This is a genomic window from Streptomyces inhibens, assembly GCF_003389455.1.
In the GTDB taxonomy this organism is placed as follows: Bacteria; Actinomycetota; Actinomycetes; order Streptomycetales; family Streptomycetaceae; genus Streptomyces; species Streptomyces inhibens.
Map to the genome: position 1 here is coordinate 1 of NZ_QUAC01000070.1, position 49,610 is coordinate 49,610.

Below are 49,610 nucleotides of genomic sequence, written 5' to 3' on the forward strand. Positions count from 1 at the left end.
GGGGTGCGGAGCAGCCTCAGTCGTCTGCTCCGCACCCCGCCGGCAGCGGCCGCGGCCCCTCAGCCGCGGCAGTGAACCGGGCCCCTCAACCTCGGTCGTAGGCGTGGAATCCCCGGCCCGTTTTGCGGCCGAGCAATCCCGCCTCCACCATGCGCTGCAGCAGTGGCGGAGGAGCGTAGTGCGGTTCCTTGAACTCTTCGTACAGGGAATCCGCGATGGCGGCCACCGTATCGAGGCCGATCAGGTCGGCCAGCCGGAGCGGACCCATGGGGTGGGCGCAGCCCGCTTCCATGCCCGTGTCCACATCGGCCGCGGTGGCGAAGCCGGACTCGGCCATACGGATCGCGGACAGGAGATAGGGGATCAGCAGCGCGTTGACGATGAAGCCGGCCCGGTCCTGGGAGCGGATCACCCGCTTGCCCAGGGCATCGACGGCGAACTTCTCGACGGCCGCCACGGTGCCGGGCGCGGTGTGGAGCGAGGCCACGACCTCCACCAGCGGCAGGACGGGAACCGGGTGGAAGAAGTGCAGGCCCACGACGCGGTCGGCCCGGCGGGTGGCCATGCCGAGACGCATGATCGGGAGGGCGGAGGTGTTGGTGGCGAGAATGGCTTCCGGGTCCTCGACGATCTTGTCGAGGGCGCCAAAGACCTCCGCCTTGACCTCTTCGTTCTCGACCACGGCCTCCATGACGAGCTGCCGGTCGGCCAGGTCGTCCAGGCTTCCGGTGAAGACCAGCCGGGCCAGTGCGTCCTCGGCGGCCGGACGGTCCAGCTTCCCCCGCCGAACAGCGCGTTCCAAGGAGTGGGTGAGGCGTTCGCGGGCCGCGCGGGCGGCGGTCGCGTCCGCCTCGCAGACCACGGTGTCCAGCCCCGCACGGGCGCAGACCTCGGCGATCCCGGCCCCCATCTGGCCGCCGCCGACGATGCCGACCCGGCGGATCGGCGCGCTCATGACCGCACCGCCGGACGGCGTACGGGGGTACGGCGGTGCACGAGGTGACGGGCGTAGGCGTCCGTGGTGAAGAACGGCGGCAGGTCCCGCGACAGCGCCGTACGGTCGAAGAGATCGCGGGCCTGCGCCACGCATGCCGCGGGGTCCTCCCGGGCGAAGGCCGCGCACTCCGTGTCGAGCAGCCCGAGCACGGTGTCGCGGGTGACCGCGCCGTGCCGCAGCCACTGCCATATCTGGACGCGGGCGAGCTCGGCGGTGGCGGCGTCCGCCACGGCCCCGCAGTGGGTCACCGTTCCCCGGCCGCGCAGCCAGGCGTCGAAGTAGCGCAGGGCGAGGGCGAGATAGGAGCGGATGCCCTCGGGGGTGGGCGGACCACTGGTGCGGCGGATACAGAGCAGATGCGCGGCGGATACGTCGACGTCGTCCCGTGTGTGCTCGATCTGGTGCGGCCGGCCGGCGAGCACGGCGTCGAAGGCCGCGCGGCAGGCGGGGACCAGGGCGGGATGGGCGACCTGGGAGCCGTCGAAACCGTCCTGGGCCTCGCGTTCCTTGTCGAGCCGCAGCCCGGCCAGGGCCGCCTCGTCGCTCGGCGCATCGCGGCCGGGGGCATGGGTGGCCATGGCGCCGATCGCATGGGCGCCCCGCCGGTGGCAGGTGCGCACCAGCAGTTCGGTGCAGGCACGCAGGAAAGGGGCCGTCATGGTGACCTTCGCGCGGTCGGGGAGGACGAAGTCCGGTCGGTGGGCGAAGTTCTTGATCAGGCTGGCGAGGTAGTTCCCGCGTCCGGTGTGCAAACCGGCGCTGTGTTCCCGTAGTTCGTAGAGGATCTCCTCCATCTCGAAGGCCGCGGTGACCGTCTCGATGACGACGGTGGCACGGATGGTGCCGCGCGGGACGCCCAGCAGGTCCTGGGCGAGGACGAAGACGTCGTTCCAGAGCCGGGCGTCGTAGCGGTTTTCGAGCTGGGGGAGCGAGAAGTAGGGGCCGTGGCCGGCGTCGATCCGCCGTGCGGCGCAGTGGAAGAAGAAGAGGCCGAAGTCCACCAGGGAGGCGGGGACGGGGCGGCCGTCGATGCGCAGGTGCTGCTCGGTGAGGTGCCAGCCCCGGGGGCGGACCATGAGGGCCGGGACGGGAGCGTCGGGCCGCCGCTCGCCCCGGGGAGCGGTGAGGCCGAGCCGTCGGTCGCTGATGTCGAGCAGGTTCAGCTGGCCGCCGATGATGTTGTCCCAGGTGGGCGAGGTGGCGTCGGCGAAGTCGGCGATCCACACCTGCGCGCCGGAGGTGAGGGCGTCGAGGGCCGTGCGGCGGTCGGGCGGGCCGGCGATCTCCACCCGGCGGTCGGCCAGGCCCGGCGCCGGCGGAGCGACCCGCCAGTCGGGGTCGGTGCGTACGGCGGAGGTGGCGCGCGAGAAGTCGAGCGGGATACCGGAGGCGAGCAGCGCGGCGCGGCGGCGTCGCTCGGTGATCAGGTCCAGGCGCCGGTCGGCGAAGGCGGCATCGAGGCGGCCGATGAAGTCCAGAGCCGCGGGGGTGAGGATCTCGTCGTGACGGTCGCCCGGTGTGCCGAGAACCTGGACGGCGCTGGTCAGTTCGGTGGGAGGCATGCGGGGGCTCCTCAGCGGAGTGGGGCGGTGCGGGCCGGACGGAGACGGGCGTCCGGCCCGCACCCGGAGAGCGGCCCGGGCGACGCCCTCGTCGAACGGGTGGCCCGGCGGGACCGGGCCGGGCCAGAGCGGCTCTAGTGGAACTGCTCTTCCTCGGTGGAGCCGGCGAGCGCGGTGGTCGAGGAGGCCGGGTTGAGCGCCGTGGAGACCCGGTCGAAGTAGCCGGTGCCGACCTCGCGCTGGTGCTTGACGGCGGTGAAGCCGTACTGCTGGGCGGCGAACTCCTTCTCCTGGAGGTCGACATACGCGGTCATGCCGGACTCGGCGTAGCCACGGGCCAGCTCGAACATCGCGTGGTTGAGGGAGTGGAACCCGGCCAGGGTGATGAACTGGAAGCGGTAGCCCATCGCGCCCAGCTCCCGCTGGAACTTGGCGATCTGGTCATCGTCCAGCGCGGCCTTCCAGTTGAAGGACGGCGAGCAGTTGTAGGCCAGCATCTGGTCCGGGTACCGCGCATGGATGGCCTCCGCGAACTCCCGGGCCTGCGCCAGGTCCGGAGTGCCCGTCTCCACCCACAGCAGATCCGCGTACGGGGCGTAGGCCAGGCCGCGGGCGATCACCGGGGCCATACCGTTCTCGACCCGGTAGAAGCCCTCGGCGGTCCGCTCGCCGGTGCAGAAGCGGGCGTCGCGCTCGTCCACGTCACTGGTGAGGAGGTTCGCGGCCAGTGCGTCGGTACGGGCCACGATCACGGTCGGCACATCGGCGATATCGGCCGCGAGCCGGGCGGCGTTGAGGGTGCGGATGTGCTGTGCGGTGGGCACCAGGACCTTGCCGCCGAGGTGGCCGCACTTCTTCTCGGACGCCAGCTGGTCCTCGTAGTGAATGCCCGCGGCGCCGGCCGCGATCATCGCCTTGGTCAGCTCGAAGGCGTTGAGCGGACCGCCGAAACCGGCCTCGGCGTCGGCGACGATCGGCGCCAGCCAGTCGATGCGCTCATCCGCACCGGTTCCGCCGCCCTCCACGGTGGCGATCTGGTCGGCGCGCAGCAGCGCATTGTTGATCCGGCGCACCACCTGCGGAACGGAGTTGGCGGGGTAGAGACTCTGGTCCGGGTAGGTGTGACCGGCCTGGTTGGCGTCCGCCGCGACCTGCCAGCCGGAGAGGTAGATGGCCTGCAGACCGGCCTTGACCTGCTGCACCGCCTGACCACCCGTCAGCGCGCCGAGCGCATGGACATAGTCCTGGGTGTGGAGTTGCCGCCACAGCCGCTCGGCGCCGCGCCGGGCCAGGGTGTGCTCCTCGCGGACGCTGCCGGACAGCCGCACCACGTCCTCGGCGCCGTACGTGCGCTCAACTCCCTTCCAGCGCGGGTCCGTTGCCCACCGCTGTGCCAGCTCTTCGGCCGTCGTCGTGTCCGTCTGCGCCATGACCGTCTCCCGGGGTCGCCTGTATCGCCTGGTGCGTGTGAAGTGTGCGAAGGGCTAGGCACTGAGTGCCGTACCTTCTGTGCCGCCGCCCGCCGGACCCCTCCCGGTGTGTGGAGAGGTGAGCAATGCGCCCGGGTGGCCGGACCGGAACGCCGAGATTCCCGACGTCAGGGCCTGAAATCGGGCCCGGAGTTCCGCTCCGGCCGCCGGGGTCCGGCGGGCCGCACTCAGACTCTGGCAGTGGCACCGAGTGCCATCAACCATGGCTGCTTGCCAACTTCAGCGCATCTTCCGACGCTGTTTTGCCAACCTTGCCAACATCTCAAGTCCGGCTTCCCCCTGGTCGGATAGGCTTCAGCCGCATCGAAGGGACATCCCGGTGAGCAAGACATACGCGGGGGCGCGGCTGCGACGGCTGCGCGAGGAGCGACGGCTCAGCCAGGCCGAACTGGCGCGCATACTGGCGATTTCGCCCAGCTACCTCAACCAGATGGAACACGACTCCCGGCCGCTGACCGTGCCGGTACTGCTGCGCCTCACCGAGGCGTTCGGGGTGGACCCCGGCTTCTTCTCGGCACGCGACACCAGCAGACTCGTCGCCGACCTGCGCGAAACGCTCGCCGACGAGGTCGCTGCCGCCCGGGTGTCCCCCTCCGACCTCTCCGAACTGGCCTCCCGGCTACCGGCCGTGGCCGGCGTCCTGCTCGATCTGGGACGGCGCAACCAGACGCTGGCCGAGCGGCTGGCCGAGGCGACGGACGGCCGCGACCACGACCACCCGGCCGCGCCGCGCTCGCCGCACGAGGAGATCCGGGAGTTCTTCTACCGCCGCCAGAACTATCTGCACGACCTCGATCTCGCCGCCGAGAACCTCGCGGACGAGATGGACATCCGTCCCGGCGAGGTACTGCGCGCCCTCTCCGCCCGGCTCGCCGAACGCCATGGCGTCCGTCTCGCGGCCGACTCCGACCGCTTGCACCACTACGACGCGACGGCCCGGGTGCTGCACCTGTCCAACCGTCTGCGCCCGGGCCAGCAGGCCTTCCGTATGGCCACGCAACTCGCCCTGCTGGAGTACGCCGAGGAGCTGTCCGCACTCGCCGCTGAGGACTACGAGAAGGGCTCGACCACCTGGTCGCTGGCCCGGATCGGCATCGCCAACTATGTGGCCGCCGCGCTGATCCTCCCGTACCGCGCCTTCCACGCCGCCGCCGAGGAAGTGCGCTACGACCTCGAACGCCTCACCGACCGCTTCGGCCTCGGCTACGAGACGGTCTGCCACCGCCTCAGCACCCTCCAGCGCCCACGCCTGCGGGGCGTGCCGTTCTCCTTCGTACGCGTCGACCGCGCGGGCAATATGTCCAAACGCCAGTCGGCCACCGGCTTCCACTTCTCCCGCGCGGGCGGCACCTGCCCGCTGTGGAACGTGTACGAGGCGTTCACGGCACCCGGCCGCATCCATGTCCAGATCGCCGCGATGCCGGACGGACAGCGCTACTTGTGGACCGCCCGCGCCCTCACCCGCCACCGCGGCGGCTGGGGAGAGCCGGGCAAGACCTTCGCCATCGGCCTCGGCTGCGAGATCCGGCACGCCTCCCGGCTCGTCTACTCCGACGGTCTCGACCTGGCCAACGCCTCCGCCGCCACCCCCATCGGCATGGGCTGCCGGATCTGCGAGCGCCTCGACTGCCCCCAGCGCGCCGTACCGCCCCTGGGGCGGCCGCTCGCCATCGATGAGAACAGCAGCACTTTCGTGCCGTACCCCGTCCGGGACCGTACGGACCGCTGACCCGGGCGCGGGCAGGGACCCGCACGGCGCTCGGCGGCGAAAGGCGTGCCGGTCGGCCCGGCGTTACGTTGGAAGACCACGCGCCTCGGGCCCTGCGCAGATCGCGGAGTGTGGACATGACCAATCAGCCCCTCTCGGGCCGGACCGCCGTCGTGACCGGCGCTGCCCGCGGGCTGGGGGCGTGCATGGCACAAGCGCTCGTACGCCGCGGAGCAACGGTCGCGCTGATCGGGCTCGAAGAACCCGAGCTTCAGCAGGTCGCGGCGTCCCTTCCCGGCCGCGCCCGTTACTGGTCCGCGGACATCACCGACGAGGGCGCGCTGACGGACGCCGCCGACAGCGTGCGGCAATGCCTGGGGCCGCCGTCCGTGCTGGTCGCCAACGCGGGTGTCGTTGCCGGCGGCCCGTTCCTGCACAGCGATCCGGCCGTCTGGCGCCGGGTGGTGGAGGTCAACCTGATCGGCAGCTGCCTCACGGTGCGCGCCTTCCTCCCCGGGCTCCTCGCCACGCGCGGCTACTACCTGCAGATCGCCTCCCTCGCGGCGATCACCGCAGTGCCCATGATGTCCACGTACTGCGCTTCCAAGGCGGGCGTCGAGGCGTTCGCGCATGCGCTGCGCGCCGAAGTGGCGCACACCGGCGTCGATGTCGGCATCGCCTACCTCAGCTGGGCCGACACCGACATGATCCACGTCCCTGTGCTGAGGGAACTTCGTGCCGGTCTGCCGTGGCCCGCGGGAAAGATCTATCCGCCCCAACAGGTTGCCGACCGCCTGGTCCGCGGCATCGAGCGACGGGAGCCCGCCGTCTACGCCCAGCCGTGGCTGCGCGCCGTGCAGGCGCTACGAGGCGGCGCGCCGGGCGTCATCATGCGCCGGTCCCGCCATCAACTGCGCCGCCTGGTGAGCCGCGGTGACATCGAGGCGACGGGGCTGGTGGGCGAAGGGGGGAGGGCTGACGAGGCGGCCAGATCCGCCGGGGCCCGCATGCTGGACGGCTGAGCGGGCGCGCACGCCGGGCGGCGGCGGACAGCGCGTACGCGGTCGCCGCGAAACCTCGGCCGATTGGCCCTAACCTGGGGGAATGGGCGGTGACTTGGTCACGCTGTTCCTCTGCGGTGACGTCATGCTCGGCCGCGGCGTCGACCAGATCCTGCCGTGTCCCGGCGACCCGGCGCTGCGCGAGGGTTTCGTCCGGGACGCCCGCGACTATGTCGAGCTGGCGGAGGCGGCGAACGGCCCCATTCCCCGTCCGGTCGACTTCTCCTGGCCATGGGGGGAGGCGCTGCCGGTGCTCGATGAGGCTGCCCCCGCCGCCCGGGTGATCAACCTGGAGACCAGCATCACCTGCAACGACGCATTCGCACCCGACAAGGCGGTGCACTACCGGATGCATCCCGCGAACCTCTCCTGTCTGGCCGTCGCCCACCCCGACGTCTGCGTACTGGCCAACAATCACGTGCTGGACTTCGGCCGCGGCGGACTGGAAGAAACGCTCGACACCCTGGCGGGCGCGGGGCTGCGGACCGCCGGGGCAGGAGCGGACGCCGACGCCGCGAGACGCCCGGCGACCGTCCCTCTCGACGCCGGCCGCCGGCTCCTGGTCTTCTCCTTCGGCATGCCGTCCAGCGGGATCCCGCACACCTGGGCTGCGACCGCGGCCCGCAGCGGGGTCAACGTGGTGGCCAGGCCGTCTGAGGCCGCCGCGGCCGAGATCATCGGCCGGGTACGGCAGGTCAAGCGGCCGGGCGATATCGCGGTGGCTTCGGTCCACTGGGGTCCCAACTGGGGCTACGGCGTGACCCACAGCGAGGCCGTCTTCGTGCGGATGCTCCTGGACGGCGGCGTGGACGTCGTACACGGGCACTCCTCGCACCACCCCCGCTCCCTGGAGGTGCACCGGGGAAAACTGGTGATCCACGGGTGCGGCGACTTCATCGATGACTACGAGGGCATCACCGGCTACGAGCAGTACCGGGACGACCTGCGGCTGCTCTACCTCGTCTCGGTGGAACCGGACACCGGCAGGCTCCACGACGTACGGATCACCCCCTTGCAGGCCCGGCGGATGCGGCTGCGGCACGCCTCGACCGAGGACACCCGCTGGCTGCGCGCGCTCCTCGACCGGATCGGCCACGGCTTCCGCTCATGCGCCGAGCCCGAACCGGCGGGCACGATCACGCTCAGGCCGTCCTGACACAGCGGGCACGATCACCTCCCGGCCGCCCTGACACGGCGGCTCCGACACCCCACAGGCCTGCGACAACACCCGTCCCGGGACATCCGCGAACCGGCCGGCCCTACCTCGAAAGGCTCAACCAACGATTCGCCGTCTCCTCCGTGCGTACCCGAACGGCCTCCCGCCGGACCTGCCATTCGAGCCAGGAGACCCGGCCGGTGTCCACCGGGCGCAGGCAACAAGATTCCCCCGGCAACCGCATCCCGGAGGCCACCGCGGCCGCGCGGCCCGCGGTGGCACATGGGGCGGCCGACCTCGCAGAGTGACCTGCGGGCGGCAACACTGGGAGGCAGCGGAAAGCACCGACGCACGGTGAGGCTGGAGGCGATGGGCGCATCCGACATGGCGTACGGCGGCGACCGGCCCGTAGAGCCCGCGGTGCAGACGTGGGCCCGGGTGGTGGTCGACGCGCGAGGCGTGCTGACCGAATGGAGCGCCGCGGCCGAACGCCTGCTCGGATACGTGGCGAGCGATGTCGTGGGACGGCCCGCCGCCGTACTGATGGCCACGGCCGACGAGGCGGACGAAGCCGAAGGGCCCGCACCGGGCGACAAGGGCGACGAGGGCGAAGAGGGCGCAGCCATCCTGCTGCGCCACCGTGACGGCCGTACGGTCAGCTGCCGGCTGAGCGTCCACCCCGAGGACGGAGACGGCGCCGGGCCGCGCTGGGCGGTCATGCTGGCTCCCGCAGGGACGTCGTCCGCGCGGGAAATCGACCGGGCATTTCTGGAGGCGCTGTTCACCCGATCGCCGGTGGGGCTGTTCGTCTTCGACCCGGAGCTCAGGCTGCTGAAGTTCAACGCTGCCGCGGAGGGCATGCAGGGCACGCCGACCGAGACGGCGGTGGGCCGTCGCCCCACCGAGGTGTGGCCCGACTTCGGCGCCGAGCCCACGGAGCGGGTGATGAAACAGGTCCTGGAGTCGGGGCAGCCGGTGATCAGCTTCGAGAAGCGCGGCCGGCCTCCGGGAGACCCCGGCCAGGAGCACATCTACTCGGTGTCCGCGTTCCGCCTCGAAGACGCCCATGGCCGCATCCTCGGGGTGGCCGATGCGGTGGTCGACGTCACCGACCGGCACCGCGCGCAGGAGCGACTGGCCCTGCTCGCCGAGGCCGGGGCGCGTATCGGCACCACACTGGACGTGGTGCGCACCGCTCAGGAACTGGCCGATCTGGCGGTGCCACGACTGGCCGACACCGCCGCCATCGAGGTGCTGGAGCCGACGCTCCTGGGCGGGGAGATCACCCCCGGGCCGGTCGCCGGCGACGTAGTGCTGCGCCGGGCGGCTTCGCGCTCCCGCCGGAAGGAGGTGCCGCCGGGCGTGTACGAGGTCGGCGAGGTCAGCACCTTTCCGTTCGCCGGGCCGTTCACCAGGGCCCTGCGCGACCTGCGGCCGCTGCTGGTCAGCCGGCTGGGCCCGGACAGTGAGTGGATCCGTGCCGACCCCGTACGCGGGCGGCGGATGCTCGAAGAGAAGGTCCACTCGCTCATGCTGATCCCGTTGGTCGTCCGCGACCTCCCCCTCGGGCTCGCCGCGTTCTACCGATGGGGGGAGTTGGGCCCCTTCCGGGAGGACGATCTGACGCTGGCCACGGAACTCGGCCGCCGTACGTCCGTCTGCCTGGACAACGCCCGTCAGTACGTACGCGAACGCGACGCGCTGCTGAGTCTCCAGCGCAGTCTGCTGCCGCACGAACTCCCTGATCAGATCGGCGTGGAGGCCGCCCACCAGTACGTCCATGCCGGATCCGGCGGAGACTGGGTCGATGTCATCCCGCTGTCCGGAGCCCGGGTGGCGCTGGTGGCAGGCCGGGCCGCCGGCCATGGCGTGCATGCCGCGGCTGCCATGGGCCGGCTGCGGGCGGCCGTCCATACGCTGTCGGACCTGGATCTGGAGCCGGACGAACTGCTGGCCAGGGTCGATGACTTGGTGTTCCGCCTGGCAGGTGACGACAGCCGGGCGGGGGCCGGCGGCCGGGCCGACACCGGCGCCGACAAGGACGCTGACGTGGAGGCCCGCCCCGGCCCCGGTCATGGGGACGGGGTCGGCTCCGGTCATGTGGACGGGATCGGCTCCGAGTGCCTGTACCTGGTCTACGACCCGGTCTCCCGGCGTTGCACCATGGCCGGAGCCGGCCACTCCCGTCTCGTCGTCCGATATCCGAACGGCTCGGTGACGACCCTGGAGCCCCCGGCCGCCGAGCCGCTGGGCCGGCCCGGCCCGTCGTTCGGAAAGGCCGAACTGGAGCTGCCCGAGGGGGCGTTGCTCACCCTCCACACCCCAGGGCTGCTCCAGGCGTACGAGGACCGGGCGGCCGGCCTGACCCGGCTCGAAGGCCTGCTCGCCCGGCCGCCGGACTCCCTGAGCGAGACCTGCCGACTGCTCACCGACTCCCTCCTCCCTGAGCAACCCCCTGAAGACGCCGCCGTGTTGGTCGCCCGCACCCACGCGCTGGGCGAGGACCGGGTTGCCGCATGGGACCTCCCCTCCGACCCGGCGGTCGTCTCCACCGCGCGTTCCCTCGTCGCCCACCAGCTCACCTCCTGGGGCCTGGAGGAGGAAGCGTTCACCACGGAGCTGATCGTCAGCGAACTCGTCACCAACGCCATTCGCTACGCCAGCGCCCCCATCCGGCTGCGTATGATCCGCGACCGCACACTGACCTGCGAAGTCTCCGACGGAAGCAGTACCGCACCCCGCGTACGGCATCCACGCGCCACGGACGAAGGGGGCCGCGGCCTCCTTCTCGTCGCGCAGTTCGCCGAGCGCTGGGGTGCTCGCTACACCGCCGAGGGCAAGACCGTCTGGGCCGAGCAGAAGATCGACGGGGCTCCGGACGACCTGGTGTGAGCCCGCTGCCGGCAGCTGGTCCCTGCCGACTCACCGCTCGGCCACTGAGATGATCTTCGAATGAATCATCGCTCTCGCGCCTGGATCCAGCGGCGGCTGCGGTCGCTGGCCTTCCTGGAACTGCTCAACATCCCGCTCCAGGCCGCACTCTGGTTCGGCAAGGTCGGCTTCCCGATAACGCCGGCGAACGCCGTGGGATTCGCGTTGTTCGCGCTCCTCCTCCTGCAAGGAGCCGCCTACTGGCTCGCCAAGCTCCGCCGGGTCGCGACACCCGGCAACTCCCTCCCCGGCGCCAGGACTTTCGCGACGCTCCGCGTACTCAACGTTCCGCTGCTGATCGCCGGCGTGCTCTTCACCCTCCGGACGGTATGCGTCGACCCCGGGAGCAGCAGCTGGCCGGGCCTCGTCTTCGCGCTGTTCGCGGTGCTGGAGTACATCAACTACTTCCACACACAACTCATGTACGACACCCGCGAAGACCTCCGCCACCTGCGCAACCACGGCCTGCGCCGTGCGCACCTGGCCCGCGACCTGGACTCTCGCGGGTAGCGACAGCACGCCACCGTTACCTCAGAAGCCATTTTCTGGTCAGCTGCATCACCTCCGCGCGGCTGTGACTGCCGTGGTCGGCGGCGATGAAGTGGTTGCCGATCCGCAGTGAGAAGGCGAGCATGCAGCGGACCTCGACGTCGTCCTTGTCGGGGCAGAAGGAGCCGAACAGCGAGCGCAGGTACTCCATCCGCCGGTTGTCGACGCGTCGGAGTCGCTGCGCAACGGCCTCGTCGCGCCGGGCCCAGTCGCGGATCGCGAGGTCGGCCGTGGTGCCCGTCATCGGCCCGTCGCCGGACGAGGCGATCGTGAACAGCCGCTCCAGCTTGGCCCTGGCATCTCCTCCGCCGCTCTCGACCTGCTCGATCACTCCCTCGGTGACCTCGCGCTCCCACGCGTCGAGCATCTCGGTGAGCAGCGCGTCCCGGTTGCCGAAGTACCCGTAGAAGCCGCCCTTGCTGACACCGAGTGCCTGCGCCAGTGTCTCGATCCGAACGGCCTCCGGGCCGCCGGCGGAGAGCGCCCGCAGCCCCTCCTCGATCCATTTGCCGCGAGGCGTGCGGGTCACGCCCATGATGTGTCTCCCCTCACGTCTTCCCTCATCTATACGGTGCCGTATAGATGGGTGCTAGCCTTTATCTATACGGCATCGTATAGATAAAGGGAGAGGGGCCTGCTCATGCGACTCCCCAGAACCGCGCACACTTCCCGCCCCTGGCGGATCCACGAGATCGCCGGCGACTTCCAGGTCGAGGACGTGTGGGCGCTGCCGACACCAGGCGGCCCGGACGACCTCGCACAACTGGTGCACCAGTTCGCGAACGGCGACGGGGCACCCGTCTCCTCCCCTGTGCCGCGCATGCTCTTCGCGGTCCGTTGGAAGCTCGGGGAACTGCTCGGCTGGGACAAGCCCGACGCCGGCCTCGGCACCCGCGCGCGGACGCTGCGGGACCGGTTGCCGGCGGATCTCCGCGAGGGTCCCCGCGGACCCGACCTCCGCGCGCTTCCGCTCACCTCCGTCTACCTGACGCACGACGAGTGGGTGGCCGAGCTGGCCAACCGGACCGTGCAGGCGGTGATGCACATCGGCTGGGTCCCGGACGGGGCCGGCGGTTGCCGTGGTCAGATGGCCGTCCTGGTGAAGCCGAACGGGCGGCTCGGCGCCGTCTACATGGCGGGCATCAAGCCCTTCCGGTACCTGGGGGTGTATCCGGCGCTGTTTCGAGGGATCGGACACAAGTGGCAGGCGAGCGCCGGCGAAAGGAGCGCGGGCTGCTGACCGGATCCGGCGGAGGGTCGGGTCATCTCGGCCGTCCGTTGTGGCCCTCCGAGCCGGACAAGCACCTCCCCGAGTCGGACAAGCCGCTCTCAAATGCGCAGAGTTAAGGGCGGATGCGTCCCGTTCAGATAGTGGTCGCCGATGTCGCGGAGCCTGTGGGTGGGGGAGCTCTGTGCTGTCAGGACGCGCGCGTTGCGCCAGAACCTGTCGAACCCCGGGCCGTCGGCGGGGGAGTCGGCGCCGTCCGTGAGTTCCAGGATGCGCGTGGTGATGTGCATCGCGGACCTGCTGGTGACGGCCTCGGCCGCGGCGACGAGGACCGCGATGTCGGCGCGCTCGTCGATGCCGAGTTCCCGCCCCATGAGGAGTCCTCCTGCCAGGGCCTCCGTCGCCGGCTCGACGACCGCCGCGGCGGTGTGGGCGGCGGCCACCAACTCCCCGTAGGCGAGGAGGAGGTACGGATCGCCACTTGGCCGTCCCGCGTAGGCGCCGTTGTCCGGGTCCGCGATCGGCCAGATGCGCGGCGTGGCACGGCTGAAGTCCCGCGCCTCGGCCAGCGCTCCTTCGGCGATCCCCAGGCCGACATGGACGAGAGCGAGCCGCAGCGCCAGAGGGGCGAGCGTGGCGAACGGGGCGACATCGTGCTCGTCGCGCGGCACGGCGCCCAGCACCTGATCGGCGGGCACCGGGACGCTGTCGAACCCGACGGTGCCGGCTCCGGCGAGGCGCTGTCCGAGGCGGTCATGTGCCGGGTCGGCCGTCACACCGGGGTGGGCCGGGTCCACGACCACGATCAGCGACTCGCCTGTTTCGGTACATCCCGCGGCGAGCACCAGCCGGTCGGCCACAGCGACACCCGCGGCGAACGCCCTGCGCCCGTTGAGGACGTAGCCGCTGTCGGCCGGTGTGAGCGTCAGGTCGGGACCCGTCTCCAGCTCCGCCTCCTCCGACCCCGGAAGGTCGGTGCTGCCGCCCCAGATCCACTGCTCCTCCGCCGCCCGGAGTTCCAGTACGTCGGCCTTCTCCGGGGTGCCGAAGAAACGGGCGCTCCACGACAACACATAGTGCCGGCCGAGCAGTTCGCCGATCGAGCTGTCGGCCGCCGCGATCTCCCGGATGACCGCACAGGCGGTGCGCCAGTCGGTCCCTCGGTGGGCCGGGCCGGGCGGTGCCAGCAGCGCCGGCAGACCGGCTTCGCGCAGTCGTGAGATCTCGTCGAAGGGAGGCTTGCCCGCCCGGTCGCGGATGATTGCGTCGACGGCGAGATCATCCGCGATCTCACGGGTGACGCGTGGCCAGATCCCTTCCTCGGCCGGGTGGTTGATCTGTGGGGAGGCGGTGCGTGCTGCGGACTTCTTCGGCATGGCGCCGTTCACCATCCTGTCGGGCGTGTGGATCGGCGTGTGCACGGCCGCCCCACCTCACGCATTCCCTAGTTTTCCCACTGGATTAGTAGGGAATGAATCATGCTTCCGGACTCCCTTTCGGAGCAAGGGGCGTTCGAGGGGTGGACAGTTGGGTCTTGAAATCCGGACTGTTCGGTCAGGGGCTGATGAGGGGCCGGTCAGGCGCCGGTCAGGGATTCGTCCACGAGGCCGGATCCTCGGCCAGCGCGGACACCCGGGTGGGCAGGTCGGCCGAGGCGACATCGGCCAGGGATACGCCGTCGAGGATCTGCCGGACATTGGCCCGTAGCGCGACCCACAGCGGCAACAGCGACTCGGCCGGCCCGGTGTAGGACAGCTCCGGCGGGCGGACACCGCGTACCGACACGAGCGGCCCGTCCACGACGCGGATGACATCCGCGATGCTGATGTCCTCCGGAGCCTTGGCCAGCCGGTAGCCGCCGTTGCCACCGCGCTGACTGAGTACGAGCCCGCCGCGCCGCATATCGTTCAGGATGCCTTCGAGGAACTTGTGCGGAATGTCCTGAGCGTCGGCAATGGCCTCCGCCTTGAGCGGCCCCGCCTCCCGGGCACCAGCGAGTTGCAGCGCGGCACGCACCGCATAGTCCGCTCTGGCTGAAATCCGCATGCCGGCATTATCCCGCAACGGGACGGCGTGGCCCCTCCGGGCGTACCACCCGGTCCCGAGGTGGGCACCAGTCGCGCGTCCAGGCGCAGCAGCACCCTTGACGTGGCTCGACGGCGGCTCGACACTCAAGGGCGGGAACCCTAGTGAACGGGTGGGAAATCATGGGGCGTGCAGGGCTGGACACCGACCGCGCGAGCCGCGCGTTCCAGCCGCTTCCCCTTCTGACCTCACGCCGGCACATCGATCTGCTGCGCGTCTGCAGCGCGGCAAGTCCTCTCTGCTGAGGCGATAGCGGCCCGCCGCCGCGACGTACTCCGCCCCGCGCCGAACTCTTCGTCGCACCCGGGCCTGCGCCGACGGCGCCCCATGCCCGCCGCCTGCCGCGCATCCGCCTGCGCCCACGCCCGTCCTACGCCTGTACGCATACGCCCGTACACCCGTGCCCGTGCATCGGCCTGTACGTCCGTCGGCCTGTACGTGCGCCAGTACGTCCGCTTCTACGTCCGCCTGTACGTCCGCGAACCGGACCCGGATCCCAGGGAGTCGCATGTCCGCCACGTCTCAGACCACCACGTCCCACACCACCACGTCGCAGACCGGCGTGCCGTCCCTCCGGGGCAGGATCGGCTGCGATGTGCGCAGCGGCCACTACGCCGTGCCGCACCGCTACCGCCTGCACCTCTCACTGTCCTGTCCGGACTGTCTGAGCATCGCCATCACCCACAGCCTGCTGGACCTCGATGACGTCCTTCCGGTGACACTGCTGCCCGCCGTGCCCGACGGCCCGGGTGCCGGATACACGGCGCTGCGCCCGCTGTACGAAGCCAGTTCGCACCAGCACCCCGGCCCGGCCGCGGCGCCGGTGCTCAGCGACGGATGGACGGGACGGATCGTCAGTACGCACGCCCCCGACATCCTGCGCGACCTGGCCCGGCAGTTCGGCGGCGACGGCCTTGACCTGTATCCGCACCATGCCCGGAACGAGATCGAGGCGGTCGCCCGGCTCTGTGAGCGGAACATCAACGAGGCCGCGCAGCACGCCGGTCGGCTCGGCATCGACAGCGCGGACCACGAGACCGCGCTGGGCACCCTGCTCGGCGCACTGGACTCACTGGAGCAGCGGCTGGCCGACCGGGACCACCTGCTGGGTGGCGAACTCACCGCCGCCGACGTCCAGTTGTGGGTGACACTGGTGCAGCTCGACACCGTCCACCGCTGGCATCTGGACGCCGCTGCGGTTCACCGCATCGCCGACCACCCGCGGTTGTGGTCGTACGCCCGTCGGCTGGCGGCCCACCCCGCCTTCGGCTCGCACCTCGACCTGGACGGCATCGCCCGCCGGCACCACGCTCGCTGTCAGGGACAGGAGGCCGCCGGCGCGGCGGTACAGATCGTGGACTGGACGGCGTCTTCGGCAGCCGCCCTTCGAAGCGGCCGCCGATAGCTATCGTCGGTGGCGGCCGTCAGTAGTAGCCCTTTTCGCCGTCCACCAGTTCCCGGATGGCATCCATATGACCGGCGTGGCGGGCGGTCTCCTCAATCATGTGGAACAGGATCCACCGCAGGTTCGCGGCGGCGGCCCCGAAGTCCGGGTGCCGCCCCACATCATCGAGTGAATGGGCGGCGATGATCTCGTCCGACACCGCGCACTGCCGGTCGTACTCGTCGAGGAGCTGGGCGAGCGGGATGCCGTCGACCCTCATGTCGGCATCCTCCGGGCCGTCGTCGAACATCGGTCCCTCGGCGGGCCGGCCCATCAGCATGACCTCGAACCAGCAGTGCTCGACCCAGCGCATATGGGAGACGACACCTGCCATCGTCATCTGGGGCGAGGCCGGAAGAACGGGTCGGTGGGCGTCCGCGTCGGACAGCCCTTCGCACTTCCAATGGACGATCGCGCGCTGCATGTCGAGCCAACCGACAAGCTGGGTCCGCTCGTCGGCGGTGTAGGGAGGGCGAATGCGAGGAGGCGTCATGGCGCGGACGCTACTGGAGCCGGCGCCGCGCCGCAGGGGATTTTTGGGCTGCCGGTGCTTCCCGAGGGAGCGCCGGTGTCAGCTCACCGTTCCCGTTCCGCCAACGCCTTGAACTGTTGCAGGTCGCTGCGTACGCCCCGTTCGATCGCGGCCGCCTGGGCAAACCCTCGCGGTCCGCCGAACACCTCCTTGATGGTGCCCGGGTCGTACTCGAACCGGGCCTGGATCCGGGTGTGCTCCCCGTCGATGGGCAGCAGCGCGAAGGTGCCCGCGAGGTCGGGAGCGCTCGTGGTCTGCCACATCATGACCTTCTCCCCGCCACGGTCGATGATCTCGATCTCGACCTCGCGGGTGTGGCCGAGCGCGTCGACGTCCAGGTGTGCCCGGTTGTCACCCTCCGTACGCGCCTCGCGTACACCGTCCAGGAACCGCGGATAGGCTTCCACACGGTGAAGGCAGTCCCAGGCGGTATCGGCGGGAACGTCGATGTCAATGTGTTCTTCGAGTGTGCTCATGGGGCACCTCACAGCTCGGTTCACGGCGACACGGTTATGTCTCCAGAGTGCTCCGGGCGGGGGGCGGTGGCGACCGCAGCCTCAGCGGGGGCGGCCGGACCACCACCCCTCCGGCGTGTGCGGGGGAGACCCGGTAGGCTTGCCTGCGGCGGTGCCTGTCTGGGCACCGTACGGCGGTGGGGCCCGCCGTCCCCGAACCGCGGCGATGACGCCGCCAACGGTCCCTACTTGCGATGACGCGCACCCGGAAACGGTGCCCGGCGAGTAGGAGAGGTACGTGGAAGAGGCCCGCACATCCATGCGGAACGAGCCCATCGACCCCGATGTGGACCTGCACACCCCGGCCCGGCGCGCAGCACGGCCCCAGGGGCAGGCGGCGGTCATCGCGGCGGTCGCCGTGGGGGGCGGCATCGGCGCCGGCGCCCGTTACGGCGCGTCCCTTCTCTGGCCGACCGCGGCCGGAGCATTCCCCTGGACCACCCTGGTGGTCAATGTGATCGGCTGCGCGATCATCGGCATCTTCATGGTGGTGATCACCGACGTACGGGCCGCGCACCGCCTCGTACGCCCCTTCTTCGGCACCGGCGTGCTGGGCGGCTTCACCACCTTCTCGACCTATGCCGTGGACATCCAGCGCCTGGCGGACGGCGGCAACGCCCGTACCGCCCTGGCCTACCTGGCCCTGACCCTGCTCGCCGCACTGGCGTCGGTCTGGGCAGCGGCGCACCTCACCCGCCGCGTCATCGAGTGGAGGCAGCGATGAGGCTGACCGGATCCGCCCTGCGCGTCACCATCTTCGTCGGCGAGAGTGACATCTGGCACCACAAACCCCTCTTCGCGGAGATCGTGCACCGGGCACACAAAGCCGGCCTCGCCGGTGCCTCGGTCTTCCGTGGCATCGAAGGCTTCGGCGCCTCCTCCCTGATCCACACCAGCCGGCTGCTGTCGCTGAGCGAGGACCTGCCGGTCGCCATCGTCATCGTCGACACCGAGGAGCGCGTCCGCGCCTTCCTCCCGCAGATCGACGAGCTCGTCACCGAGGGGCTGGTGATCCTCGACGACTGCGAGGTCATCTCCTACGTCGGCCGCGAACCGGAGAACAACGACGCCACGGAGGAACGGTGAACTGGGTGCTGGTGATTGCCGGGGCGATGGTCGGTGCGCCGCTGCGCTATCTCACCGACCGCACCGTGCAGCGCAAGCACGACTCGGTCTTCCCCTGGGGCACCCTCACCGTCAACGTGGTGGGCTGCCTCGTGCTCGGCCTGCTCACCGGAGCCGCCACCGCCGGTGCCGCCTCCTCGCAGTTCCAGCTGCTCATCGGCACCGGCCTGTGCGGCGCGCTGACGACCTACTCCACGTTCTCGTACGAGACGCTGCGGCTGGCCGAGGAAGGTGCCCGCCTCTACGCGGTGGCCAACGTGGTGGCGAGCGTCGTGGTGGGCCTGGGCGCGGCCTTCGCCGGCGCGGCGGCCGCGCACGCCTTGTGGGGGTAGTCGCGCACGGCACGGTAGGCGGTGCCGACCGCATACAGCGTTACGGCGCGGGCGCCACCCGTCAGGAGTCGCGCGGCCCGGCCCACCGTGACGTCGCCGATGTCGCCGATGTCTTCTTCGTCGTCACCGTTGTCAACGCCGTCACCGTCGTCGTGCACTCGGCGTCCGCGGCCTCCATGGGACCGTCGTCGGGCGGTCCGGCGACCGCCACCTCGGCGGGGCGCAGAAGATGGTTGCCGACCCGGTAGCCCGGACGCAGGATCGCGGCGCACGTGGTGCGATCGACCTCGTCGGTGGGGGTGTACAGGACGGCTTCGTGCACCACCGGGTCGAAGGGGTCGCCGGCCGTGCCGAAGGACTGCAGGCCCAGCCCCGCCAGTTCGCTGTCCAGAGCCTGGGCGACGCGGCCGAAGCCGCCGGTCACCTCCCCCTGCTCGGTGGCCTCGGCGAGGGCGTCGAGCACGGGCAGCAACCGGCCGAGCACGTTGGACACGGCGATCTCGCCGAGCGCCAGGCGGTCGCGGTGCACCCGCTTGCGGTAGTTGTCGTACTCGGCCTTCAGCCGTTGCAGGTCGGCCGTGCGTTCCCGGAGTTCGGCGCGGAGCCCCGCCTCCGGGGCTGCCGGCTGAGCGGCCGCCGGGTCGTGGCCGGGCGGCGTACCCCTGTCCTGATCGGTCCCTTCCTCTCCCCGGGCGCCATGGGGCGGAAGCGGGGACGGGGGGTCACCCGGCTCGTGCCCGACGAGTACCAGCGGCGGACGGCGGCCAGGGTCGTCTGTCGGGCGGTTCATCATGCGCCTCCCTCCCGCTTGTCGTCATCGACGATCTCCGCGTCGACGACGTCGTCCTGACCACCGGTGGCCGCGCCCGAACTGCCCTCGCCGCTGCCTTCGGTGTCCGTAGGCGTGGCCTGGGACTGCGCCTGGGCGTACATCGCCTGGCCCAGCTTCTGGGAGACGGTCGCGAGCTTCTCGGTGGCGGCGCGGATCTCGGCAGTGTTGTCTCCATCGGCGGACTCGACCTTGAGCTTCTCCTTGAGCTCGCCGACGGCGGTCTCCACCTCGGTCTTCAGGTCGGCCGGGACCTTGTTCTCGTTGTCCTTGAGGAATTTCTCGGTCTGGTAGACGAGCTGTTCGCCCTGGTTGCGGGCCTCGGCGGCCTCACGCTTGCGGCGGTCCTCCTCGGCGTGCCGCTCGGCCTCGCGCATCATGCGGTCGATGTCGTCCTTGGGCAGTGCGGAGCCGCCGGTGACGGTCATCCGCTGTTCCCTGCCCGTGCCGAGATCCTTCGCGGTGACGTGCATGATGCCGTTGGCGTCGATGTCGAAGGAGACCTCGATCTGCGGAAGACCGCGCGGAGCCGGCGGCAGACCGGTCAGCTCGAACATCCCGAGCTTCTTGTTGTACGCCGCGATCTCGCGCTCGCCCTGGTAGACCTGGATCTGCACGGACGGCTGGTTGTCCTCGGCCGTCGTGAAGATCTCGGAGCGCTTGGTCGGGATGGTCGTATTGCGCTCGATGAGCTTGGTCATGATGCCGCCCTTGGTCTCGATACCGAGGGACAGCGGCGTGACGTCCAGGAGCAGTACGTCCTTGACCTCGCCCTTGAGGACACCGGCCTGCAACGTCGCGCCGATGGCGACGACCTCGTCCGGGTTGACGCCCTTGTGCGGGTCCTTGCCGGTCAGCTCCTTGACCAGATCGGTCACCGCGGGCATCCGGGTCGAGCCACCGACCAGGATCACATGGTTGATGTCGGAGAGCTTGATCTTCGCGTCCTTGACCGCGTTGTGGAACGGCGCCTTGCACCGGTCCAGCAGGTCCGACGTCAGCTGCTGGAACTGCGAGCGGGTGAGCTTCTCGTCCAGGTGCAGCGGGCCCTCGGCGGAGGCCGTGATGTACGGCAGATTGATCGTGGTCTCGGTCGCGGCCGACAGCTCGATCTTCGCCTTCTCCGCGGCCTCACGCAGCCGCTGGGTAGCCATCTTGTCCTTGGCCAGATCGACGCCGTACCCGTTTTTGAACTGCTGGGTCAGGTGGTCGACGATCCGCTGGTCCCAGTCGTCGCCGCCCAGGTGGGTATCGCCGTTGGTGGCCTTCACCTCGACCAGGCCCTCGCCGATCTCCAGCAGCGAGACGTCGAAGGTGCCGCCGCCGAGGTCGAAGACCAGGATGGTCTGGTCGTTCTCCTTGTCCAGGCCGTAGGCGAGCGCCGCGGCGGTCGGCTCGTTGATGATCCGCAGGACGTTCAGGCCCGCGATCTCGCCGGCTTCCTTGGTCGCGGTGCGCTGGGAGTCGTTGAAGTACGCCGGAACGGTGATGACGGCGTCCGTGACGTCCTCGCCCAGGTAGGCCTCGGCCTCGCGCTTGAGCTTCTGCAGCACCCGCGCGGAGATCTCCTGCGCGGTGTACCGCTTGCCGTCGATGTCACCGCTGTCCGGGAAGCGCCACTCCGCCTCGCCCATGTGGCGTTTGACCGAGCGCGCCGTACGTTCGATGTTGGTCACGGCCTGCCGCTTGGCGACCTCACCGACCAGCACATCACCGTTCTTGGCGAACCCGACCACCGACGGGGTGGTCCGAGCCCCCTCACTATTGGTGATGACCGTGGGCTCACCGCCCTCCAGCACGCTGACCACCGAGTTCGTCGTACCGAGGTCAATCCCCACTGCACGTGCCATGGTCCTCTCCTCACGTCGAGGCTCGCTCCCGGAGCGATGGCCGGCACGGAGTGCTTGGGCGGTTCCCTCGGACCCGCACCTCACAGGGTGCTCTCACCTGCCGGTATGGAGCGCAAGCCGTCTCCACCCTCTGCATAAGACGAGCCGACGCGCGTGTCAAGTTGCCCCGATTCAAACCGAATGGCCCGCATATGCCACCTCTGTCGGCGCAACCGAGGAGTAGACGCCGGCCCCGTGTGCCGACACCTGCTTCCTCCCTGTCCCGACACCTGCTTCCTATACGGTGCGCCTCGATGGCTACCGGTGCATCGGCTGGAGGGTGTGCGAGATGGGTGCAGCAGCGTCGGCCCCCGCGGGCGAGGGCGTGCTGAAGCGGCGGCTGGGCACCACCGATGCCGTGGTGATCGGGCTGGGGTCGATGATCGGGGCGGGCATCTTTGCCGCCTTCGCGCCTGCCGCCGAGGCGGCCGGGACCGCTCTGCTCCTCGGCCTGGCGGTCGCCGCGCTGGTGGCGTACTGCAATGCGACCTCCTCGGCGCGCCTCGCCGCCCGCTACCCCGCCTCGGGCGGGACGTACGTCTACGGGCGCGAACGGCTCGGAGAGTTCTGGGGCTACCTCGCCGGCTGGGCTTTCGTGGTCGGCAAGACCGCCTCCTGCGCGGCGATGGCCCTGACCGTCGGCCTCTATGTGTGGCCGGGCCAGGCGCATGCGGTCGCGGTCGCTGCCGTCGTGGCCCTGACCGCGGTCAACTACGTGGGCGTGCAGAAATCCGCCTGGCTCACGAGGGCGATCGTCGCCGTCGTCCTGGCCGTCCTCGCCGCGGTCGTCACCGTCTGCCTGACGAGCGGCACGGCCCAGGCCACCCGTCTGGGCATCGGCACCGATGGCACCGTCCGTGGGGTGCTGCAGGCGGCCGGTCTGCTGTTCTTCGCCTTCGCCGGCTACGCCCGCATCGCCACCCTCGGCGAGGAGGTCCGCGACCCCGCCCGCACCATCCCCCGCGCCATCCCCCTCGCCCTGGGCATCGCGCTGGCCGTGTACGTGGCCGTGGCGCTCGCCGTCCTGACCGTCCTCGGTCCCGGCCGGCTCGCCGACGCCACGGCGCCCCTCACCGACGCGGTACGTGCGGCCGGCTTCCCCGCCCTGACCCCCGTGGTGCGCGTCGGCGCGGCCGTCGCCGCCCTCGGTTCCCTGCTCGCGCTGATCCTCGGCGTCTCGCGCACCACCCTGGCCATGGCCCGCGACAGGCACCTGCCCCACGCCCTGGCCGCCGTCCACCCCCGCTTCGGCGTCCCGTACCGGGCCGAACTCGCCGTCGGAGTCGTCGTCGCCCTCGCCGCCGCCACCGGGGATCTCCGCGGCGCGATCGGCTTCTCCTCCTTCGGCGTGCTGGCCTACTACGCCATCGCCAACGCCGCCGCGTTCACGCTGACCACCGCCGAAGGCCGGCCGCCGCGCGCCCTCCCGGTCGTCGGCCTGGCCGGCTGCCTGCTTCTGGCCTTCGCCCTGCCCGCATCCTCGGTGCTCGCCGGGGCCGCCGTGCTGGTGCTGGGCGCAGCGGCTTACGGCCTCCGGAAGGCCATAGGCCGCAGCTGACACCGGGCCGCGCTCCCACTCAGTCAGCGGCCGCCCTGTCTCCACCTCTGCCCGGCAGACCTCTACCGCGTAGCCGGCGCACATCTCACTCTCCTGGCGACCGGTTGGCCGAGGAGGATTCCGGTCAAGACGAGGGCCAGTCCGCACAGTTGGCGGAAGGTCAGCGATTCCCCGGCGATCATCGTGCCGAGAAGTACGCCGGTCACCGGGTTCAGCAGCCCGACCAGGCCGACCGTCGCGGCGGGCAGGTGCCGCAGGCCCGCGAACCAGACGACAAAGGCGAGCGCCGTCGCCACCACGGTGACATAGCCGAATCCGAGAACGGCCGGTATGCCGAGGGCCGGTGGCGCTCCCTCCATGACGACGGCGAGAGGGAGCAGCACAAGACCGCCCGCAATAAGTTGCCAGGACGTCGAGGCGAGCACATTGACCTCGCGACTCCATCGCTTGGCGAGGATGTACCCCCAGGACGACATGACCATGGCGGCGACCGAGGCAAGTACGCCGAGCGGGTCGATCGAGGTCGCCCCGGCGAGCAGCATGAGGCAGACACCACCGACGCCGAGGCCGGCGCCGATCAGATGCGGCAGTTGTGGGCGTTCGGCGACCAGCGCCCAGGCGATCAGCATCATGACCAGCGGCGAGTTCGCCATGATGGTCGAGGCCAGGCTCGTCGGGAGCAGTTGCGCCGCGAGATAGACCAGGGCGAAGAACGCGCCCATGTTGAGGACGCCGAGGACCAGGGACTTCCACCACCACGACCCGTGAGGCCGTTCCCGGCACAGCGCGAGGAGCAGAACTCCGGCCGGCAGAGCCCTGATCACCGCCCCGTACAGCGGATGCCCGGCGGGCAGAAATTCGTGGGTCACGTAGTAGTTCGTCCCCCAGGCCACAGGCGCGACCGCCGTGATCAGCGTCCACCGCAAAGTATCTTCCATGGAAGATATTATGCCTTCCATGGAAGCTATAGTGAAGTCATGCAGCAGCCGCCCCTTGATCACGTCGCCCGGATCCAAGCCGAGTGGGCCCGCGAACGGCCAGATCTCGATGTGAGCCCCCAGGGCGTGATCGGGCGACTCCATCGCCTCGCCGGGCTCCTCACCGAGCAGCTCTGCCTCGTCTACCGGCGATACGGCTTGAGCGAGGGCGAGTTCGACGTCCTCGCCGCCCTGCGACGTGCGGGCGAACCGTTCGAACGGGCCCCCGGCGAACTCGCGGCGCGCACCATGGTCACCACCGGCGCGATGACCAAGCGGATCGACCGCCTCGAACGTGATGGCCTGGTCACCCGCCGCCGTTCGGCCAGCGACGGCCGAGGGCGGGTGGTCGCCCTCACCCAGGCAGGACAAGACCTGTTCGACCAGGCATTCACCGAGCACATGCACAACGAACGCCGCCTTCTCGACGCCATGTCCCCGGACGAGGCGGCACACCTGGAGGCACTCCTCACCTCTTGGCTCGCCCACGTCGAGCCGCCGCGCACCACATGAGCGCCGCGCCGCCCTCCCGCCGCCTTCGGTGAGCGGCTGAACGCGACGGCCGTCAGTGCGGCAGGCGGTGCCCTCGTGCGCGGCTCACCCGTCCTGGGGCAGAGACGTCGCGATGTGCTCGGGTGACAGGAGCTGTGTCAGATGGCGCGCCGAGGTGTCCCAGGACCATTCCTGCTGGACCCACTGGCGGCCCGCGGCGCCCATGGCGGCGCGCTCGGGGTCGAGCAGCAGGCGCGTCAGGGCCGCGGCGATCGCCGCCGGGTCCGTTCCGTCCACCACCCGGCCGGTACGGCCTTCGAGGACGGTGTCGGGGGCGCCGCCGGAATCGCCGACGAGGACGGGCAGACCGCTCGCGGCAGCTTCGAGGAAGACGATGCCGAGGCCCTCGGCCTCCAGACCGCCCTTACGGGTGCGGCACGGCATGGCGAAGACGTCCGCGGCGGCGTAGTACGGCGGTGTTTCGGCGTGTGAGGTGCCGCCCGTGAAGCGGATCGAGCCAGGGGCGTGGCGCTGCGCCAGTTTGCGGAGCCGGGCCTCGTGCGGGCCTTGGCCGACTATCAGCAAGGCCGCCTCGGGGACGGTGCGTTGGACCAGTGGCAGGGCCCGGATCAGCATGTCCTGGCCCTTGCGTGGCACCAGCCGGGCGACGCAGAGGATCACCTTCTTGCCGTGCAGGCCGAGTTCGGTGCGCAGGGTGCGGGAGGCGTTGGTGTCGGGCCGGTATACGTCGGTGTCGACGCCGGGGACCAGGCGGCTCATCCGTGCGCGGGGGCCGAGGGCGGGTTCGATCCGGTGGCGTGTGTAGTGGCCGAGGTAGGTGACGACATCGACGCCGTCGCCGATGCGCCGCATGAGGCGGCGGGCGCCCGGCGTTCTGGCCCACCAGATCTCGTGGCCGTGGGTGGTGGCGACGATGCGTCGGATGCCGCTGCGGCGCAGGGCCGGCGCCATCAGGGCGAGCGGTGCCGCGGCCCCGAACCAGACCCGGTCGCAGCCGTGGGCCTTGGCGATGTCGATGGCTCTCCTGGTGGTCCGGGCGGTGGGGAGCAGCATGCGGCCGGTGTCCCGGATGACGGGGAACGGGAGCGTCGCGTCGAAGGCGGTGTCGCCCGGCTCGTGCGAGGTGTGGACGACGACATCGTCGGGCGGCATGCGGGTGGCCATGGCGTGCACGAAGGTCTCGATACCGCCCTGCCGGGGCGGGAAGTCGTTGGTGATGATGAGGGTGGTGGGCATGAGCGTGTGTCAGTTTCCTTGCATCCGGGGCTGGTTATGGCTGTGGCTTGAGTTCTTGCTTGAGTTCTGGCTTGCGTTCCGGTTGGGCGTGAGTGGGCGCTCATAGGTCGCGGCGGTGCACGACGACCAAGGCGAGGAGGACCGCGATCAGTGGCCAGAGGGCGAACACCAGCCACGAACCGGTGACCGTTGCCGGGTGCGCCATGAACGCCTCTTCCAGGGAGGCGGTGCGGGCGTGCGTACGGTCACGCCCAGGCGGGTGCCGCGGGCGGCTGGTCGGCGCGTTCAGCCCGAGGATCATCCGCAGTGTGGTGCTCTTGCCCGCCCCGTTGGGGCCGAGGAAACCGGTGACATGCCCGGGGTGCACGGTGAACGTCAGGCCGTTGACAGCGGTGATCCGGCCGTACGTCTTGGTGAGTTCGTTGACTTCGATCACCCGGCCAACGGTGCCGCGGCACACCCTCGTAGGTCGTCGGACCACCGTCGACAATCCGCGGGGCAGATGTCGACCCTGGGTGTACAACCACGGTCCGATGTCCGGCGGAGATCACCTGGCTACCATCGGCGCATGCACGCCACGCCGACTCTCCCCCTGCTCAAACGTGTGCCACCGGGCGTCTGGACCGCCCTGGCGTGGTGCGCGGCCACGGCGTACGCATGCGTCGTGCTGATCCGACTGCCCGGTGAGGAGAGCCTCCTCCCACCGCACGGTCTGTACTGGCCGCCCATGAACGCAATGTGGCTGGTCATGGGCACCGTCATGGCCATGACCGGCAGCCTGCTGCTGCGCCGTCGGGCGCTGTCGGCCATGGCCATGCTGCTGGCCGGCTCCGTCGCCGGGGCGATGGCGCTGAATTCGATGGAGATCAATTTCCTGCAGTTTCTCGCGGTCGATGTGGCCCTGTGCTTCATCGCGACCACGCGGTCGCGCCGGGCCTCGATCACCGCCGCCGCCATGGCTCTTGGCGTTCTGATCACCTACGCGACGACACGGCTGCTGCTCCACTTCGCGATCGGCACCTCGACGGAGCTGGCCGTGGGCCTGACGGCCGTCGTCGCCTGGTTCATCGGCCACTCGATGCGCCAGTCCCGTGAGTACGCGGAGAAGTTGGGCGCCCAGGCCGCCGCGCAGGCCGTCACCACCGAACGGCTCCGGATCGCGCGCGAGCTGCACGACATGGTCGCGCACAGCATCGGCATCATCGCCTTGCAGGCCGGTGCGGCGAGCCGGGTCATCGACACCCAGCCCGCGCGGGCACGTACCGCACTGCGCGAGGTCGAGACCGCCGGCCGGGAGACCCTGTCGGGGCTGCGCCGGATGCTCGGTGCGCTCCGCCAGACCGAACCGGGGCAGGCACCCGAGGCGGCGTCGCTCCGGCCGATGCCGGGCCTGGGGGACATCGACCAGCTGGCCGCGGCGACGACGGCCGCCGGTGTCCGTGTCGACGTACGGTGGCAGGGGGAGCGCCGTCAACTCCCGCCGGAGATCGACCTGTCGGCGTTCCGCATCATCCAGGAGTCGGTCACCAACGTGGTGCGCCACGCCGGCACCCGCTCCTGCCAGGTGTCCATCGACTGCCGGGACGAGGAGCTGTGCATCGAGGTCGTCGACGACGGCCGGGGCCGCGGCAGCACCGCGGGCACCGGGCACGGTCGCGGCAACGCCCCGGCCGGCGGCTACGGCCTCGTCGGCATGCGCGAACGGGTCGGCCTGCTGCACGGCGAGTTCACCGCCGCACCACGTCCCGAAGGCGGCTTCCGTGTGACGGCCAGCCTCCCGCTGCCGGCAGGAGTGCGATGACGGTCCGCGTCGTCCTCGCCGACGACCACACCCTGGTTCGTACCGCCCTGCAGATGGTCATCACGGACACCCCCGACCTCGATGTCGTCGGGGAGGCCGGGACCGGCGCAGAGGCGGTCCAGCTGGCCGAAGAACTCCAGCCCGATGTGGTGGTGATGGACATCCGCATGCCCGGCATGGACGGCATCGAGGCCACCCGGCTGATCACGGCGGGCCCCGGCCGAGCGTCCGTCGTCGTCCTGACCACCTTCGACGATGACGACTACGTCTACGGCGCACTGCGCGCCGGTGCGTCCGGATTCCTCGTCAAGGACATGGCGCTGGACGACATCCTCGCCGCGGTCCGTGTCGTCGCCTCCGGAGACGCCCTGATCGCACCCAGCGTCACCCGCCGGCTGATCGCGGAGTTCGCCGACCGCCCCGCGTCCACCCCGCGCCGCCGGGTGGTCGACGGCATCACCGAGCGGGAGAACGAGGTACTCACCCTTGTCGGGCGCGGCATGTCCAACTCCGAGATCGCGGCGGACCTGTACATCACGGTGGCCACCGTGAAGACCTATGTGACGCGCCTGCTCGCCAAGCTCGACGCCCGCGACCGGGTGCAGCTCGTCATCATCGCCTACGAGAGGGGCCTGGTGGCACCGGCCGGGTGAGCGGCACACCGGGCCGAGGACCCTCGCCGCCCGGCACAGCGGCACGACCCACCCGGTCGGCCGGGAAGTGCCGCTTGCCGACACGGCAGTTCAGGAGGGTTTCGCAATGGCGATCATGGCCGCGTCGTCGCCCAGGTTTCCGCCGGCGTGCCGGAGCAGGTCGTCGTGGAGGCGCTGGACCAGGGACTGAGGGTCGGACGTGTCGCAGGCGGTGACCCGGTCGGCCAGTGGGTAGAAGGTGCCGTCGCGGCCCCGGGCCTCGATGACACCGTCGGTGTAGAGCAACAGGAGATCGCCGGGCTCGAACGCGAAGGTCTCGACCTTGTAATCGCGCTCCGAGGGAGTGGTGAGGCCGAGGGGGAGTGCGGGCTCGCCGGCCTCCACGGGCCGGACCGTGTCGTCACGCAGCAGCAGCGGCGGAGGATGCCCGCAGTTCACCATGTCGATGAACGGGCCGTCGTCGTGGATGTCCAGCACCAGCGCGGTGACGAACGACTCCTCGGCTTCCGGGTTGTCGTCCGCGGCGAGGTGCATCTTGTTCCAGTAGGCGGCGTTTCCCAGGTGCGCCACGATGGCGGGCAGCACAAGATTGCGGTAGGCGGAGCCCTGGAAGGCCCCGAGCAGCACCGCGGCCTCCCCGATGGCATTCAGACCCCGGCCGCGGACGTCGCCGATCACCAGGCGGGACGCGCCCGGGGCGGGCACCGCCGCGTACAGGTCACCGCCGATCTGGGCCTCGGCCTCGGCCGCGATGTACACGGACGCGATCCGCAGGTTTCCGATCCGGTCCGGCAGCGGGCGCACCAGCACCTGCTGTGCCGCGGAGGCCACCGACCGTACCTGGTCGAGCTGCCGCTCGTGGCGGTCGCGGGCATAGCGGAAGATCGTCACCAGTACGGAGATCAAGAGGAGGGCGGCGATCTGTGCCAGGTGGTTCGCCGTCATCAGACCGCCGTGCAGATGACCGATGACGACCTGGGCCGCCACGGCCAGGGCCCCGATGGCGCCGGTGACACCGGCGCCGGCGAACGAAGCGGTGATCGCGGGGGCCGCGACCAGGAACGGGCCCAGATGAATGGTCGTCGGGGTGTTGATGTCGATCACCGTGATCGCCACGATGATCGCGAGCGGGACGGCGATCAACCCGCAGCTCGGCCGCCATGACCTGCCGAGACGGGGAAGACTGTGCCGGACGCGCATATCTCCTGCTTACACCCGCGACGCCCCGCGCGCCCCGCAGGCGGCGATCATGCGACGCGGCGCTTCAGCGGATGAGCCGTGGCCGACCGGTCGTACGGCTGAGCATCGTCGAGTGGCGCCACCGGGGTCAGGTGCGCCCGAACCGGCTGGTCTGGTCAAGGAATTCCAGCGCCATCTCCGTGGTCACCGTGGGGCGGGTGCGGCGGATGGTCTGCAGATAGTCGCCGGTGGCCGGGCGTGCGCGGTTCCCGGAATCCAGTGTGCGCTCGAAGACGGACTGGGCGACCGTACGGGCCGCCTGCGCGATATCGGCGGGGGTGAACCCCTCACTGGCCTCCGCGAGGGCCTCGGTGTCGGCCTCGGCCCCCGCTCTGGCCAGGTAGCTCTTCCACAGCGCTCCGCGGGCTTCGGTGTCCGGCGGCCCGACCGGCAGCACATAGTCGAACCGGCCGTGGCGCAGGAACGCCGGGTCCAGAGTGGCCACATTGTTGGTGGCGCAGATCAGCAGCCTGCCGTCGCGGTCACGGAACCGCACGATCGACTTCAGGAGTTCGTTGACGACACCGGCGGCCACCGGATCGGCGCCGCTGCGCACCCCCGCGACCTCCTCGACCTCGTCGATGAAGACCAGTACGTGTTCGAGCTGGGCGAGCTGGTCGAAGCGCCGGCTCAACCCGGTCGCCAGCCCGTCCTCCAGCGCGAGCCGGGAAGGGAAGAGCTCCACGAAGGGCCAGCCCAGGCGACTGGCCACCGCTTTGGCGAAGGTGCTCTTCCCGGTACCCGGTGGGCCGAAGAGGACGACTGCCTGCGGGGGTTCGACACCGTGCTCGGCCGCGAGCTCGGGGTGGGCGAGCGGCAGGACGAGGCGGCGTTCGATCAGCCGCTTCTCCTCGGCCATCCCCGCGAGCCTCGTCCACAGCCCCGCCGGCGGCACCACCCCGCCCAAGGAGGCCAAGAGGGAGGCGTCGTGGACGGTGACCGCCGTGGTCTTCTCGAAGTAGGTGAGTCCCGGGTGGGGACGGAAGCCTGCGTGGTGCAGCGCGGCGGAACCGGGCTCGCCCTCGGGCACCACCGCGGCCAGAGTGGTCGCTCCGGCCTCGTGCAGACGGTGCTCCAGAGCGGACAGCATGGCGCGGCCCATTCCCTGGGCCTGCCAGGCGGGCTGCATGCTGATCCGCAGGATCCAGGCCCGGTCGCCCTCCACGCGGCCCACCGCGGCACCCACGAGACGGCCATCGGCAACGGCGACGACGGCGGGGTGGGGGGCCTGCAAAGCCGCGACGACGTCCGAGAGGCGGAAGACTCCGGGTTCATCGCCGGCCGCGACCTCGGCATCGAGCCGGACGATCGCTTCGAGATCGTCCGGAGCGAAGTCCCGCACGTGCCAGCCGGCCATGCGTATCTCCCGTCGGGCGCTGCGTGCTGCTTCCATGATGAGCCCTGCGCCCTGGTGACGCACGGTCGCGCGGCCCCCACCCGCCAGGGGGAGCCGGGCGTCGGCCACCGCCGCTCCCGCGCTGCCGGGGGCGCCGGGTTGGGCCTCGCCGTCGTGGAGGCGGTGGTCACCGCACACGGAGGCACGGTCGCCGTGACGAGCAGCCCGGGCCGCACCGCGTTCGCGGTGACCTTTGCGATGCGCTCCTTCGTCGAGCGCCGTCCCGCGGAGTTCCGGGGGCGCTGGGCCGGCGCCACCGTCGTCTCACGGTGCCAGGTCGGGGAGCACGGGAAGTACCCGGAGCGCCTGGAGTGCGGCGCCGAAGTCCGCGACGGTGCGCGGGTCCTGGAGTGAGCGGCCGGTCAGCTCCTCGACCCTGCGTAAGCGGTAGCGGACCGTGTTGGCGTGGCAGTACAGACGCCGGCCGGTCTCGGCGGCGGATCCGGCCGCGGCGAACCAGCGCTCCAGCGTCTCGATCAGCCTCGCCCGCTCCTCCTGCGGCGGATCCAGCACCTTGCCCCGGACGGCCCGGGCCACCCGGGCGGCCTCCGCGGGGGCAGCGGCGACGAGCGTCGCCAACGGGTTGTCGTCGAAGCGGGCGAGGCCCGGCCTGCCCGCCGGCAGACCCGCCAGTGCCAGCCGTGCGTAGTGCAGCGCCTGGGGGGTGTCGCGCAGCGAGTCGTACGGCGGGCTGACCCCCACACGTGCCCCACACTCCCCGAGAACCTCCAGCGCGGCCGCCGCCTCGCGGTAGGCCGTGGCCATGGCGTCCGAATAGTCGCCGACCTGTCGCCACATCGCGGACGACAGCGCCACCAGAGTGTCGCTGGAGACATGGTGGGGGTCCCGCGCTTCGGCGACCAACTCGGCCCAGAGGAACTCGAATCCGATCCGGAAGGCGTGCAACGTGTCGGAGAGCGGGACGTCTTGAAGCGCCCGCGCCCGGCCGGTCTGCCGCGCGGTGACCAGGTCGACCGGTGCCCCCTGCCCGCGAGATGCAGCAGGGGCAACTCGACATTGCCGGCGCAGGAATCCCGCAGCGAATCGAGGGGCACCAGCGCCTCGTCGCGAGAGGACTCCACCTCGTCCCGGATCCGCTGGGCCAGGCGTTCGCCCAGCTCGGGCACGCGGAGCAGAAGAGCGGATGCGACGGGGATGATCTCCTCGCGCGGCGCCCGTCGGTGCATTCGCGGGTGCATTCGCGCAGCTGACCGGCCCGCAGTTCTGATTCGGCCGGTCAGATCGGCAGCAGGCGTCCGATGAGGGCGCCGAGCTGCTGGGCATTGCGGCACTCGTGCATCGTGACGAGTGCGGCGTAGGCATCGGCGGCAGAGTCGCCGGTGCCCCACTGCGAGCGCGGCTCGGGGTTCAACCAGTAGACCCGGCGGGCCCGTTCGGTGATCTGCCGCAGCGCCGCCAGGTTCGGGTCGCTCATGTTCGTACGGGCGTCACCGAGGACGAAGACGGAGGTGCGCGGGCCCAGTGCGTCGAGGTACCGCTCCGCGAACTCACCGAGGGCGGCGCCGTAGTCGCTGCGCTCGTGCCATCCCGTCACCGCGGCCTCCGTCAGAATGCGGCCGCCCAGCCCCTCCGGGTCGGCCACCCCGCGCTCCATCAGGCCGGTCACCTCGTCGACGCGGTTGACCAGCGCGAACACCCGCACCTTGCTGAACTGGTCGTGCAGCGCCTGGACGAGCAGCATGGTGAAGTTCGCAAAACCCGCCACCGAACCGGAGACATCACAGAGCAGCACGAGCTCGGGCCGGGCCGGACGGCGCCGGCGGAGGACCGGCCGCATCGGCACACCGCCCGTCGAAAGGGAGCCGCGTACGGTCCTGCGCAGATCGATCCGGCCCCGTGCCGCGCGCCGGCGCCGTGCGGCCAGGCGGGTGGCCAGTTTGCGGGCGAGTGGCTGAACCGTCCTGCGGAGTTCGGCGAGTTGGGTGCGTCCGGCGAGGAGGAAGTCGACCCGGTCGGCGGTCGGTGCGACGGCGCGGCGTGCGATGTGGTCCCTACCGCGTCGCTCGGCGACCCGGCGGCGTGCTTCGCCGCGCACCTGCTCGCGGAAGCCTTCGATACGCCGCCGGATCTCGTCCGCCGCCAGCCGGTCGGTGAATGCGGGCCCCTCGGCGCCGGTGCGGAGGGCGGCGAGGACGCGCGCCAACAGGGTCTCCGGGCGCAGCCGGTCGAGCGTCTGGTGCGCCGACCAGCCGTCGGAGGCCGGCGACGAGCCGTATCCGCCCAGGCCCTGCACCGCCTCGCCCGCCAACTGGCCGAGCAGCGCCCGGTCGTTGGCGGCGAGCGCGGCCGCCAGCCGTTCGCGCAGCGCGGCCAGGTCGACGCGCTGTCCGGCTCCGGGCGGGTGGTGGTCTCCGTCCGGTGCTCCCATGCCGCGCGGAAAGTACAGGTCGAAGACCGCGTCGAAGGTGGTCCGTTGCCCTTCGCTGTGGAGCAGCGCGGCCGCCAGGCCCTCCCGTACGTGCTCCCGGTCGGCCAGGCCGAGCGCCTCCAGCGCGTGCGCCGCGTCCACGGTCTCCCCGGTGCCGATCCGGATGCCGTGTGTGCGCAGTGCCTGTACGAGTCCGGTCAGCCGCTCGGGGACACCGGCCGCGGCCGGCGCGTTCACACCGCTTCCAGGTCGAGCTTGGCCGCCGCCTTGAGTATGTCGTCCTGATGCTTGAGAACCACCCCGAGACTGTCGCGCACCACGCTCTCGTCGAGGGTGTCGGCGCCCAGCGCAAGCAGCGTACGGGCCCAGTCGAGGGTCTCCGCGACCGACGGCACCTTTCGCAGATCCATCGCGCGCAGCGCGCCCACCACCCGCACCACGGACTCGGCCAGCGCCGCGTCGAGCCCCGGCACCTTCAGCCGTACGATGCGGCGCTCCAACTCCTCCTCGGGGAAGCCGATGTGGAGGAACAGGCAGCGGCGGCGCAGCGCCTCGGACAGCTCTCGGCTCGCATTCGAGGTGAGCACCACGAAGGGGCGTCGTGTCGCGGCGATGGTGCCCAGCTCCGGCACGGTGACCTGGAAGTCGCTCAGCACCTCAAGCAGCAGCCCCTCCACCTCGACGTCCGCCTTGTCGGTCTCGTCGATCAGCAGCACCTTCGGATCGCTGCCGCGGATGGCCGTCAGCAGCGGACGCGGGAGCAGGAACTCCTCGCCGAAGATGTCCGTCCGCGTCGCGTCCCAGCTCTCGTCGCGGCCCGCGGTGATGCGCAGCAGCTGCTTGGCGTGGTTCCACTCGTAGAGCGCGCGGGACTCGTCCACGCCTTCGTAGCACTGCAACCGGACCAGGCGCGCACCCGCGACCTCCGCGACCGCCTTGGCCAGCTCGGTCTTGCCGACTCCGGCAGGGCCTTCGATCAGCAGGGGCTTGCCCAGCCGGTCGGCCAGGAAGACGGTGGTGGCGACCGCGGGCGACGCCAGATATCCGGTCTCGGCGAGGCGCGCGGAGACATCGTCGACGGATGTGAAGTACCCGGTCGTCATGCGGCGTTCTCCTGGTTCGGTCGCCGATACGTCGGCGGCTTGGGCTCCTTGGGCAGGCCGAGCAGCAGTTCGCCGACGATACCGCGCCGGATCTGCGACGATCCGGCGTGGCCGGAAGGTCGCCGCCCGGCTCGCAGGAGCGGCGGCCGGACGCGGTGGCTGCCCCAGGCGTCCCCGGCGCCGCGTGAGCCCGTCGGCCGCCTCCAACTGCTGGGTCTCATCTTGAGACCCTCGTATGCTGGCGATATGAGGCGGACATCCTTTGCCAACTGGCCCTGCTCCATCGCCCGCACCATGGACCTGCTCGGCGACTGGTGGACGCCGCTGGTCCTGCGGGAGGCGTTCTACGGGATCAAGCGGTTCGACGCCTTCCAGCAGGAGCTCGGCGTTGCGCGCAACACCCTGGCCGACCGGCTGCGGCGCCTGGTGGACGAGGGGCTGATGGAGAAGCGCGCCTACCAGCAGGAGCCGGTGCGCTACGACTACGTCCTCACGGAGAAGGGGCGCGACTTCTTCGGTGTGCTCGCGGCCATGAACACCTGGGGAAACCGCTGGCTGGCCGGTGAGGCAGGGGCGCCGGTCGTTTTCCACCACGACCGCTGCGGCCACGAGAGCCATGCCGAGGTCGTGTGCGCCGACTGCAAGCAGCCGATGACGGCCGACGACACCCACCCGCGGCTCGGCCCCGGGTATCCGCCGCGGCTCGCCGAGCGGCCCGATGTGCAGGAGCGCTTCCAGCGCTGAACCTGTGGGGCCGACACTTCGGTGATCACCTCTTGACGGGTGAGTGCCTCTTGACGAGTGAGTCTATCTACGAAACTCTCGTGGTCAGGGCCCATTCCGGTGCGGTCCTCCAGCGATCACGGAGAGGCGGCCGACGATGGAGTGGACGGGCATCCGCTACGCGGACAAGCCGACGGTCGAGGTACGGAGGCACATCGCGGCGTCACCGGAGCGGGTGTGGGAGCTGGTTTCCGACATCGCGCTGATGCCCACGCTGAGCGCGGAGCTGGAGTCGGTGGAGTGGCTGGACGGCGCGACATCGCCCGCGCTCGGCGCGCGGTTCCTCGGGCGGAGCACGCACCAGGCGCTGGGGGAGTGGGAGAGCACGTCGTACGTCGTCNCGCGGTTCCTCGGGCGGAGCACGCACCAGGCGCTGGGGGAGTGGGAGAGCACGTCGTACGTCGTCGAGTACGACCCGCCACGGGTGTTCGCCTGGGCCGTGGCGGACCCCGGCCGGCCCAGCGCGATCTGGCGGTTCAGCCTGGAGGCGCGGGACGACGGCGGCACCGTGCTGACCCAGTGGATGCAGATCGGGCCCGGCCGCTCGGGGCTGTCCTTCGCGATCGACCGGATGCCGGAGAAGGAACAGAAGATCGTCTTTGTGCGGATGCGGGAGTTCGAGCAGAGCATCACCGCCACGCTCGACGCGATCAGGAAACTGGCCGAGGGCACGGAAGGGACGGCGGCGTGATGCGTACGTCGACGACGGTCGAGGCGTCCGGCGGCAACTGGCGCGAAACGGTCGACTTCGTGACCGAGGCCGAGAAGCTCGGCATGGACATCTGCTGGGTGGCCGAGGCCTGGGGCTCCGAAGCCCCTTCCCCGCTGGGCTACTTGGCCGCGCGGACCGAGCGGATGCTGCTCGGTTCCGGGATCATCCAGCTCGCGACCCGGACGCCGGCCGCCATCGCCCGGGCCGCGATCACCCTCGCGAACATCTCCGAGGGACGCTTTCTGCTCGGCCTCGGCCCGTCGGGGCCGCAGGTGATCGAGGGGCTGCACGGAGTCCCGTTCGCCCGGCCGCTGTCACGGATGCGGGAGACCGTGGAGATCGTGCGCCAGGCGGCGGTGGGGGAGCGGATCTCGTACACGGGACGGGAGTTCACCCTCCCGCTGCCCGGCAGCGAGGCGAAGCCCATGCGCCTGTCGATGCGCGCCGAACACGACCTGCCCATCTACCTGGCCACCCTGTCGCCGAAGATGCTGCGGCTGACCGGCGAGATCGCGGACGGCTGGCTGGGCACGAGCTTTGTGCCGGAGGGCGCCAAGGAGGCGTACTTCGACCACCTGGACGCGGGGCTCGCCGCGGCCGGCCGCAACCGGTCCGGCCTCGACATCTGCCAGGGCGCCGAAGTGGCCTTCGCGGACGACGAGGACGCGCTGCGCACGATGGTCGCCGGCCGCAAGAAGGAACTCGCCTTCAGCCTCGGCGGGATGGGCTCCGCCACCACCAACTTCTACAACAACGCTTACAGCCGCCAGGGTTGGGCGGAGACCGCCGCCGAGGTACGCGAGCGCTGGCAGTCCGGCGACCGTGACGGAGCCGCGGCCCTGGTCACCGACGACATGGTCCTTGCCACCACTCTCATCGGCACCGAGGACATGGTCCGCGCACGGCTGCGGGTCTGGCGCGCCGCCGGGGTCGACACGGTCCGTTTCTATCCGGCGGGTGACACGCTGGAGGCACGCCTCACGACTCTCGGCCGGGCACTGGATCTCGTACGGGAGGTGGAGCGCACGGCGTAGCGTACGCGGATGGCCGGGACGCGCCGCCCGTCGGCCGACGCCGGGCACCCTCACCCGTCACCCGTCACCCGTCACCCGTCACCCGTCACCCGTCACCCGCCGCCCAGCGCCGTGCTCTCGCCCCCCGACGCCAGCGCATGCACCAGCTCGACCCGGGAGCGAATGCCGAGCGCCGCGAACACATTGCGCAGATGATGGTCGACCGTCCGGTGGCTGAGGGCCAGCAGGGTGGCGACCTCGCGGTTGGTGCGCCCTTCGGCGACATGGCGTGCCACCCGGAGCTGCTGCGCCGTGAGGCGGGTCAGCGGCCGCGGACGGGTGCCGGGCTCGGCCTGGCCGGCCGCCCGTAACTCCTCCCGGGCCCGCTCTGCCCACACCTCGGCACCGCACGATTCGAAGAGCAGCCTGCTGCCCCGTAGGTGCACGCGCGCCTCACCCGGCCTGCGGTGGCGCCGCAGATACATGCCGTACGACAGCTTGATACGGGCCGGCGCGAAGCCGGAGCCCGTCCGCTCCGCGCTGGCGAGTGCCCGGTGGAAGTACGCGTCAGCGGTTCCGCGGTCGGCGAGCAAGGCCTGGCAGTGCAGGGTCAGAGCCTTCATCTGCCGGTCGCCGCTCGTCCTGGCCCAGCCCTCCAGGGTGCGCAAGGCTGCCCGCGCCTGGTGAAGGTCTCTCTCCCGAGCCGGTGCCGGCGCATCCGGACAGGCCAGGGCCACGGCTTCGACAAAGCTGGGGATCACGCGCAGGTGCCAAGCGAAGTGCCGCAGCCCCGAGCCGCCCCGGACGAGGGGGCGGAGCCGTTCGACGGCCTCCCGTGGCCGGTTGTGCGCGAGATCGAGCAGGCCGAGACTCCATGTGGCCATCAGGGCCGGAACCATGAGGCCGTGCGCCTGCGCGGTGGCCAGCGCCGCCCGCACGTGGCTGCGGCAGTCGGCCGTGTCTCCGCGCATCGCAGCCGTCATCGCGAGGGTGCTCCGCAGCTGAGCCGCGGAGTTGTGGTGACCGTGGGCGATCGCGATCGGCAGGCCGCGCCGCGCATGGGAGGCGGCGCGCGGATAGCGGTCGGCGGCGAGTTCGACGAGTGCGAGGTGGCCGAGGACTGCGGGGAGCGCCGCCGGGTGCGGCTCGACGTGGGCCAGTGCGCGGGTCGAGAGGTCCCGCGCATCCGTCAGCTCGCCGAGCGCCAGTGCGGCGCGGGACGCGTGGAGGAGCGCGTCCGGACCGTCGTCGCCGGCGGCGGGGCGCGAGGCAGCGCGGAGCAGTGCGACGGACAGCGGGCCATCGCCCTCCAGTGCCGCCGCGAGGCCGCGGTGATAGTCGCGCACAGGTCCGGGCGCCGCGGCGCGGGTGCCGAGGCGCTGCGCCGTCGCGAGATATCCGGTACGGTCGCCGGCCGTCCAACTGGCGTCGGCGGCCCATGCGAGAGCGGTCACCTCATCGTCCGCCCGGCCCGCTCCGTGCAGCATCGTGGCGGCCAGCAACAGCGCTTCGCGCGCATCGGGCGCTCCACCCCCGCGCAGTGCATGCATCCCGCGGGTCAGCTCCGCCTCTCCGTGGCGGGTGGCGCCGGATCGCAGCTCGGATGCCTGCGCGAGCAGGGCCGTGGCCCGTCGCGAAGATCCCGCGAGCTGCGCGTGGCGTGCCGCCGAGGCGAGTCGCTCGGCGTGCATCGGCGGCTCCGTGTAAGCGGCGGCCCGGGTGAGGGCGAGGGAGCACCGGAGATGCAGCCGCCGCCAGTGCGCGGACTTGACCGTGCGGGGGAGTAAGGCTCGGTAGGCGCGCACGTCGCTCCTCCTGGTTCCGACGCCGATCGTCGAGTGCGGGATGAAAAGAAAGTTACTAGTAAGTAAATCCCCTGACGAGGAGGGAAGTTGTCCCGCCCACGAGGGCGGCACCGCGGAAAACACCTCTCGACGCGGCGAAACCCGCTGGCCCCGGGCGACCTCGCCGTCCGTCCCGTCCCCGATCACCCCGGTGATTTCACCGATGCGCACTGCATCCGAACGGCCGCATGCTCACCGCAATCCACACCCGCCCGGAGGACCGCATGCGAAGAATCATCAGTGCGCTGGCCGTCACGGCCGCCGCGGCCGCCACGTTGGCGGCGGTATCGACCGGCACCGCCGAAGCCGCTCCCCCGCACACCCCCGTGGTGTTCGTGCACGGCTACCTCAATACCGGCGTGGTCTGGGCGCCGGCGCGTGCCGCGTTCCAGGACGCCGGATACAAGAGCAGTGAACTCTTCACGTACTCCTACGACTTCAACGCCTCGAACAAGGTGAGCGCGCGGGGCCTCGCCGCCTTCGTCGAGAAGGTGAAGGCCGACACCGGCTCGGACAAGGTCGACATCGTGAACCACTCCATGGGCGGCATGGTGTCGCTGTGGTACGTCAAGGAGCTGGGCGGGGCGTCGAGCGTCGCGCGCATCGCCTCGCTGGCGGGTGCCCATCACGGCACGTACACCGCCGGGCTCTGCAGCATCGCCTTCGCGTCGTGCAAGGAGATGACGCCCGGCTCCGACTTCCTCAACACCCTCACATCCGGCGACGAGACGCCCGGACCGGTGGAGTACCGCACCTGGTACTCACCCTGCGACGGCGTGATCAACCCGTATACGAGCACCAAGCTCCAGGGCGCCACCAACACCCTGCTGCCGTGCGAGCCCCACTTCGGCTATCTGGCCGACAGCCGGCTGCTGTCCCAGGTCGCGGCCTTCACCGCGGAGTCCTGAGCCCCGGCCGGATCCCCTGGCCGGTCCACCGGAGGTCGCCTTCCGCGGACCGGCCAGGGGGAGACCGTCGACGCTCGCGCTCTCACCACAGGGCCTTGGTTACGGCTTGCCGTCGCCGGCGGGCTTGCGGGTGACGGGGTTCGGTCCACCGACGGCGTTCAGCACGGCTTGCCCCTGATTGTCGACGAACTTGGTGAACAGCTGCTGGGCATAGCCGAAGATGATGGCCCAGGCGATGATCTGGGCCGATGAATCGAGCGCGCTGAGGCCGGGGATGAAGCCACCGCGCATCAGCAGCAGCCCAAGTACGGCCGTCAGCGCCCCGGTCGGCAGTTTCAGGAGCGCCAGGACCACCGGTACGTCGTACGGCAGCGACGTTCCCCTGATCCGTCGCAGCGTCGCCGCGGCCGCGATGGCGGCGGACACGACACCGATGAGCTCGATGACGAGGTAGTCCTGGCCTTCCGCGACACCCGCGATCTGCTGGGTGTCCGGCGGGTGCGCGAACTTCGCGCTCCCCGTCGGGCAGACGACCTGGAACCCGCCGTTCGACGGGGCGAAGCACAGCGGCACCATGTGCGGCCATTTGATGCCGGCCAGCGCGACAACGACCGCGGTGATCAGCAGGCCCAGGTTGACCGCCGTGACGATCCGTACGAAGCTGCGGACGCGCAGCGTCTCCTTCTGGCGGAGGCGACGGGCAAGGCTGAACGTCTCGGCAAGAACGGCGCGCTGTCTGAGGTCGAGCGTGCCCGCTTTGCGGACCTCGCGAGCGATCTCCGTGACTTCGATCCGCTGGGGGTCGCTGGGAGCGAATTGCTGTTCGACAAGAGTCAGCAGGCCGGGGAGCAGCCCCTTCACCTCATCGAGCGGGGACAACCACACCATGAGGTTCAGCGCGGCATCGAGATGCGCCTGCGCGGAGCCCAGGTGTGCCGCGCGCCTCATGGCGGGGTGGCTGTCGTGCGCGAGCGTGTTCTTGGCCGCTTGCAGCTCTTTCTCGGCCTGCGCTCGGAAGGCCTCGGCCTCCGCGGCCCGCATCGGATCCGCCGCCGCCCGCTTCGCCGTGGCGGCGAGAACGGCCTCCAGTTCGCTGATCCGCGCGCGAATCGCCTCTTTCTGCTCCCACGGCCCCTGCTCGGAACGCGCGGCCCACCACTTCTTCTGCCGCGCCGGTTCCTGCCCTTGTGACTGGTCACCCGCCATATGCCCGACTATGGAGCGGTCACGCCGTCCCGCCCTCCCCGACACGCTCTGAGCCCCCGGATGGGCTCTGCCCCACGGGAGCCCAGGCTGATCGCGCGTCATGCGCCATATGCGCCATGGTCAGCCGTCGAGCGAGAGGGCGTTCTTGGCCCGCGTCACGGATTCCTCGGAGGCCGGACCGCCGGGGTTCTCGGTGGCGAGTGCCTGGTTGAGCGCGACGAACGGGCGCATGCGGGTCTCGTAGTGGGCGAACGCGGCGCGGTGGTCGCCGCCCGCCCGGCCGAGTGCGTCGGCCAGTACATGGGCGCCGACCAGAGCCAGGCTGGTCCCCTGCCCGGACAGTGCGGACGCGCAGTACGCGGCGTCCCCGAGCAGCACCGCCCGGCCGTGCGACCAGTGCTCCATCCGGATCTGGGCCATCGCGTCGCAGAAGAAGTCGGGCGCCTCCCATGCCGCCTTCGCCAGCCTCGGCGCCTCCCAGCGCAGGGAGGCGAGCCGGTCGGCGACGGTCTGCCGGAGCCACTCGGGGTCGCGGTGGTCGCCGTCGAGCGGTTCGGACCGGAAGCCGAAGGCGATCCTCAGCTCGGTGTTGTCGCGTACGGGCATGATGCCGAAGCCGGCGTCGCCGTCCCTGAGCCAGACCTGCCAGTTGTCCAGGTCCAGGAAGTTGTCCGCGCTGAAGACCGACAGGTACGTGCCCAGGTGGTGGGAGAACGTCTCCTCCGGGCCGAAGGCCAGACGCCGGACGGTCGAGTGCAGTCCGTCGGCCCCCACCACCAGGTCGAAGGTGCGGGACGCCCCGTGTGCGAAGTCCACGCGTGCTTGGTGCTCGTCCTGTTCGAGCGCCGTGATGCTGTCCCGGAAGAGGTACTCCACGTCGTCGCGGGTGTGCTCGTGCAGCAGCCGCACCAGATCCTCGCGCAGCAGCTCGATGTCGTCGCTGTCGAGCCGGCCGCTGCTGAAGGTCGCCTCGGTGGAACGCTCGATCTCCGTGCCGTCGGCGTCGAGCAGCGACATCCCGCGCATCCGGGTACGGACCTGCCGCGCCTGGTCGAGCAGGCCCATCCGGGCGACGACATCGAGTGCGACACCGCGGATGTCGATCGCCTGGCCACCCTGGCGCAGCCCGGGGGCGCGCTCGATGACGGTGGGCGCGAAGCCGCGACGGTGCAGCAGGCAAGCGAGTGCGGACCCGGCGATTCCGCCGCCGGAGATGAGTACGGTCTGCATGGTGAAGCCCCTTTCGAACGCTGTACACGCTGAATGTACGACGTACGCGCAGGCCTGCCAACTGCCCTTTGCCTGGGGCCTGTACTAGGTCAGGAGCCTTGCCGGCGGCATCGATGCTGGTAGGTTCTGCACTAGTACAGGTTTGAGGCCTGAGAAAAGTGACCTGAAAAGAAAGATGAGGAGGGCCGGGGCATGGCTGGGGATACCGATCCGCCGTATCTGCGCATCGTCACGGAGATCCGGCGGCGCATCAGGGACGGCGAACTCGCCCCGGGTGACCGGGTCCCGTCGACCCGTCAGATCTCCAGGGAATGGGGCGTCGCACTCGCCACCGCCACCAAGGCGCTGACCACCCTGGGCCTGGAAGGGCTCGTGGAGGCCCGCCCCCGTATCGGCACCGTCGTGGCCGCCGGCGCCACCCCCGTACCGCCGAAGCGGCGTACCCCCACCGCACCCGAGCACGATCTGACCCGTGAGCGGATCGTCCGTGCCGCCATAGAGATCGCCGACATCGAAGGGCTGGCCGCGCTGACCATGCGCGGCGTCGCCGCCCGGCTGGGCGTGGCCGCCATGGCTCCCTACCGGTACGTCACCAGCAAGGACGACCTGGTCCTGTTGATGGCCGACGCCGCCTTCGGCGAGGGGACCTACCCGGCCACACCTCCCCACGGCTGGCGGGCCCGTCTGGAACTCGGCGCGCATACGCTGTGGACGGTGTTTCGCCGGCACCCCTGGCTGGCGCAGCTCAGCCCGCTGACCCGCCCCTTGATGCTGCCCAATCTGATGGTCCATGCCGAGTGGGCGCTCAGCGCCCTGGACGGCCACGGCCTCAACCCGGCGACCATGCTCGAACTGCACGTCCTCCTCTACAGCTATGTCCAGGGCATCGCGATCAACCTGGAACAGGAGGCCCAGGCCGAGGCCGCCACCGGCCTGACCGAGGACCAGTGGATGGACCGGCAGGCCGACGCGGTTCAGGCGATCGTCACATCAGCCCGGTACCCCGTCTTCACCAAGGTCGTCGGGGCATTCACCGACGGCTACGACCTGCGCCTCGACGAGCTGTTCGCGTTCGGCCTGGGGCCGCTGCTCGACGGCGTCGCGGTCATCGTCGAGGGCTCGTCGACGCCCCGTCACTAGCCAAGGCGGACGCCGCTACACCTCGGGCTCGCCTCTTCTCCCCCCGCATCTCGAAGCGTACTCGCTACGAAAGTATATCCGTTGCACATTTGAAGTCGATGTGCTTTTCTCGTGGTGCGCCGGACCTTCCGGTCGCTCACTCACCTCCCTGGGGGACAGCTCCATGAACTCCGCTCGCGACCCCCGCGTCGCGGTCGTCGGCGCCGGGCTCGGCGGTCTGACCTGCGCCCGCGTCCTGCAGATCCACGGTCGCCCCGTCACCGTCTTCGAACGCGAGGCGTCCCCCGACGTCCGCTCGCAGGGCGGCACCCTCGACATGCACGCCGACACCGGCCAGGCCGCCCTGCGCACGGCGGGACTGTACGACCGGTTCCGCGCCCTCGCCCGCCCCGAAGGCCAGGAGTGGCGCACGCTCGATCCCGCCACCGCCGCCCTCTTACAGCACGAGCTGCCTGCCGACGGCGACGAGGACAGGCCGGAGATAGACCGCGGCCAGTTGCGCGGCGTCATCCTGGAGTCCCTCACCGCGGGCACCGTCCGGTGGGACCGTGCCGTCAGCGGGGTCACCCCGCTCGGCGACGGCACCTGCCGCCTGAACTTCAGCGATGGCACCACCGAGGACTTCGACCTGGTCATCGGCGCAGACGGCGCCTGGTCCCGGGTCCGCCCGGCCCTTTCGGACGCCACACCCGACTACACCGGTGTCACCTTCGTCGAGATCGGCATCGACGACGTCGATGTGCGCCATGCCGATTTCGCGCGGCTGGTCGGCAACGGCACCATGGTGGCGAAAGCCGGCGCCAAGGCCCTGTTCGCCCAGCGCAACAGCAACGGCCACATCCGCGGCTATGCCGCCTTCCGCGCCCCGCAGGACTGGCAGGTCACCGCCGGCCTCGACCTCGATGACACGGAAGCCGTGCGGACGCATCTGCTGAAGACCCTCGACGGCTGGGACGAGCGCCTGCTCCATCTCCTGCGGTACAACGACGGCGGGTTCATCGGCCGACCCCTGTTCGCGCTGCCCGTCCCGCACATCTGGGAGCACGTCCCCGGCATCACCCTGCTCGGCGACGCCGCACACCTGATGCCACCCCTCGGCCTGGGTGCCAACCTCGCCATGCTCGACGGCACCGAACTCGCCACCGCCCTCGTCACCGAACCCGATGTCGACGATGCCGTCCGCGCCTACGAGAGCATCATGCTTCTCCGCTCGGCCGAGGCCGCCCGGCAGTGCGCGCAAGGACTTGAGCACCTCATGCCCCCCGACGAGCCCCAGTCCGGCGGTGCGACCGGTAGCCACCAGCCGGCGCTCCAGCAACGCTGATGTCCGCTGCCGTGCTCACCGGTCGAGCACCAGGCGGAGGCTCTCGCTCCGCGACACACGGACCGACAACGTGTCGCCCGCCGCGCGCTCTTCCGCGCTGAGCACGGAGCACCTCGGAACCGCGGCCGCACAGGCGGGCAGCTCCGGCTGACCGGGCCCTTGCCCCTACCCGTAATACTTCAGAGCTACGCGGAAGATGCAGTCCCCGGCGGGACGCCGACCACGAGGCGTGATCCCTAACTTCCGTACCGGAAGCACACATGACATCCGGTACGGAAGGACCATCCTCCATGGCGTCCCGCCCGCGCAGCAGCCGCCTGCACCGCACCCTGCTCGCCGCCCTCGTCGCCACATCGGTGGCGCTGCCGGTGTCGGGCGCGGCCCGCCCCTCGGCTGTCCCGGCGCCTGCCCCGGCCGCCCTCGCTCCGCTGAGGGCCGCGACCCCCGCCGACCTCGGCGCACGGTATGCCGTCAGCCGTGACGGCATCCGGGCGGCCGAGCGGATGGCCGCCGACCACGGCGACCGGCGGCGGGCTGCCGCACTGCGCACCATGGCGGACCCGGGCCGCCACTTCCTGTCCTTCGACGGCCGCGACGGCGGGCGCACCGTCGAGGTCTTCGGCGACCTGTCCCGGGCCGAGCGGATCGCCGTACTGGTGCCGGGCTCGGACACCAACCTCGACACTTATGCGCGCTTCCGGGCCGGCGCCGTGGCGCTCCAGCAGGAGTGGGGCGGCAGGTCCGCCGTCGTCGCCTGGCTGGGCTATGAGACTCCCAGGACGGTGAGTCCCGAGGCGCTGACGCCGGGGCGGGCGGACGATGCGGCTCCTCAACTCGCCAACTTTGTGCGTGAGTTGAGTGCTGTCAAGCCCGCCGCCCGGACCTCGTTGATCTGTCACTCCTACGGCTCGGTCGTCTGCGCCCGGGCCGCCTCGGGCCTGCGGGTCGCCGACATCGTCCTGTACGGCAGCCCCGGCGTCGGCGCCGACACCGTCGGCCAGTTGCACACCCGGGCCACGGTGTGGGCGGGCCGGGGCGCCGACGACTGGGTCGCCGAGGTGCCGCACATACGGCTTCAACTTCCCTTCGCCAACATCGGGTTCGGGGTCGATCCGGTCTCACCGGAGTTCGGCGCCCGGATCTTCGCGGCGGGCACCGGCGGCCACAGCGACTACCTGAAGCCCGGATCCGTCTCCCTGACGAACATCGCCCGGATCGCCTCCGGAAAGACCCCTGCCGAGGAGGGGCGTCATGCGTGAGCTCGTCCGGCGGATCGACGCCGCCACCCCGCCGGGCCGCGACCGTGCCGTCGACGCCCTTCGTGCCTTCGCCATCCTCGGCGTGGTGCTCGGCCACTGGCTGGTGACCGCCCTGGTCACCGACAGCGGAACGGTGCACGGCGCCAGCCCGCTGCAGAATCTGCCCCAACTGGCCCCGGTCTCCTGGATGTTCCAGACCCTCGCCGTCTTCTTCCTGGTGGGCGGGCAGGTGGGTGCGAAGAGTTACGCATCGGCCCGCGCCCTGGGCACGACGTATCGGCAGTGGTTCGGCGCCCGGCTGGCCCGGCTGTTCCGGCCGGTCGCCGCCGTGCTGGTGGTGTGGACCGTGGCGGCGGGCGCGATGCTCGCCACCGGGGTCGGCCCGGAGACCCTCCACACGCTGCTCAAACTCGTCCTGTCCCCGCTCTGGTTCCTGCTGGTCTTCGCGGGGCTCACGGCGGCGACCCCGCTCGTGGCCAGGCTGCACCCGCTGTGGCCGCTGGCCGTCGTGCTGCACATCGACCTGCTCCGGTTCGCCCTCGGCGGTCCGGCCTGGCTCGGCTGGATCAATGTGGCGGCGGGCTGGCTGGTCCCGTACTGCCTGGGCGCGGCCTGGGCGAGAGGCGGCCTGTCGGGGCGTACGACCGGGTGGGTGCTGCTGGCCGGGGGCGCCGCAGCCACCGCCCTGCTGGTCCTGCTCGCCGGCTACCCCGCGTCCATGGTCGGGGTGCCCGGCGCCGCGATCTCCAACCTCAACCCGCCCACACTGGCCGCCGTCACCTTCGGCCTCGCCCAGTGCGGTGCGGCCCTGCTGCTGCTCGGCCCATTGCGCCGGGTGCTCGCGCGGCCCGCCGTCTGGGCGGCGGTGGCGCTGCTCAACCTCTCCGCGATGACTGTCTTCCTGTGGCACCAGACCGCGATGATGGCGGTCACCGCGATCGGTCTGCTGGCCGGCGGGCCCCTGCCCGGCCTGCACACCGTGCCCGACGGACCGGGCTGGGTGCTCGCCAGGCTGTGCTGGCTGCCGGTGTTCGCAGTGGCGCTGCTGGTGTGCTGGACAGCGTTCCGGACGTACGAACAGGGGAGGGGCGGCCACACCAAGGTCGTGCGTGAGAAGCACCCCGCACGAACCGCGGAGGTGCGGCGTGCCTAGGGCGTGTCCGCAAAGTCCCGCCCTTCGGGCGGACGACGGGAGTCTGACGACAGGGCCTAGGGTGGATCTTGTGAAGAAGGAGGACGAGCACCGGCTCGTGGTCGCCCTGCGAGCGGTGTTTCGCGCCCTGCGTGAGGACCTGTGGACGACGGGGTACGACCCGGTGCCGCGCAGCGGGTGGCGATCTCGCTGGCTGAACTGGCTGCCGGTGCTGACGGTGGCGCTGCTGCTGCTCACGGCGCTGATCACGGTGTCCAACGTGAGCGTACTCGGCTGGGGGGACTATCAGCTGGGAGTCTGGTACGCCCTGTTGCTCGCCGGCGGCCAGTCGATGGCGCTCGTCGTCGCGATCTTCCGGCCGGTGCCGGCCTGGTGGGTGGCGACGATCGTGATGGTCATCATCGCCTGGATCGTGGAACCCCGGATCACCCCGGAGGCATTGTTCCCCTTCACCGGGTCCGGGATCATGCTGCAGGCCGCGGTGCTGTTCCTGCTGGCGTTGCGGGTCCGCCCCCGGGCCGTGGTCGAGGCGCTGACGATCAGCGTTCTGGCGGGAGTTGCCTGCAGCGCGTTCGCTTCCCGGCCGCACGACTCCGATGTCGCTCCCGCCGTCGCGATTTTCGCCACCGCGGTGGTGGTCGGCACCTCGCTGCGCGGCCGCCAGGTGGCCCGTACGGAACTGGTCGTACAGGAGGAGATCACCGCCGAGGAGCGGGCCCGGCGCACCCTGCTGGAGGAGCGCAACCGGATCGCCCGCGAGCTGCACGACGTGGTCGCCCACCACATGTCGGTCATCTCCATCCAGGCGCAGGTCGCCCCCCATCTGGTCGAGAACCCGTCCGACGAGCTGAAGGAGAACCTCGCGGGCATCCGCGAGAACGCCGTCGACGCGCTCACCGAACTGCGCCGGGTGCTGGGCGTGTTGCGCTCCGAGGACGCCCTGTCGCAGGAGGTGCGGCATGCCCCGCAGCCCACCCTCGACCGGCTGGACGAGCTGATCGGCAATGTGCGCGGCGCCGGCCTCACGGTCACCACCGAAACCGCGGGAACGCCGCGCCAGCTCTCTCCGGGCGTCGAGCTGTCGGCGTTCCGTATCGTGCAGGAGGCGCTCAGCAACGCGATGCGGCATGCGCCCGGAGCGGAGGTGCGGGTGGCGATCGGGTACCACTCGGCCGGTCTGACCGTCCGGGTCACCAACACCGCGCCGGACGGGCCGGCCACGCCCTCACAAGGCATCGGCCACGGGCTGCTCGGCATGCGCGAACGCACCGCCATGCTGGGCGGAGAGTTCGCCAACGGGCCCGCTCCCGAAGGTGGTTACGAAGTAGTGGCGACTTTCCCCCTGGAGGACCAGTCATGACCATCCGCGTGCTGATTGCCGACGACCAGATGATGATCCGCCAGGGCTTCACGGTGCTGCTCAACGCCGAACCGGGCATCGAGGTCATCGGCCAGGCCGTGAATGGCCTCGATGCCGTCGCCAAGGCCGCTGAACTCGCCCCCGACGTCGTCCTGATGGACATCCGGATGCCCGAGCTCGGCGGCATCGAGGCAACCCGCCGCATCACCGGGCCGGCCGGCGCCAGCGTCAAGGTCCTCGTCCTCACCACGTTCGATCTCGATGAGTATGTGTACGAGGCGCTGCGCGCGGGCGCCTCCGGGTTTCTGCTGAAGGAGGCCTCGGCCGACGAACTCGCCCAGGCGGTGAGGGTGGTGGCGTCCGGCGAAGCCCTGCTCGCCCCGAACATCACCAAGCGCCTGATCGCCGAGTTCTCCCGGGTCACCCGCGCCCCTCGCCCCCCGCTCAAGGACCGGGTCGGCGTTCTGACGGAACGCGAGACCGAGGTCCTGTCCCTGATCGCCCAGGGTCTGTCGAACGCGGAGATAGCCGAGCGTCTGGTGGTCGCGGAACAGACCGTCAAGACCCACGTGGGCCGCATCCTGGTCAAGCTGGGCCTGCGCGACCGCACCCAGGCTGCGGTGTACGGGTACGAGACGGGGCTGGTGCGCCCGGCCGGCTACTGAGCGAGCGGTTCCGGTCCGGCCTTCTACTGGGGGCCGGCGAGCTGCTCGGCGAGCTCGCGCTCCTCCTGTTGCGCGAGCGACGTCTTGAGGACGGTTCCGCCGTAGGACCGCATCGCCGCGACGAACTTGTCCTCCACGACCTTCGAAGCCATGATCACGACGGCTGCGGAGCCCGGCTTGAGGAGAGCCTGGACCTGCCCGCGGAAGGCGTCGTCGATGCCCATCTGCCGCAGCTTGCCCAGGAGCCCGCCGAGGGCCGCGCCGACCAGGCCGATGGCGGGGAGGAGGAAGAGCATGCCGAAGACCAGGCCCCAGAGGGCGCCCGCAGTGGCCGACACCGCCACTTTCTCGCTCTTGGCGGGTGTGTCGACATGCGTCTCGCCGTCTTCGTCCACCGAGACGACAGCGAGCCCGGTCAGCTCGACGACCTGATCGTTCTGCAGCGCCTGAACCGCTTTGAGGGCTTTCCTCGCCGCTGCGGGGTCGTCGTAGCCGATGACGATGAGCTCGGACATGAAAGCCTCCCTGGTCGCCATCCCGACACTTTGCACGATATGTCGGCTTGCTCGATCGGGCAGAAGATGCGCGACGGGTTCTCCTGGGTTAGGGCTGATCCGGCAGACATGGGTTAGGGCTGATCCGACAGACATGCCCCCGGGTTACGGCCTGGGGATTCGCCCTGACGGCGACCGGCGCCGCCGCGGTCCGGCCGCGG

General features: G+C 70.8%; 46 protein-coding genes and 3 pseudogenes. 26 read left to right on the plus strand and 23 right to left on the minus strand.

The annotated features are described in order from the left end of the window. Positions 1-85: 85 nt before the first annotated feature. The 3 genes from DY245_RS09445 to aceA all read right to left on the minus strand — a co-directional run bounded on the left by DY245_RS09445 (position 86) and on the right by aceA (position 3,989). Entirely contained in the window at positions 86-955 is an 870-nt protein-coding gene (locus DY245_RS09445; protein ID WP_128505519.1) for a 3-hydroxybutyryl-CoA dehydrogenase, read from the minus strand. After that, complete coding sequence (locus DY245_RS09450) at positions 952-2,559, minus strand: malate synthase (RefSeq protein WP_128505522.1); 1,608 nt, start codon at positions 2,557-2,559, stop codon at positions 952-954. The genes DY245_RS09445 and DY245_RS09450 overlap by 4 nt, the downstream gene beginning before the upstream one ends. A 134-nt stretch (positions 2,560-2,693) precedes the next feature. Further along, a complete protein-coding gene (gene aceA, locus DY245_RS09455) occupies positions 2,694-3,989 on the minus strand; it encodes an isocitrate lyase (RefSeq protein ID WP_128505524.1) in 1,296 nt (431 codons plus the stop codon). A gap of 379 nt (positions 3,990-4,368) precedes the next feature. Here aceA and DY245_RS09460 point away from each other — a divergent pair, with 379 nt between their 5' ends. The 5 genes from DY245_RS09460 to DY245_RS09480 all read left to right on the plus strand — a co-directional run bounded on the left by DY245_RS09460 (position 4,369) and on the right by DY245_RS09480 (position 11,415). Then, positions 4,369-5,778: a short-chain fatty acyl-CoA regulator family protein gene (locus DY245_RS09460; RefSeq protein ID WP_128505526.1), complete on the plus strand. Its 1,410-nt coding sequence runs from the start codon at positions 4,369-4,371 to the stop codon at positions 5,776-5,778. Positions 5,779-5,894: 116 nt separating this feature from the next. Then, positions 5,895-6,779 carry an SDR family oxidoreductase gene (locus DY245_RS09465; RefSeq protein ID WP_128505528.1) on the plus strand — a complete coding sequence of 295 codons (885 nt, stop codon included), beginning with the start codon at positions 5,895-5,897 and terminating at the stop codon, positions 6,777-6,779. Positions 6,780-6,861: 82 nt separating this feature from the next. Beyond that, complete coding sequence (locus DY245_RS09470; RefSeq protein WP_128505530.1) at positions 6,862-7,974, plus strand: CapA family protein; 1,113 nt, start codon at positions 6,862-6,864, stop codon at positions 7,972-7,974. Positions 7,975-8,343: 369 nt separating this feature from the next. After that, the gene (locus DY245_RS09475; RefSeq protein ID WP_244942942.1) at positions 8,344-10,866 is read left to right on the plus strand and encodes a SpoIIE family protein phosphatase; all 2,523 of its coding nucleotides are present in this window, start codon (positions 8,344-8,346) and stop codon (positions 10,864-10,866) included. Positions 10,867-10,926: 60 nt separating this feature from the next. Further along, complete coding sequence (locus DY245_RS09480) at positions 10,927-11,415, plus strand: hypothetical protein (RefSeq protein WP_128505532.1); 489 nt, start codon at positions 10,927-10,929, stop codon at positions 11,413-11,415. Between the two features lie 16 nt (positions 11,416-11,431). On the opposite strand, the gene DY245_RS09485 is transcribed toward DY245_RS09480, so the two are convergent. Beyond that, positions 11,432-11,989, minus strand: a complete 558-nt coding sequence (locus DY245_RS09485; protein ID WP_128505534.1) for a TetR/AcrR family transcriptional regulator — start codon at positions 11,987-11,989, stop codon at positions 11,432-11,434. A gap of 105 nt (positions 11,990-12,094) precedes the next feature. On the opposite strand from DY245_RS09485, the gene DY245_RS09490 reads away from it, so the two are divergent. After that, positions 12,095-12,694, plus strand: coding sequence for a DUF2867 domain-containing protein (locus DY245_RS09490; protein WP_128505536.1), 600 nt, complete (start codon positions 12,095-12,097; stop codon positions 12,692-12,694). 89 nt (positions 12,695-12,783) lie between these two features. Here DY245_RS09490 and DY245_RS09495 read toward each other — a convergent pair whose 3' ends face one another. Together DY245_RS09495 and DY245_RS09500 are read right to left on the minus strand one after the other, a co-directional pair. After that, entirely contained in the window at positions 12,784-14,058 is a 1,275-nt protein-coding gene (locus DY245_RS09495) for an acyl-CoA dehydrogenase family protein (protein WP_128505613.1), read from the minus strand. Between the two features lie 211 nt (positions 14,059-14,269). Beyond that, positions 14,270-14,728, minus strand: a complete 459-nt coding sequence (locus DY245_RS09500; RefSeq protein WP_128505538.1) for an RrF2 family transcriptional regulator — start codon at positions 14,726-14,728, stop codon at positions 14,270-14,272. Between the two features lie 547 nt (positions 14,729-15,275). Here DY245_RS09500 and DY245_RS09505 point away from each other — a divergent pair. Continuing rightward, complete coding sequence (locus DY245_RS09505) at positions 15,276-16,172, plus strand: glutathione S-transferase C-terminal domain-containing protein (RefSeq protein ID WP_128505540.1); 897 nt, start codon at positions 15,276-15,278, stop codon at positions 16,170-16,172. A gap of 19 nt (positions 16,173-16,191) precedes the next feature. On the opposite strand, the gene DY245_RS09510 is transcribed toward DY245_RS09505, so the two are convergent. Continuing rightward, positions 16,192-16,704 (minus strand): DinB family protein, encoded by a 513-nt coding sequence (locus DY245_RS09510; protein ID WP_128505542.1) that lies wholly within the window; start codon positions 16,702-16,704, stop codon positions 16,192-16,194. Between the two features lie 83 nt (positions 16,705-16,787). Beyond that, on the minus strand, positions 16,788-17,219 hold the full coding sequence (locus tag DY245_RS09515; RefSeq protein ID WP_128505544.1) for an SRPBCC family protein: 432 nt from the start codon (positions 17,217-17,219) through the stop codon (positions 16,788-16,790). 298 nt (positions 17,220-17,517) lie between these two features. On the opposite strand from DY245_RS09515, the gene crcB (DY245_RS09520) reads away from it, so the two are divergent. From crcB (DY245_RS09520) to crcB (DY245_RS09530), 3 genes are read left to right on the plus strand one after another with little or no spacing between them, the layout of a single operon-like run. Further along, positions 17,518-17,982, plus strand: coding sequence for a fluoride efflux transporter CrcB (gene crcB / locus DY245_RS09520; protein ID WP_128505546.1), 465 nt, complete (start codon positions 17,518-17,520; stop codon positions 17,980-17,982). After that, the gene (locus DY245_RS09525) at positions 17,979-18,344 is read left to right on the plus strand and encodes a DUF190 domain-containing protein (protein ID WP_128505548.1); all 366 of its coding nucleotides are present in this window, start codon (positions 17,979-17,981) and stop codon (positions 18,342-18,344) included. Before crcB (DY245_RS09520) ends, DY245_RS09525 begins: the two co-directional genes overlap by 4 nt. After that, positions 18,341-18,715 (plus strand): fluoride efflux transporter CrcB, encoded by a 375-nt coding sequence (gene crcB, locus DY245_RS09530; RefSeq protein WP_128505551.1) that lies wholly within the window; start codon positions 18,341-18,343, stop codon positions 18,713-18,715. The genes DY245_RS09525 and crcB (DY245_RS09530) overlap by 4 nt, the downstream gene beginning before the upstream one ends. Before the next feature lie 61 nt (positions 18,716-18,776). On the opposite strand, the gene grpE is transcribed toward crcB (DY245_RS09530), so the two are convergent. Both grpE and dnaK read right to left on the minus strand, forming a co-directional pair. Next, positions 18,777-19,505: a nucleotide exchange factor GrpE gene (gene grpE, locus DY245_RS09535; RefSeq protein ID WP_128505553.1), complete on the minus strand. Its 729-nt coding sequence runs from the start codon at positions 19,503-19,505 to the stop codon at positions 18,777-18,779. Beyond that, entirely contained in the window at positions 19,505-21,394 is a 1,890-nt protein-coding gene (dnaK, locus tag DY245_RS09540) for a molecular chaperone DnaK (RefSeq protein ID WP_128505555.1), read from the minus strand. Before dnaK ends, grpE begins: the two co-directional genes overlap by 1 nt. A gap of 328 nt (positions 21,395-21,722) precedes the next feature. Here dnaK and DY245_RS09545 point away from each other — a divergent pair, with 328 nt between their 5' ends. Continuing rightward, positions 21,723-22,991 carry an APC family permease gene (locus DY245_RS09545; RefSeq protein WP_128505557.1) on the plus strand — a complete coding sequence of 423 codons (1,269 nt, stop codon included), beginning with the start codon at positions 21,723-21,725 and terminating at the stop codon, positions 22,989-22,991. Between the two features lie 62 nt (positions 22,992-23,053). Here DY245_RS09545 and DY245_RS09550 read toward each other — a convergent pair whose 3' ends face one another. Next, positions 23,054-23,929, minus strand: a complete 876-nt coding sequence (locus DY245_RS09550; RefSeq protein WP_181923595.1) for a DMT family transporter — start codon at positions 23,927-23,929, stop codon at positions 23,054-23,056. A gap of 39 nt (positions 23,930-23,968) precedes the next feature. Between DY245_RS09550 and DY245_RS09555 the strand changes: the two genes are divergently transcribed. Continuing rightward, a complete protein-coding gene (locus tag DY245_RS09555; RefSeq protein WP_128505559.1) occupies positions 23,969-24,481 on the plus strand; it encodes a MarR family winged helix-turn-helix transcriptional regulator in 513 nt (170 codons plus the stop codon). A gap of 84 nt (positions 24,482-24,565) precedes the next feature. Here the strand turns inward: DY245_RS09555 and DY245_RS09560 are convergent, their stop codons facing one another. Together DY245_RS09560 and DY245_RS09565 are read right to left on the minus strand one after the other, a co-directional pair. Beyond that, a complete protein-coding gene (locus DY245_RS09560) occupies positions 24,566-25,717 on the minus strand; it encodes a glycosyltransferase family 4 protein (RefSeq protein ID WP_128505561.1) in 1,152 nt (383 codons plus the stop codon). A gap of 271 nt (positions 25,718-25,988) precedes the next feature. Next, positions 25,989-26,153: pseudogene (locus tag DY245_RS09565) on the minus strand (ATP-binding cassette domain-containing protein); the annotation flags it as partial. A gap of 132 nt (positions 26,154-26,285) precedes the next feature. Between DY245_RS09565 and DY245_RS09570 the strand changes: the two are divergent. Both DY245_RS09570 and DY245_RS09575 read left to right on the plus strand, forming a co-directional pair. Beyond that, complete coding sequence (locus DY245_RS09570; RefSeq protein WP_128505563.1) at positions 26,286-27,518, plus strand: sensor histidine kinase; 1,233 nt, start codon at positions 26,286-26,288, stop codon at positions 27,516-27,518. Further along, on the plus strand, positions 27,515-28,171 hold the full coding sequence (locus tag DY245_RS09575) for a response regulator (protein ID WP_128505565.1): 657 nt from the start codon (positions 27,515-27,517) through the stop codon (positions 28,169-28,171). The genes DY245_RS09570 and DY245_RS09575 overlap by 4 nt, the downstream gene beginning before the upstream one ends. A gap of 90 nt (positions 28,172-28,261) precedes the next feature. Here DY245_RS09575 and DY245_RS09580 read toward each other — a convergent pair whose 3' ends face one another. Together DY245_RS09580 and DY245_RS09585 are read right to left on the minus strand one after the other, a co-directional pair. Further along, positions 28,262-29,371: a PP2C family protein-serine/threonine phosphatase gene (locus DY245_RS09580; RefSeq protein ID WP_128505567.1), complete on the minus strand. Its 1,110-nt coding sequence runs from the start codon at positions 29,369-29,371 to the stop codon at positions 28,262-28,264. A gap of 127 nt (positions 29,372-29,498) precedes the next feature. Beyond that, complete coding sequence (locus tag DY245_RS09585) at positions 29,499-30,767, minus strand: ATP-binding protein (protein ID WP_128505569.1); 1,269 nt, start codon at positions 30,765-30,767, stop codon at positions 29,499-29,501. Positions 30,768-30,872: 105 nt separating this feature from the next. Here DY245_RS09585 and DY245_RS46075 point away from each other — a divergent pair. After that, positions 30,873-31,160: pseudogene (locus tag DY245_RS46075) on the plus strand (ATP-binding protein); the annotation flags it as partial. Here DY245_RS46075 and DY245_RS48645 read toward each other — a convergent pair. The 4 genes from DY245_RS48645 to DY245_RS09610 are packed head-to-tail and all read right to left on the minus strand — an operon-like array spanning position 31,071 to position 34,519. Then, positions 31,071-32,129, minus strand: coding sequence for a PucR family transcriptional regulator (locus DY245_RS48645; RefSeq protein WP_483409812.1), 1,059 nt, complete (start codon positions 32,127-32,129; stop codon positions 31,071-31,073). The pseudogene DY245_RS46075 and the gene DY245_RS48645 sit on opposite strands and share 90 nt — an antisense overlap. Next, the gene (locus DY245_RS09600; protein WP_128505573.1) at positions 32,044-33,432 is read right to left on the minus strand and encodes a vWA domain-containing protein; all 1,389 of its coding nucleotides are present in this window, start codon (positions 33,430-33,432) and stop codon (positions 32,044-32,046) included. Before DY245_RS09600 ends, DY245_RS48645 begins: the two co-directional genes overlap by 86 nt. Then, positions 33,429-34,298, minus strand: coding sequence for an AAA family ATPase (locus DY245_RS09605; RefSeq protein ID WP_128505576.1), 870 nt, complete (start codon positions 34,296-34,298; stop codon positions 33,429-33,431). The genes DY245_RS09600 and DY245_RS09605 overlap by 4 nt, the downstream gene beginning before the upstream one ends. Beyond that, positions 34,295-34,519, minus strand: coding sequence for a hypothetical protein (locus DY245_RS09610; protein WP_128505579.1), 225 nt, complete (start codon positions 34,517-34,519; stop codon positions 34,295-34,297). The genes DY245_RS09605 and DY245_RS09610 overlap by 4 nt, the downstream gene beginning before the upstream one ends. A 25-nt stretch (positions 34,520-34,544) precedes the next feature. Here DY245_RS09610 and DY245_RS09615 point away from each other — a divergent pair, with 25 nt between their 5' ends. The 4 genes and pseudogenes from DY245_RS09615 (at position 34,545) to DY245_RS09625 (ending at position 36,827) form a co-directional block, all read left to right on the plus strand. Beyond that, complete coding sequence (locus tag DY245_RS09615; protein ID WP_128505581.1) at positions 34,545-35,042, plus strand: winged helix-turn-helix transcriptional regulator; 498 nt, start codon at positions 34,545-34,547, stop codon at positions 35,040-35,042. Positions 35,043-35,178: 136 nt separating this feature from the next. Continuing rightward, positions 35,179-35,421, plus strand: a 243-nt coding sequence (locus DY245_RS46080) for an SRPBCC family protein (protein WP_244942943.1), incomplete at its 3' end; no start/stop codon positions are given. 1 nt (position 35,422) lies between these two features. Beyond that, positions 35,423-35,772: pseudogene (locus DY245_RS46085) on the plus strand (SRPBCC family protein); the annotation flags it as partial. Further along, positions 35,772-36,827 carry an LLM class flavin-dependent oxidoreductase gene (locus tag DY245_RS09625; protein WP_128505585.1) on the plus strand — a complete coding sequence of 352 codons (1,056 nt, stop codon included), beginning with the start codon at positions 35,772-35,774 and terminating at the stop codon, positions 36,825-36,827. The pseudogene DY245_RS46085 and the gene DY245_RS09625, both read left to right, overlap by 1 nt. A gap of 92 nt (positions 36,828-36,919) precedes the next feature. On the opposite strand, the gene DY245_RS09630 is transcribed toward DY245_RS09625, so the two are convergent. Beyond that, positions 36,920-38,611, minus strand: a complete 1,692-nt coding sequence (locus DY245_RS09630; RefSeq protein ID WP_128505587.1) for a LuxR family transcriptional regulator — start codon at positions 38,609-38,611, stop codon at positions 36,920-36,922. Positions 38,612-38,874: 263 nt separating this feature from the next. On the opposite strand from DY245_RS09630, the gene DY245_RS09635 reads away from it, so the two are divergent. After that, a complete protein-coding gene (locus DY245_RS09635) occupies positions 38,875-39,558 on the plus strand; it encodes an esterase/lipase family protein (RefSeq protein ID WP_128505590.1) in 684 nt (227 codons plus the stop codon). A gap of 99 nt (positions 39,559-39,657) precedes the next feature. Here DY245_RS09635 and DY245_RS09640 read toward each other — a convergent pair whose 3' ends face one another. Together DY245_RS09640 and DY245_RS09645 are read right to left on the minus strand one after the other, a co-directional pair. Then, positions 39,658-40,764: a hypothetical protein gene (locus DY245_RS09640; RefSeq protein WP_128505592.1), complete on the minus strand. Its 1,107-nt coding sequence runs from the start codon at positions 40,762-40,764 to the stop codon at positions 39,658-39,660. A gap of 120 nt (positions 40,765-40,884) precedes the next feature. Beyond that, on the minus strand, positions 40,885-41,994 hold the full coding sequence (locus tag DY245_RS09645; RefSeq protein WP_128505595.1) for an FAD-dependent monooxygenase: 1,110 nt from the start codon (positions 41,992-41,994) through the stop codon (positions 40,885-40,887). Between the two features lie 192 nt (positions 41,995-42,186). Between DY245_RS09645 and DY245_RS09650 the strand changes: the two genes are divergently transcribed. The 6 genes from DY245_RS09650 (at position 42,187) to DY245_RS09675 (ending at position 48,895) form a co-directional block, all read left to right on the plus strand. Further along, entirely contained in the window at positions 42,187-43,134 is a 948-nt protein-coding gene (locus DY245_RS09650) for a TetR/AcrR family transcriptional regulator C-terminal domain-containing protein (protein WP_128505597.1), read from the plus strand. 163 nt (positions 43,135-43,297) lie between these two features. Beyond that, complete coding sequence (locus DY245_RS09655; RefSeq protein ID WP_128505600.1) at positions 43,298-44,458, plus strand: FAD-dependent oxidoreductase; 1,161 nt, start codon at positions 43,298-43,300, stop codon at positions 44,456-44,458. 290 nt (positions 44,459-44,748) lie between these two features. Then, positions 44,749-45,717 carry an alpha/beta hydrolase gene (locus DY245_RS09660; protein WP_128505603.1) on the plus strand — a complete coding sequence of 323 codons (969 nt, stop codon included), beginning with the start codon at positions 44,749-44,751 and terminating at the stop codon, positions 45,715-45,717. Continuing rightward, positions 45,710-46,870 carry an acyltransferase family protein gene (locus DY245_RS09665; protein WP_128505605.1) on the plus strand — a complete coding sequence of 387 codons (1,161 nt, stop codon included), beginning with the start codon at positions 45,710-45,712 and terminating at the stop codon, positions 46,868-46,870. The genes DY245_RS09660 and DY245_RS09665 overlap by 8 nt, the downstream gene beginning before the upstream one ends. A gap of 70 nt (positions 46,871-46,940) precedes the next feature. After that, positions 46,941-48,230, plus strand: a complete 1,290-nt coding sequence (locus DY245_RS09670) for a sensor histidine kinase (protein WP_244942944.1) — start codon at positions 46,941-46,943, stop codon at positions 48,228-48,230. Beyond that, positions 48,227-48,895 (plus strand): response regulator, encoded by a 669-nt coding sequence (locus DY245_RS09675; RefSeq protein ID WP_128505607.1) that lies wholly within the window; start codon positions 48,227-48,229, stop codon positions 48,893-48,895. The genes DY245_RS09670 and DY245_RS09675 overlap by 4 nt, the downstream gene beginning before the upstream one ends. A gap of 23 nt (positions 48,896-48,918) precedes the next feature. Here DY245_RS09675 and DY245_RS09680 read toward each other — a convergent pair whose 3' ends face one another. Then, a complete protein-coding gene (locus DY245_RS09680; protein ID WP_128505609.1) occupies positions 48,919-49,410 on the minus strand; it encodes a DUF1269 domain-containing protein in 492 nt (163 codons plus the stop codon). Between the last annotated feature and the right edge of the window lie 200 nt (positions 49,411-49,610).

Excerpts from the sequence above, each read along its gene's own strand:
- DY245_RS09445 (WP_128505519.1), bottom strand. The coding sequence starts at position 955 with ATGAGCGCGCCGATCCGCCGGGTCGGCATCGTCGGCGGCGGCCAGATG.
- DY245_RS09450 (WP_128505522.1), bottom strand. The coding sequence starts at position 2,559 with ATGCCTCCCACCGAACTGACCAGCGCCGTCCAGGTTCTCGGCACACCG.
- aceA (WP_128505524.1), bottom strand. The coding sequence starts at position 3,989 with ATGGCGCAGACGGACACGACGACGGCCGAAGAGCTGGCACAGCGGTGG.
- DY245_RS09465 (WP_128505528.1), top strand. The coding sequence starts at position 5,895 with ATGACCAATCAGCCCCTCTCGGGCCGGACCGCCGTCGTGACCGGCGCT.
- DY245_RS09470 (WP_128505530.1), top strand. The coding sequence starts at position 6,862 with ATGGGCGGTGACTTGGTCACGCTGTTCCTCTGCGGTGACGTCATGCTC.
- DY245_RS09475 (WP_244942942.1), top strand. The coding sequence starts at position 8,344 with ATGGGCGCATCCGACATGGCGTACGGCGGCGACCGGCCCGTAGAGCCC.
- DY245_RS09480 (WP_128505532.1), top strand. The coding sequence starts at position 10,927 with ATGAATCATCGCTCTCGCGCCTGGATCCAGCGGCGGCTGCGGTCGCTG.
- DY245_RS09485 (WP_128505534.1), bottom strand. The coding sequence starts at position 11,989 with ATGGGCGTGACCCGCACGCCTCGCGGCAAATGGATCGAGGAGGGGCTG.
- DY245_RS09490 (WP_128505536.1), top strand. The coding sequence starts at position 12,095 with ATGCGACTCCCCAGAACCGCGCACACTTCCCGCCCCTGGCGGATCCAC.
- DY245_RS09495 (WP_128505613.1), bottom strand. The coding sequence starts at position 14,058 with ATGCCGAAGAAGTCCGCAGCACGCACCGCCTCCCCACAGATCAACCAC.
- DY245_RS09500 (WP_128505538.1), bottom strand. The coding sequence starts at position 14,728 with ATGCGGATTTCAGCCAGAGCGGACTATGCGGTGCGTGCCGCGCTGCAA.
- DY245_RS09505 (WP_128505540.1), top strand. The coding sequence starts at position 15,276 with ATGTCCGCCACGTCTCAGACCACCACGTCCCACACCACCACGTCGCAG.
- DY245_RS09510 (WP_128505542.1), bottom strand. The coding sequence starts at position 16,704 with ATGACGCCTCCTCGCATTCGCCCTCCCTACACCGCCGACGAGCGGACC.
- DY245_RS09515 (WP_128505544.1), bottom strand. The coding sequence starts at position 17,219 with ATGAGCACACTCGAAGAACACATTGACATCGACGTTCCCGCCGATACC.
- crcB (WP_128505546.1), top strand. The coding sequence starts at position 17,518 with ATGCGGAACGAGCCCATCGACCCCGATGTGGACCTGCACACCCCGGCC.
- DY245_RS09525 (WP_128505548.1), top strand. The coding sequence starts at position 17,979 with ATGAGGCTGACCGGATCCGCCCTGCGCGTCACCATCTTCGTCGGCGAG.
- grpE (WP_128505553.1), bottom strand. The coding sequence starts at position 19,505 with ATGAACCGCCCGACAGACGACCCTGGCCGCCGTCCGCCGCTGGTACTC.
- dnaK (WP_128505555.1), bottom strand. The coding sequence starts at position 21,394 with ATGGCACGTGCAGTGGGGATTGACCTCGGTACGACGAACTCGGTGGTC.
- DY245_RS09545 (WP_128505557.1), top strand. The coding sequence starts at position 21,723 with ATGGGTGCAGCAGCGTCGGCCCCCGCGGGCGAGGGCGTGCTGAAGCGG.
- DY245_RS09550 (WP_181923595.1), bottom strand. The coding sequence starts at position 23,929 with ATGGAAGATACTTTGCGGTGGACGCTGATCACGGCGGTCGCGCCTGTG.
- DY245_RS09555 (WP_128505559.1), top strand. The coding sequence starts at position 23,969 with ATGCAGCAGCCGCCCCTTGATCACGTCGCCCGGATCCAAGCCGAGTGG.
- DY245_RS09560 (WP_128505561.1), bottom strand. The coding sequence starts at position 25,717 with ATGCCCACCACCCTCATCATCACCAACGACTTCCCGCCCCGGCAGGGC.
- DY245_RS09570 (WP_128505563.1), top strand. The coding sequence starts at position 26,286 with ATGCACGCCACGCCGACTCTCCCCCTGCTCAAACGTGTGCCACCGGGC.
- DY245_RS09575 (WP_128505565.1), top strand. The coding sequence starts at position 27,515 with ATGACGGTCCGCGTCGTCCTCGCCGACGACCACACCCTGGTTCGTACC.
- DY245_RS09580 (WP_128505567.1), bottom strand. The coding sequence starts at position 29,371 with ATGCGCGTCCGGCACAGTCTTCCCCGTCTCGGCAGGTCATGGCGGCCG.
- DY245_RS09585 (WP_128505569.1), bottom strand. The coding sequence starts at position 30,767 with ATGGCCGGCTGGCACGTGCGGGACTTCGCTCCGGACGATCTCGAAGCG.
- DY245_RS48645 (WP_483409812.1), bottom strand. The coding sequence starts at position 32,129 with ATGCCTACGCCGCACTCGTCACGATGCACGAGTGCCGCAATGCCCAGC.
- DY245_RS09605 (WP_128505576.1), bottom strand. The coding sequence starts at position 34,298 with ATGACGACCGGGTACTTCACATCCGTCGACGATGTCTCCGCGCGCCTC.
- DY245_RS09610 (WP_128505579.1), bottom strand. The coding sequence starts at position 34,519 with ATGAGACCCAGCAGTTGGAGGCGGCCGACGGGCTCACGCGGCGCCGGG.
- DY245_RS09615 (WP_128505581.1), top strand. The coding sequence starts at position 34,545 with ATGAGGCGGACATCCTTTGCCAACTGGCCCTGCTCCATCGCCCGCACC.
- DY245_RS09625 (WP_128505585.1), top strand. The coding sequence starts at position 35,772 with ATGCGTACGTCGACGACGGTCGAGGCGTCCGGCGGCAACTGGCGCGAA.
- DY245_RS09635 (WP_128505590.1), top strand. The coding sequence starts at position 38,875 with ATGCGAAGAATCATCAGTGCGCTGGCCGTCACGGCCGCCGCGGCCGCC.
- DY245_RS09640 (WP_128505592.1), bottom strand. The coding sequence starts at position 40,764 with ATGGCGGGTGACCAGTCACAAGGGCAGGAACCGGCGCGGCAGAAGAAG.
- DY245_RS09645 (WP_128505595.1), bottom strand. The coding sequence starts at position 41,994 with ATGCAGACCGTACTCATCTCCGGCGGCGGAATCGCCGGGTCCGCACTC.
- DY245_RS09650 (WP_128505597.1), top strand. The coding sequence starts at position 42,187 with ATGGCTGGGGATACCGATCCGCCGTATCTGCGCATCGTCACGGAGATC.
- DY245_RS09655 (WP_128505600.1), top strand. The coding sequence starts at position 43,298 with ATGAACTCCGCTCGCGACCCCCGCGTCGCGGTCGTCGGCGCCGGGCTC.
- DY245_RS09660 (WP_128505603.1), top strand. The coding sequence starts at position 44,749 with ATGGCGTCCCGCCCGCGCAGCAGCCGCCTGCACCGCACCCTGCTCGCC.
- DY245_RS09665 (WP_128505605.1), top strand. The coding sequence starts at position 45,710 with ATGCGTGAGCTCGTCCGGCGGATCGACGCCGCCACCCCGCCGGGCCGC.
- DY245_RS09675 (WP_128505607.1), top strand. The coding sequence starts at position 48,227 with ATGACCATCCGCGTGCTGATTGCCGACGACCAGATGATGATCCGCCAG.
- DY245_RS09680 (WP_128505609.1), bottom strand. The coding sequence starts at position 49,410 with ATGTCCGAGCTCATCGTCATCGGCTACGACGACCCCGCAGCGGCGAGG.